Genomic DNA, 46,354 nt, shown 5'->3' with positions numbered 1-46,354 from the left:
CGCCCTGCGGATCGCCGAGCCAGCCCTGGCGCAGCGCCAGATTGGCCCCGAGCAGGCAGATCACCGCCCAGGTGCCGCGCAGGGCGAGGTTGGCATAGGGAATGCGCCGCGCCTTCAGGTCCATGCCGCGGCTGAGCCAGACCGGAATGAAGGCGGAGCCGAAATTGGCCCCCAGAACCAGCGACAGCCCGGCGGCAAAGGGAAGGGCGCCGATCTGCACCAGCGTCACGCACATCAGGATCGCCGCGACGGAGGAATGCATCACGAAGGCCAGCGCGCCGCCCGCCAGGAAGGCGGTGATATAGTCGCGCGCCAGATAGCCCGCGATGGCGGGCAGAAAGGCGCTGCCGCGGATCGGGTCCATCGCCTCGCGCAGAAACCTGAGCGAAATCAGGATGAAAGCCACCCCCATCAGGATCCGCCCCAGCTGCCGCGCCTTCTTGGCCTCGGTCTTGACGAACAGGTAGCCGCCCGCCGCCAAAAGCATGGGCACCAGCCAGTCGAGCTTGAACGACAGGATCTGGATGATCAGCGCCGAGCCGAGATCGCCGCCCAGCACGATCGCCAGCCCGGTGGGGAAGGCGAGATAGCCGCTGGCCGCGAACCCCGACGCAAGCAGCGCCACCGCCGCCGAGCTTTGCAGCACGATGGCGAGGGTCAGCCCCATCATTCCGGCCTGCAGATGGCTCTGCCGCCCGGTCAGCAGCCGCTGGAACGAGGCGCCATAGCTGCGCTCGATCCCGGTCCGCACCATCCGCACCGCGTAAAGCAGCAGCATCGTCGCGCCCGCGAGGCTGATCAGAAAGGTCAGGATCGCCATTACGCTCCCCTTTGACCTGCGCCAGCAGTGCGGGCGGCCTTTCCGGCGGCTCGCGGGCAGCGCTCAGTGTAGTGCGGGGACATCGGCATCGTATCTGGCGCCCTTCTTATGTTTTTCTGCCCGGTGAACCGCAGGGGGAGGGCTGGCCTGCCTGCGGCGGCAAGGGTACCGGAGGCGGTGCCTGCACCGGGATCATCCGCCGCCAGACCGCAGCAGCCCGGCGGGCGCTGCCCTTTCCTGCTTATCGGGCAGATTTCGCGAATATGTGGGTTTGGTCAACAGAAAAATTGGAAACTGACCGGATGCGCGCGGATGGTTCCGCTAACCCGCACATCCTCCGGTCGCAATCTCAGGCGTCCTGACCGCTTTGAATGCGCGGATTGCTGCGTGAAACGCACCTCTGAGGCCTCCGGGACAGCATCCCAGCCAAGGGCGCTACCCTGCCGCCAGATGCCGGGTCGCCATGGAAAACAGTTCAGCCTGCGAGGAGATCCCCAGCTTGGAGTAGGCGTGATGGCGATGCACCTTGACCGTGCCCTCGGCGATGCCCAGATAGGCCGCGGCCGACGGGGTCGAGTGCCCTTGCAGGATCAGCTGCACAACCTCCTGCTCGCGCGGGCTGAGCACGCCGGCGCCGAAGGTTTGCATCCGGTCTTCCCAGCCGTCCGGCTGCCCCCCCTGCACCGCGGCTTCCGCCTGCCCCCACTGCCGCCGGACCGCGGCAGAAATCACCTTGAACACCGCGTTCAGCCGGTCGGTGTCCGCGGCCTCGAACCGCTGCTGGCGGGCAAAGCGGGCCAGCGAGACGATGAACCAGCGCTCCGGCCCGTCCTGCACCAGAACGCCGATTTCGTCGCTGATATTTATCTTGCGGTAAAAGGCGCGGTAGTATTCCGAGCGGTAGAAGGCCTCGGGCGCCAGATCCATCAGCCGGTAGGCGCCCGGCGCGCAGCCGTTGCGGCAGGCCTGATACAGCGGGTCCAGCAGGTAGGGGCCGCTGGCGTAGAATTCCACCGTGATCGCCGCCTGCAGCTCATCCAGGTCCTGATACAGCGACACCGGCGGCAGCGCGCCGTCATACCGCGAGACGATCATCGATTCAAACCTGCAGCATTGGCCAAGGATCTGCCGCAGCGCGCCGGGAAAACGCTCGGTGCCGGCCGTCCCGGCCAGGGCGGCCATCGCGTCCGCCCATGCGGCGGGCAGCGGCGGGTATCGGGTTTCTATGCTCATCTATACCTATAGATATACATCCATTGCTGAGTTTACCGGCATAACCGCACATTGCAAACTGGGCTCACTCAGATTCTTCAATGTGACGGAGCCTTAGATGTCCAATACCTCCAGCGTGAACCCCGTGCAGGGCGACCTGGCCTTTACCCGCGACAGCGACCGCGGGGTGGTTGCCGAGGCCAGCTATGCCGGCGCGCTCAGCTTCATGCGCCGCCGCTATACCCGCGACCTCAGCGCTGCGGATGTGGCGGTGATGGGTGTGCCGTTCGACCTGTCGGTGTCCAGCCGCTCCGGCACCCGTCTGGGCCCGCGGGCGGTGCGCTCGGGGTCCAGCCATATCGCCTGGTCGGCGCCATGGCCGTGGGAGGCGGACCCGTTTGAGGCGCTGCGGGTGGTCGATTACGGCGACTGCGAGTTCGACTATGGCTATCCGCACAAGGTGCCCGGACAGATCGCCCAGGCGGCGCGGGATGTGCTGGCCACGGATACGGCGCTGTTGTCGATTGGCGGCGACCACTTCATCACCTATCCGCTGCTCAAGGCGCACGCGGAGAAGCACGGGCCGCTGAGCCTGCTCCAGTTCGACGCCCATTCCGACACCTGGGCGGATGAGGAGGGCCGCATCGACCACGGCACCATGCTGTGGCACGCCATCCGCGAGGGGCTGGTGGATCCGGCCCGGTCAGTTCAGGTCGGCATCCGCACCCACAACCCCGATCCGCTGGGGATGAACATCATCGACGCCATCGAGGTGCAGAAGACAGGGCCGGAAGCGGTGGCGGAGAAGATCCGCGGCATTGTTGGCGGTCACCAGACCTATGTCACCTTCGACATCGACGCGCTGGAACCGGCCTCTGCCCCTGGCACCGGCACGCCTGTTATCGGCGGCCTCAGCCCCTATCAGGCGCAGGAGATCATTCGCGGCCTTGCGGGCATTGATGTGGTGGGCATGGACGTGGTGGAGGTCGCCCCGGCCTATGACATCTCCGAAATCACCGCCATCGCGGCGGCCACCATCGCCAACGATCTGCTCTGCCTCTACGCTGCCGGACCTTCCGGCCAGCGCTGAGACTGCGCGCAACAGGGCGGAGATCGCCCGGGCGCTGGACGTGCTTGCCGCGGCGGCGCAGAACATCAGCTGTTTCAGCAACCAGAAGCCCGCCACCGATCTGCCGGCCGGCAACCCGCACCTGGACCAAGGTGAAATCCGGGATTGAACCAGATGAGGGCCGCCTGGCGGACCTCCCGGCCCGGGGGCCGGTGCAGCTTGCAGCGGGTCCTGCGCCGCGCTTACGGAACCACCGGCTCCTGCGCCAGCTCCAGATGCAGCTTGCGGCCGGTATAGGGGCTGGCGGCGATGGCTGCGTCGTCCAGCTCCACCCCCAGGCCCGGTTCGCGGGAGGGGATCACATAGCCGTCCTCCCAGGTGATCGCGGATTTGAGACAGGACATATAGGGGCCTTCGAAGGTGCCGATGCTTTCGAGGATCAGGAAATTCGGGCTGCAGGTTGCGATCTGGATGTTCGCCGCCGCCACCACCGGCCCGCAATAAAGATGCGGCGCGATCTGGGCCTGCCGCGTCTCGGCCATGGAGGCGATCTTCTTGGCCTCCAAGAGACCGCCGACCCGCCCCAGATCCATCTGCAGGATCGAGGCCGCCCCGGCCTCCAGCACGCGGGCGAATTCATGCTTGGTGCAAAGCCGCTCGCCGGTGGAGACCGGAATAGAGGTAAACCGCGCCACCTCCGCCATATCGGCAGGGTTCTCCGGCGGCACCGGTTCCTCGAACCACAACGGCTCATAGGGTTCCAGCCGGCGCGCCAGCCGCTTGGCGCCGGAGACGGTGAACTGCCCATGGGTGCCGAACAGCAGATCCGCGCGGGTGCCGACCGCCTCGCGGATGCGTCTGACGAACATCTCGCTGCGCTCCAGATCCTCCAGCAACGGCTGGTGGCCGTCATAGATGGTGTAGGGGCCTGCGGGGTCGAATTTCACCGCGGTGAAGCCCTGCTCCACCCGCTGCAACGCTACCTCCGCCGCCAGATCCGGGTCGTTGTAGACATTGGGCGTGTCCGGGTCCGGGTACACATCCCCTTCTGGCGGATAAAGGTAGGTATAACTGCGCAGCCGCTCATGCACCTGGCCGCCCATCAGCTCATAAACCGGCTTGCCCGCGGCCTTGCCGATGATGTCCCAGCAGGCCATTTCCAGCCCGCTCAGCACCCCCATCACCGTCACGTCCGGCCGCATGGTATAGCCCGCGCCATAGGATTTGCGCCACAGCTTCTCGATATGATGCGGATCGCAGCCCTCGAACTGGCGGGCAAACATCTCCTCGGCCATCGCGCAGCAAAGGTCCGGGCCGAAGGTCGCGTTATAGATCTCGCCCGCTCCGGTGATGCCGCAGGCGGTGGTCAGCCGCACAAAGATGAAGTACCGCCCGCCGTGGCGCGGCGGCGGGTTGCCGAACACAAAGGTTTCGATTTTGTCGAGCTTCATCTGAAAATCCCTGTCATTCAGCCGCCAAGGCCCTGTTTTCGTTGTCGTCCAGCACCATCTGCGCCCCGCGCGCAGCCAGCATCATCGCGGGCGCGTTGGTGTTGCCGGAGGTCACATTCGGAAAGGCCGAGGCGTCAATCACCCGCAGCCCCGCCATCCCATGCACGCGCAGCCGCGCATCCAGCACCGAGTCTGCCGCAGTATGCCCCATCCGGCAGGTGCAGGAGGCATGAAACACGCTGCCCGCGCGCGCGCGGAAGTTTTCCAGCAGCGCCGCGTCATCCATGTGCAGGATATCCGGATCGCGCCGCTCCCGCGTCACCCGTTTGATGGCAGGGGTGGCGGCCAGCGCCTGCAGCAGATGGCTGGCGCGCACCGCCGTAACCCTGTCCTCCTCCGCCGACAGCGAATTCGGTTCGATCAGCGGCGCCTGGCCCGGGTCGGCGGAGCGGATAGTGATCTGCCCGCGGCTGAGCGGGCGGCTGGGCTGCACGCACAGCAGGAAGCCGTTGTCCTTATCGATCTGAGGCTTGCCGTTTGCCTGCGTCGAATAGGACGCCGGGTTGCAGTAGACCTGCACATCCGGCAGCGCCGCGCCTTGCGTGCGGACAAAGCCGCTGCACTGATTGACCGGCACGCTCAGCGGCCCCTTGCGGGTCAGCACATAGTGCAGCCCGGCCTTCACCTGCCCGGCGAAACTGCCGAGCCTGCTGTTCAGCGTCGCGGTATTGGCCCAGAAGTAATGCGACACCGCCAGATGGTCCTGCAGCCCCTGCCCCACCTGCGGCAGATCATGCTTCACCGCGATCCCATGCCGCTGCAGCAGCGCCGCCGGTCCGATCCCCGACAGCTGCAGCAGCTGCGGAGAGTTCACCGCGCCCGCGCTCAGGATCACCTCCCGCGCTGCCGCGGCCAGCTGCGTCTTGCCCTTCACCCGGTAGGCCACGCCAGTGGCGCGCCCGCTCGCGGTCAGCACCTTCTCCACCAGCGCGCCGCTGACCACGGTCAGGTTGCCGCGCTTCATCGCGGGCCGCAGGAACGCATCGGCCGAGGACCAGCGCCGCCCGGCCTTCACCGTGCTGCGGACATAGCCCAGGCCTTCACCGGGCAGGGTATTGGCCCCGCCCCCCGCCGCGGCGTTCATGTCCTGCAAAACCGGCCAGCCCATGTCCTGCCCGGCAGCGAGGAAGTTGCGGGCAAAGGGATGCATCCGCTCGCTGAGGTCGGTGACCCGCACCGGCCCCCTCCCGCGCAGCCGGCGGCGGCCCTCGTGCCACTCGTCGTTGCTCTCCAGCGCGTCATAGCTGGCGCGCACAGCCTCCCAGCCCCAGCCGGCGGCGCCCGCAGCCTCCCAATCGTCGAAATCATGCGGCAGTCCGCGCACATAGGCCATCGCGTTGATGGAGCTGGAACCGCCCAGCACCTTGCCCCGCGGCCAATACGCCGCGCGCCCGTTCAGCCCTGGATCCGCCGCCGCCGAATAGCGCCAGTTCACCCTGGGATCCGAGAAGGTAAATCCGTACCCCAGCGGGATCCTGATCCAGACCCGCCGGTCGGTGCCGCCCGCCTCGATCAGCAGCACCTTGTGGCGGCCGCTGGCCGTCAGCCTGTCCGCCAGCACACAGCCTGCTGAGCCGGCCCCGACGATGATAAAGTCAAATGTTCGCGCCATGGCCAGCCCGCATTCTGTGTCGTGCAAAGACCTTGCACAGCGCCTCAGGCGCAAATCAAACAATGTGTTTTGCCCCTTAGGGGTAATTCTGCTTAATGGTCTGCATGACCACCCTGCCCCATGTCACCTGGCTCAAAGCCTTCGAGGCCGCCGCGCGGCTCAGCAGTTTTTCCGCTGCGGCGGCAGAGCTGGGGCTGACCCCCGCCGCCGTCAGCCAGCAGATCCGGCTCTTGGAACAGCACCTGAACACCCGGCTGTTCAAACGCCTGCCCCGCGGCGTCGCGCTGACCGACACCGGCCAGGCCTATGCCCAGCCGATCCGAAAATCCTTTGACGATATGCAGCGCGCCACCACCGGCCTGTTCAGCAGCAAGCGCAAACGCGTGGTGCGGCTGCGCGCAACGATCTCTTGCGCCGCCCTGGTGATCGCGCCGCAGCTGGCCCGGTTTCAGGCCGAACACCCGGACATCTTCGTGCAGCTTTCCACAACGGTCTGGGCCAGCCGGTTCGACGAGGAGGCGCTGGACATCGACATCCGCTACGGCTCCGGCGACTGGCAGGAGGCGCAGATCCTGCATCTGGGCCACGAAAACGCCATTCCGGTGTGCAGCCCGGCCTATGCCGCAGCCCTTGGCGGCGCGCCGTCGATCGAGGATCTGGCCCGCGCCGACGTGGTGCAGATCATCGGCTCCGAAACCGACTGGGGCCGCCTGGCGGATCTGCACGGGCTGACGCTGCAGGTCACCACTGACTGGCTCAAGGCCGATTCCTCGCTGCTGGCGCTGCAGACGGTGGCGGCAGGCCATGGGGTTACGATGGTGCTGGAAAGCTTTGCCAAGCAGTATCTGGATCAGGGGCTGGTCATCGCCCCCACCGCCTGCAAGCTGCCGAAACGCCGCTCGCACTACCTGGTGATCAACGACCGCGCGGGCCAGCGGGAGGAGGTGAAGGCGGTCACCAGCTGGCTCACGTCGCTTTATCAGGCGCTGACCTAAGACTGTTTTCCGCGCCTGTCCCCGCAGGGACAGCGGCGGGAAACCACTATGGCGGCCCTAGCCCTGAAGCGCGTCCAGCGAAGCCGCCATCGCGCTCCACAGCTCTTCCGCAGGTTCGGTGCCGACGGAAATCCGCACAAACCCCGGCGCCACGGCATCGCCCCAGCGGGCGCGGCGCTCCGCCGAGGTATGCACCCCGCCAAAGGAGGTCGCTGCCCGGATCAGCGGGCAATTGTTGATGAAGGCATCGGCCTGGTCCGCGCTGTCCAGCGTGACCGAGATCAGGAAGCCGAACCGCGCCATCTGCTGTTTCGCCAGCGCGTGCGAAGGATCGGATGTCAGCCCCGGAAAGCGGATCTTTTGCACCCGCGGATGCGTGGCCAGCCGTTCGGCCAGCAGCTCTGCGGTGCTGCACATCCGGTCGAACCGCACCTCCAGCGTTTCCAGCCCGCGGTGCGCCAGCCAGGCCTCCTGCGGGCCGGGGATGCCGCCGCCGAACAGCCGCCACTCCCGCGCCGCCTGCAGCACATCCTGGTTGCGCGTCGCCAGATGCCCCATCAGCACATCCGAATGGCCGCCCGGCGCCTTGGTGTCGGAGGCCACCACCACATCCGCGCCCAGTTCCAGCGGGCGCTGGCCCAGCGGGGTCATGGTGGTGTTGTCCACGATCAGCAGCCCGCCCGCCGCACGCACCGCCTCCGAAACCGCGCGCAGATCGCAGAGGTCCAGTCCGGGGTTGGACGGGGTTTCCGCAAAAACAACGTCAAAGCCCTCAAATCCGCCTTCGGCAAAGCTGGCCGTCGGGCGCTGCTCCACCGCAACCCCCAAAGGCTGCAGGAACCGTTCGCTGAGGCGCCGGGTCACGTAATAGCCGTCCGACGGGATCAGGATCCGGGAGCCTGCCTTGACCGTGGCAAACAGCGACGCCGAGATCGCCGCCATGCCCGAAGGGAAAGCCAGCGCCGGCGCATCCTCCAGATACCCCAGCACATGCTCCAGATGCTCCCAGGTGGCGTTGTCCGCGCGGCCATAGCTGGGGCCGCCGTTCCAGTCGCCCGGCAGATGGTACATCGAGCTTTGCGTCAGCGGCAGCGCCACCGGGTCGCCCTCGGACAGCGTGTTGCCGCGCAGGTGCAGCATGGCTCCGGGTTTGGGGGCGGTGGGTTTGTCCATGGTGCGGGCGCCTTTCCTGATAGCGGGTTTCAGGATTGATAACCGGCCAGCAGGGAAAAGCAAATCGGGCGCAGCGGAACGGGGAAGCGAAACCTGAAGCAGAGGGCAGCGTCCGTCCGCGGGCGGAAGCGAAGCGCCCGCCCATGGGGGCGGACGGGCGCTGCCCGGCGGTGCCGCCGGGCGGCAGGCAGGGTCTTGCAGAGGATCAGCCCATCCAGCGGCGCACCGGCGCGGCGGCCTCTTCCAGCGCCTGGCAGGCCACGTCGATCAGGGTTGGGCCGTCATGGGCAAAGGCCTCCTGCACGGCTTGCTCCAGATCCTCCGGCCTCTCCACCCGCCAGGCCTTGACCCCGAAGGCCTCGGCCACCGCTGCGTGGCTGGTGCGGTTGAAGTCCACATTATAGTAGCGCTTGCCGCAATCATCGCGCTGGCTGGCCTTGATCCAGCCGAAGCTGGCGTTGGAAAACACCACATACGTAATCGGCGCGTTGCAGCGCACCACGGTTTCCAGCTCGCCGCAGGTGAAGTTGAAGGACCCGTCGCCCATCAGCCCCACGACCTTGCTGTCAGGCCGCCCAAACCAGGCACCCAGCGACGCGGACAGGGCATACCCCAGCGCCCCATGGGCGCGGTTGGTGATGTACTGCCGGCCCGGGTGCTTCTGCTGCGAGTAGGCGTTGTAATAGGGGCAGCTGGTGCCGGGGTCCGAGACCACGATGGCATTATCGGGCAGGTTGCGGTTCAGCGCGCGGATGATCTGCTCCGGCAGGACCTGTTCGGTCTGGCTGGCCGCCAGCGCCTCGAACCTGGCGAACTTGCGCTGTTTGAGGTCTGCGATTTTCGCGGCGCCGCCAAAGGTTGGCAAATCGCCCGCGCGGCTGTCGAGATAGGCGTTCATTGCCGCCAGCGCCAGCCTCAGGTCCGCGACCACCCCGACTTCGGCGGGGTAGTTGGCACCGATCACCATCGGGTCGCTGTCGATATGCACAATGCGGCAGCCGGGCTTTGGCGCCTCCCAGCGCGATGTGGTGGTGGACCCGGCCCGGCAGCCCAGGAACACCACCAGATCGGCAGCCTCCATCATCTCCCAGGTTTCATCGGTGCCGCCGTTGGAGCCGACAACCCCCAGCGATTGCGGGTGGGTGTCGGCCAGCGACCCCTTGCCGGAAATCGAGGTGCCCACCGCGATGTCGAGACGGGAAGCGAGCCGGTCCAGCTCCGCCATCGCATCCGAAATCACCACGCCGCCGCCGCAGACGATCAGGGGCGATTTGGCGGAAAGGATGGCCTCGGCGGCGGCCTCTGCCGCGCCCGGTTCCGGCGCGGCGCGGTAGGCGGGGTAGCTTTGGTGCCTGGGATCGCCCCAGATATCACCGGCCGGAACGTCGTCGTGCTGAATGTCATACGGCAGCCCCAGATGCGCGGCGCCGGAGCGGCCGGTGGTCATCGCCCGGAACGCCTGGCGCACCATGCGCGGGATGTGGTCGGCGCGCTTGATCACCGTGTTGAACTTGGTCAGCGGCGCCATTAAAGCCTCCTGGTTCACCTCGGTCAGCGGGTATTTCCCGTAGGAGCCGACGGAAATGTCCGTGGTGATCGCCAGCACCGCATAGGAGCTTTCATTGGCCTCGATCAGCCCCGGCAGGATATAGGTGGCGCCGCCGCCGGACGGACCCTCGCAAACGCCGGCCCGCCCGGTCACGCGGGAAAACCCGTCGGCCATATAGGCCGCGCTGCGCTCGTCGCGGGTCAGAACGTGGGTGATGCCATGCTCCAGCCGGTTCATCGCATCGTAGAATGGCAGCGTGGTGTCGCCGCACAGGCCAAAGATATGGGTGACGCCATGCGCCTCAAGCGAGCGCACCATCGCCTCGGCGCCAGTCATAGTGGTTGTCATGGGGGGGCCTCCCAAAGCCTGCATAGAACCTGCCCCGGGCCGCAGCCCAGGATTCGCACTCATAACTGTATACAATTCTGTAGATAGAAGTGAAGGCTAAACTTCTGCAGGAAATTCAGCTTCTAAGATCAATGTGCTAAGCGCCCGCAGGCATGACGCGTGCGGTCAGGACGGGGGGCCGAATTCTCCTAAGCGTCCGCCTACCTTGCGGAGGCCGCCAGGATTTCCGTCACATATTCGCGCCAGGCCGAGGCAAAGCTGGCGGCGAGCTGCGACAGCGGCCGCTCGCTGGGGGTCAGGATCGAATAGCCAAAGGGGATCTTCGGCTCGAACGGCAGGAAGCGGATCCGCGCCTCGCCCGCGTGGCTGCGGCGGTAGCTTTCGGCGCTGAGCACATCGACCACGGCACAGGCCTGCCCGGCCGCGATGAAGTGGAACAGAGGCAGGAAATACTGCGCGTCATAGCGCAGGTTGAATTCGGCGCCCGCGGCCTGAAACGCCTGCGAGGTGGCCTGATAGGTGGTGTGGTCCGGCTGCAGCGCGCCCATAGGCTGGCCGCTGAGGTCCGGCGCGGTGATCACTTCCTGCTGCGCGAGCGGATGGCCGGCCGGTACTGCGCACAGGCAATTGCTGGGCAGTTCCTCCGCCGCATAGAGTTTGCGGTCGCCGCGGAACCGGGTCATGTCGCAGAACCCGATGTCAAAGCTGTTGGCGGCGACCAGGCTGCGCACCTGCGGCGAGGACCGGGTGGCCAGCGTCACCCGCACCTCGGGCTTTCCGGCCACGAACCGGCTGATGAATTCCGGCAGCAGATAGGTCGACGGCCCCGGCATCGCCACGATGCGGATAGACCCCTGCACCCGGTCGCGCATGTTGGCCAGGTTCTGCTGCGCGGTTTCCATCCGCGACAGGATCTCGGTCGCCTCCGCCATCAGATACTGCGCTTCGGGCACCGGCACCAGGCGGCGGCCTTCGCGCAGGAACAGGGGCAGCCCCAGCTCCTCCTCCAGCGTCTTGATGGCGGCGCTGATGGCGGGCTGGGTGCGGTGCAGGTTGCGCGCCGCCTGGCTGACCGAACCGGTCTTCATGACCTCATGAAAGACCGCAAGCTGATGAGAGTTCATGTTCCGGCCCCCTTAGCGCAAACCCATCATAAATCCGATCTATACATACAGTATAATTTTAAATTTGTACTTATGAGTTTCCTTACTCATGATGCAAAAATCGGAGGAGAGAGCTGCCGGGCAACGCGGCAGCCAAAAACAAGGGAAGAGACAATGGGATTTATCAAGACACTGACCGGGGCCGCGCTGGCCTGCACCATGCTGACCGGAACAGCGGTGGCGCAGGACATGACGTTTTTCCGCATCGGCACCGGCGGCGCGGGCGGCACTTATTTCCCGATCGGCGGCATCATCGCCAACGCGATTTCCAACCCGCCCGGCTCGCGCGCCTGTGACGAGGGCGGCAACTGCGGCGTGCCGGGCCTGGTGGCAATGGCGCAGTCGACCAACGCCTCTGCCCATAACGTGAACGCCATTCAGGCAGGCCAGATGGAGGCAGGATTGTCCGGCGCCGCGACCCTGCATTTCGCCTACCACGGCAAGGGCAAGTTCGAAGGCAACGCCAAGCCCGACCTGCGGGTGATCGCCAACCTGTTCCCGGAAGACCTGCACCTGGTGCTGCCCGAGGGCCACAAGCTGGAAAGCCTCGCGGATCTTAAGGGCAAGCGCGTGGGCATCGCGCAGGCCGGCTCCGGCACCCAGATCGCGGTGGAGCTGATCCTGAACGACCACGGCGTCAACCGCGATAACATCGACGAGGCCGAACTGAACAACGCCCAGTCCGCCGAACGCATCGCAGACGGCCAGCTGGACGCCTACTTCTATGCCGCGGGGACGCCGGTTGCGGCGATGATCCAGCTCGACAACACCAAGGGGATGGAACTGCACAACTGGTCCGAGGAAGAGGTCAAGATGGCCAATACCACGGTGCCCTACTACATCCCCTCGACCATTCCGGGGGGTACCTATCCGGGCGTGGATTACGACGTGAACACCGTCGCCGTCTCCGGGATGCTGGTCACCAATGCCAGCATGGATGAAGAGCTGATTTACCAGATCACCAAGGCGATGTGGTCCGACACCGCCCGCAAGCTCTTGGACAACGGCCACCCCAAGGGCAAGGCGATCACGCTGGAAACCGCGCTGGACGGCGTTGAGGGCATCGGCGTGCCGCTGCATCCGGGGGCTGAACGCTTCTATCGCGAAGCCGGAATGCTGAAGTAACGCTTTTCCACGGCATCTCAATACATAAAGAACCGCCCGGCGGCACCGCCGGGCAGCGCCCCACCCTCCCCGCGGGAGGGCGATTGACGCCCACCCAGGGTCGGGCGCTGCCCTCAGTGTCACAAAGCAACCTGGCCCTCTGTTTCAAAGAATTACCGGAAAGCTTAAGCACCTGTTGCAAGGAGATCCTCGCTGCTGCTTTACGTTTCCCGGCACCCTGCCGGTGAAGCCCGGAACTGGAGACCCCCGATGTCCCTGGACACCCATCTCGACACCAAGGCGCTTGAGGAGCTGGAGAAGCAGTACGACTCCGCTCTGAACACGCGCGACAACGGACCCAAGCTGACGGGGTTCATCTATTGGGCCAGCATCGCCTTTGCCCTGTATCACCTGTGGACGGCCGGGTTCGGCACGCCGGTGGACCATGTGCATATGGGCATTCACCTGGCGGGCCTGTTCCTGTTCATTTTCGTGGGCTTTCCCATTATCCGGACCGCGCGCAGCCTGGACTGGCGCGGACCCAATCCGCTGCGCCCCGGCAATGTGCCGCTCTATGACTGGGCGCTGACCGGCCTCAGCATTGCGGCGGCGCTGTTTCTCTGGGTCAGCTGGCGCGGCTTTGACATGTTCGGCTTCGACATTGCCGAACAGGCGCTGCGGCAGGGCAACCCGTCCAGCCTGGATGTGTTCTTCGGCTCGGTGCTGATCCTGACGGTGCTGGAGATCGCGCGCCGCACCATCGGCTTTGTGCTGCCGCTGATCATCCTCGTGTTCATGGTCTATGCACTGTTCGGCCCCTACATGCCCGCGCAGATCCTCAAGCACCCCGGCGTCAACTGGCAGCAGTTCGTCAACAACATGTATTTCCCGTCCGAAGGCATCTTTGGCGTGACGCTGTGGGTGGTTTCCACCGTGGTGTTCCACTTCGTGCTGTTCGGCGTGGTGGCGCAGCGGATGGGGCTGGGGCAGTTCTTTGTCGACAACGCCATGCTGCTCGCTGGCCGCTATACCGGCGGGCCGGCCAAGGTGTCGGTGGTGTCCTCGGCCTTCTTCGGCACCATCTCCGGCTCGTCCATTGCCAACACGGTCTCCACCGGCTCCCTGACCATCCCCAACATGAAGAAAATGGGCTACCCCGGCCATTTCGCAGGCGGGGTTGAGGCCGCGGCCTCGGCAGGCGGGCAGATCACCCCGCCGATCATGGGCGCGGCTTCCTTCCTGATGGCTGAATATCTGGAAGTGCCCTACACCACCATCGTGATCGCGGCGATTGTGCCCGCGCTCATGCACTATATCGGGGTGATTTCGATCGTGCATTTCACCGCCAAGAAGCTGGGCCTCACGGCCTATCCCAAGGAACAGCTGCCCAAGTTCCTGCAGGTCTGGAAGGACGGCTGGTACACCATCATTCCGCTGATCGCGCTTCTGCTGGTGCTGTTCTCGGGCTATTCGCCCAACATGGCGGCTTTCATCGGCCTCAGCCTGTGCATCGTCGTCGGCTTCTGCGCCTTTGACAAACCGGCCACGCTGCTGGTGCCGCTGGCGCTGCTCGCCTTCATTTTCTGGAAGGCGTCGCCCTATTCCGGCGAGGGCTACACGCCCGTCATGGCCGGGATGCTGGCGGCGCTGACCGTCATCGGCTGCCTGCACCGCAACGAGCGGCAGAATTTCCGCGACCTGTTCGACAGCTTCCATGTCGGCGTGCAATACGCCCTGGCGGTGGGGGCGGCCTCTGCCGCGGTGGGCATCGTGGTCGGTGTGATCAACACCACCGGCGTCGGCTTCCGCCTCGGCTTCATGGTCACAGGCGGCGCGGCGGATATGGCAGCAGCGATTGCGCCCTTCCTGGACTGGACCTCGATCGAGGCGTTCAGCCAGCCGTCGATCCAGCAGTTCCTGTCGCTGGTGCTGATCGCCATGGCCTGTATCCTGATGGGGGCCGGACTGCCGACCACCGCGCTCTATATCATGCTGGTCGCGGTTGCGACGCCTGCCCTCAGCCAGCTCGGCGTGCCGCCGCTCGCCACCCATATGTTCGTGCTCTACTACGGTGTGATTTCCGAGATCACCCCGCCGGTCTGCGCCTCGGCCTATGCGGCGGCGGGGATTGCGGGCTCCAACCCGTTCCGCACCGGGCTCAACGCCTTTACCCTGGGGCTGGGCAAGCTGATGGTGCCGATGGTGTTTGTCTACGCGCCCACCATGCTGATCGTGCTGCCGGAGCATTTCACGCTGCTGAGCTTCACCCAGGTCACCCTGACCTGCGCGGCGGGCGTCTTTGCCATCGCCACCGCTGTTTCGGCCTACTTCCTGGCGCCGCTCGGCGGTATCTGGCGGCTGCTGATGGCGGTCGGGGGACTGCTGCTGGTGGCGCCCTCCGGCGGCTCCGACATCGCAGCGCTTGCGGTGATGGCGCCGGTGCTGCTGCAGCAGCTGGGCCAGCAGCGCAAGCTTCAAGCCGGGGCGGCGCAATGAGCGCCCCCGTCTCCCCCGATGTGACGGTTCTGGGCGCCGGGATCGTCGGCATCTGCTCGGCCTTGAGTCTGGCAGAAAGGGGCCTGCGGGTCCGGCTCATCGACCGGGACGCACCGGGCCAGGCGACGTCATACGGCAATGCCGGCATCATCTCGCCCTGGTCGGTGGTGCCGCAATCCATGCCGGGCCTGTGGAAGAAGGTGCCGGGCTGGCTGCTGGACCCGCTGGGGCCAGTGACGGTGAAACCTGCCTACCTGCCCAAGGTCGCACCCTGGGGCTTGCGGTTCCTGTCGGAAGGGCGCGAAGGGCGGATTCAGCAGATTTCCGGCGCGATGGACACGCTGAACCGCAACTGCGTCGATCTGTACCGCCAGCACCTCGCGGGGACCGGGCATGAGGATCTGGTGCAAGACAGCTATTACGTCCATGCCTTCCGCAATGCGGACGCGGCGGACCTGAATTCGGTGGATTACCGGATGCGCGGCGACCGCGGCGCGGAGATGGAACGGATCGGCGCGGCGGAGCTGCGCGATCTGGAACCGGCGCTGACGCCGGAGTTTCAGGCCGCCATCCTGATCAAGGGCCAGGCCCGGGCAACCTCTCCGGGCCGGATTGGCACCATTCTGGCGGAGAAGTTCCTAGCGATGGGCGGGGAAATCCTGCGGCAAACCGTGCGGGCGATCCAGCCGTCCGGGACCGGCGGCTGGACCTATACCACCGAGACGGGCCAGGAGTGGACGCCCAAGCTGGTGCTGGCGATGGGCGTCTGGTCCGGCGAGCTGCTGAAACCCTTGGGCATCAGGATCCCGATGGAGTCCGAGCGCGGCTACCACGTTTCATTCAAAAATCCGGGCGTCGCGCTCAACAATTCGATCATGGATATGGACATGAAATTCGTGGCCTCCTCGATGGAGGAAGGGCTGCGGGTGGCAGGCACCGCCGAATTTGCGGGCCTCGATCAGCCCCTGAACCGGAAACGGCTGGACGGGCTGGTGAGGCTGGCCCGCGCGCTGCTTCCGGACCTGCGGGCGGAGGATATGGACACCTGGTCCGGCCAGCGTCCCAGCCTGCCCGACAGCTTGCCCTGCATCGGCGAGGTCGAAGGCTTCCCCGATCTGATCGCCGCCTTCGGCCACAGCCATTACGGCCTGATGATGGCCCCGAAAACCGGGCGGCTGGTGGCGGATATCGTCAGCGGCACGCCGGTGAACGAAGACCTCTCGCCGTTCCGCGCGCGGCGCTATGAAAGGATCAAGTCATGACCATCCACCCCGGCGGGCAGAACATCTGCGGCGTCTCCATCGGTGTTCTGGCGCTGGAGAGCTACTTTCCCAAGCCCCCCGGCCATATCAAGAACCCCTCCAGCCTGCCCTTCACCACGCTTTACGAGATGCTGGACGGGATTACCGTGCCGAAACTGCTGGCCAACCCCACGGGCGAGATGAGGGACCGGCTGATCGCTGCCGCCAAGCGGCTGGAGGCCAAGGGCGTGCGGGCGATCACCGGCTCCTGCGGGTTCCTGGCGATTTTCCAGAAGGAGATCGCCGCAGCGGTGAATGTGCCGGTGTTTGTCTCCTCGCTGATCCAGGTGCCGCTGGCGCATCAGATGACCGGGCGCACGGTGGGGGTGATCACCGCCTCTGCCGGCAGCCTGACGGAGGCGCACTTGCACGGTGTCGGCGCTGAAAATACGCCCATCGTGGTGCAGGGGCTGGACGACGCGGAGGAGTTCTCCACCGTGATCCTGCGCAACGAGCGCACCGCGATGGATCTGGCCAAGGTGGAGGCAGAGCTGCTGGCCGCCGCCAAGGGCCTGATCGCCCGCAATCCTGAGATCGGCCCGATCGTGCTGGAATGCACCGATCTGCCGCCCTATGCCCATGCGCTGCAAGCGGCGCTGAACCGGCCGGTGTTCGACATCATTACGCTCTCGGAAATGGTTCACCGGGCCGCCCTGCGCGTGCCGTTTTCGGGGTTTATCACCTGACCCAGTGAAGGCAGTGCCCGCCCGTTTTGCCGGAGGCAAACCTTTGGTTTGACGGGGCGGACAGCCGCTGCCCGGCGTTCCGCCGGGCGGTTCCTTACAAACGTTTCCGCCCTTAGCCCCGGATTTTTTGGATGCCCCCGCCCGGCAACCGCCCTACTGTGCCGGCAAATCAAACGCTTTTCTGTTGGACTTGCCATGCCCCAGATCACTGACGCCCTCCTTGACCAGATCCGCGCCCGTTTCGCCCAGGTGGACGAATGCCCCCAGCAGGGGCCGCGGGTGTTCTTTGAAAACGCCGGCGGCGCGCTGACGCTGAACGCGGTGGTGGAAACCTCCGCCCGCTATGCCGCGATCCCCGACAACCAGGGCCGCGACAATCCCGGCAGCCACGAGCTGGTGCGGGTGATCGCCAAGGCCAAGGACGACATGCGCGTGATGATGAACGCACCGGGCGGCCAGTTCTTCGCGGGCGAAAGCGGCACAGAGCTGTTGTTCCGCCTGATTATGAACGCCTGCCTCGGCACCGCGGAGGGCGGCACCGTGCTGGGCTCGACGCTGGAGCATCCAGCCACCCGCTCCGCCTGCGCCCGCTGGGCCGGGGTGGCGCGGCAGACGCATGTGCTGATCCCGCATGACGGCGCCACCGGCACTATCACGGCGGATGCTTATGCCCGTGCGGTCACGCCGGATACCGTGGTGGCGACCATCGTCCATACTTCGCCGGTCACTGGTATGGGCGTCGATCTGGCCGCCTGCGCCGCCGCCATCCGCGAAGTTGCGCCGGAGTGCCTGATCATCGTCGACGGCATCCAGCACGCCGCCCACGGGCGGATCGACCTGGCGGCCTACGGCGTGGATGGCTATGTGATCTCGCCTTACAAGATGTTCTCGCGCCACGGCTATGGCCTCGCCTGGATTTCCGACCGGCTGACCGCCCTGCCGCATAATGCGCTGATCGGCGGGCCGGAGGACAACTGGGAAATGGGCACCCGCGACACCGGCAGCTATGCGACGCTGTCGGATGTGGCGAATTATCTGGAGTGGCTCGGCGGCGAGGTCAGCGGTGCCACGGACCGGCGCGCAAAATTCGTGGCCGCGGGCGAGGCGATCCATGCCCACGAGAAAACCCTGACCGACGCCATGATCTTTGGCACCGGCAACCTGCCGGGCCTGGCGGAGATGGCGGGCGTCACCATCCTCGGCGGTGCGGACAACCCGGCGCGCGAAGGGCTGGTGTCGCTGACCGTCGCAGGCGTGCCCTCGGCGGATGTGGTCAAACGCCTGAACGATCAGGGCATCCGCACCCATCTGCGCAAGGCGGACCATTACTCCGGCAACATCCTGACGCCGCTTGGCATGGACAGCTGCGTGCGCGTGTCCATGTGCCACTACAACAGCGTGGGCGAAGTGGCGAAATTCCTGGGCGTGATGAAAGAGATCACCGGGTGAAAAACAGAGCTGAGGGCGGCGCCTGACCTTGGGTGGGCGCGAAAGCGCCTTCCCGTTTTGCCGGAGGCAAACCTTCGGTTTGACGGGAAGGTCAGGCGCTGCCCGGCCTCTCGGCCGGGCGGTCCGTATCTGAAGGGATCGCTCCAATGACCCAACAAATCCGGGGCCATTGGGTCTGAATTCTTCACGGGTCATCCCCTGCCACGGCGGCTAGGGTCGCCCGGAAGGATTTAAGCGGCCCGCCCCAGCCTGCAGGGCGCGCCGATTCAGGCACGCAGGCAAGGGAACAAGAACGCATGAAAACCCATGCACAGGCAGTTGTCATCGGCGGCGGGCTGGTCGGCTGCTCGATCCTCTACCACCTGGCGAAACTCGGCTGGAAAGACGTGGTGCTGCTGGAACGCGATGAGCTGACCGCAGGCTCCACCTGGCACGCGGCGGCCAACATCCACGGGCTGCACGACAACAACAACGTGACCCGCATCCAGCACTACACGATGAACCTGTATAAAGAGCTGGAGAAGGAAACCGGCCAGGGCTGCGGCGTGTTCCAGCCCGGCTCCCTGTACCTTGCCAAGACCGAAGAGCGCGAGCACCAGCTGCGCCTGCAAGAGGCCAAGGCGAAATACTATGGCCTGAACTTCCATGAGGTCAGCCGCGAGCAGGCCAAGGAACTTCACCCGCTGGCGCAGTTTGATGACATCCGTTGCATCATGTTTGAACCCGACGGCGGCAATGTGGACCCCTCGGGCGTGACCATGGCCTATGCCGCTGGTGCCCGCGCCATGGGCGCGCAGGTCGAACGCTTCTGCCCGGTGACCGGCACCGAACAGCAGCCCGATGGCAGCTGGATCGTGAAAACCGAAAAGGGCGACATTCACACTCAGTGGGTGGTCAACGCAGGCGGCCTCTGGGGCCGCGAGGTCGCGGCGATGGCGGGCCTCACCCTGCCCTTGCAGCCGACCGAGCACCAGTATTTCGTGACGGTGTCCATCGACGCGGTCGCCAATCTGGGCCGCCGCCTGCCCTCGATCGCCGACCGCGACGGCGAGTATTATTTCCGGCAGGAGGGCAACGGCTTCCTGATCGGCGCCTATGAGAAGGACATGCGCTTCTGGGCTGAAGACGGCACCCCGCTGGACTTTGCGCATGAACTGTTCCCCGACGATCTGGACCGGATCATGGAAAACGTGATCCGCGCAACAGAACGCGTGCCCTGTGCCGAAACCGCAGGCGTCAAGCGCGTCATCAACGGCCCGATGATCTGGTCGCCGGATTCCAACGCCCTCTGGGGTCCGGTGCCGGAGCTGAAAAACTACTTCTGCTGCACCGGCATCATCCCCGGCTTTTCCCAGTCCGGCGGCCTGGGCCTCTTGGCGGCGCAATGGATGATCGAGGGCGAGCCGCAGTACGACATGTTCGCCTGGGATCTGGCGCGGTTTGGCGACTGGGCCGACAAGAAATTCACCAAGGCCCGGGTTGAGGACCAGTACGCCCACCGCTTTGCCATCCATTTCCCGAACGAGGAACGCAGCGCCGGCCGCCCGGCCCGTGTGCGCCCGGCTTATGAGATGCAAAAGGAAATGGGCTGCGTCTTTGGCCTCAACTGCGGCTGGGAGCATCCGCTGTGGTTTGCGGACGCGCCCGGCGTCAAGGAAACCAGCAGCTTCACCCGCCAGAACTGGTGGGAGCCGGTGGGCCGCGAGGTGAACATGCTGCGGGAAAACGTTGGCGTGATCGACATCTCGAACTTCGCCAACTACGTGATCAAGGGTCCGGGCGCCCATGCATGGCTGGACAAGCTGGTCGCCAACAAAGTGCCCGCTGAGGTGGGCCGCTCCTGCCTGACCCCGCTGATTTCCGTGCGCGGCGGCGTGGCCGGTGATTTCACCATCACCAAGGTGGCCGATGACGAATACATGATGGTCGGCTCTGGCATGGCGGAACGCTATCACCAGCGGTTCTTCAACATGGTGGAACTGCCGGAAGGCACCACCTTCGAGGTCGCCACCAACCGCATTGCCGGTTTCAATGTGGCCGGTCCGAAATCCCGCGACATGCTGCAGCGGCTGACCAATGCGGATCTGTCGAACGAAGGCTTCCGCTTCATGCGCTCGCGCACCATCGACGTTGCCGGGGTGGAGTGCCTGGCGATCCGTGTCTCCTTCACCGGCGATCTGGGCTGGGAGCTGCACTGTGCCGAAGAGGACCAGGTCAAGCTGTATTCCGCCCTGCTGGCCGCCGCCGCGGAGTTCGATGGCGGTCCGGTCGGCGGCCGGGCGCTGGGAAGCTTGCGGATCGAGAAGGGCTATGGCTCCTGGGGCCGCGAATACAGCCAGGAATACTGGCCGCAGGAGGTTGGCCTCGCCGGTCTCATCAAGCTGGACAAGGATTTCCTTAACAAGGACGCCTATCTGAAGATCAAGGACAACGCCCCGCGTGAAGTGCTCTCGGCCTTTGAAATCGACGCTGTGAACGACGCCGATGCCTCCGGCGGTGAACCCATCTTCACGCCCGAAGGCAAACCGGCCGGGCGGGTGACCTCCGGTGCCTACGGCTACTCCGCGGGCAAGTCGCTGGCGCTGGGGTATGCCAACCCGGCGGTTGCGGGGCCGGGGGATGCGGTCGAGGTGTTCATCCTCGGCAAGCCGCACAAGGCGCGCATTCTGGAAGCGGCAGCCTTTGATCCTTCGGGTTCACGGCTGCGGGCCTGAGGCACTGCGACAAGAAAACGGGCCGCTTGAGGTGGCGGCCCGAATACATACGCAAAGGACAGCGCCCGGCCGCGGGCGGAAGCGAAGCGCCCGCCCATGGGGGCGGTCGGGCGCTGCCCGGCCTTCAGCCGGGCGGGTCAAAACTGTTGGCAAAAACTATACAGGCACCATCCCTGCCGTCAGCCACTCCGCAAATGCGGCCTCGTCCACATCCCCCGTGGCAAGGTCCTCCATCATCCGCACGCCCACCACCGGGTCAGGGCGGAACTGGTAGCCATTGAGGCGCAGAAAGGTGATAGCGGTCACAAACGCCGTGCGCTTGTTGCCATCAACAAATGCGTGCGCCTTGGCGATCCCGAACGCATAGGCCGCGGCAACCTCCGCCACGCCTGCATCCGAATAGGCCGCAAGGTTCATCGCCCGCGCGCAGCCCATCTCCAGCAGCGCCCTGTCACGCATCCCCGCTGCACCGCCGTGGCGGGAAATCTGCCGGTCGTGAATGACAGTAACGGCTGCCAGCGGCACCCATTTATAAGTGCTCACGCAAGCGCCTGAAGCAGGTCGCGGTTCTCATCCATCACGATCTCAGCCGCCGCCAGCGCCTCCGCCACGGAGGGGTCATGCGCCATCACCTTGAGGCTGCCATCATCGCCGCGCACCACAAACAGCGTGTCGCCTTCCTTGGCGTCCAGCATCGTCAGCATCTCCGTCGTCAGGGTGATGACAGCGGAGTTTCCGACTTTTCTGATCTTGGTCTCAATCATTGGCAGGCCCTTTGTATATATACCCGTATATACGGCAAGCGCCGCCGGAATTCAATGTCCTCGGCACCCGGCAGTCAGGCGCTACAGCTCCATCTCCGCCGCAGCCTGCAGCAGCCAGGTCTTGAAATGCTTGACAGAGGGCGTTGCCGCCTTGTCCTTGAAGGTGGCGAAATAGGTCCAGGGGCAGTCAAGGTCAAACGTGAACGGCTCCACCAGACGCCCGCTGGCCACCTGCTGGCGCACCAGCGACTTCGGCAGCACCGCGCACCCCAGCGCATTGGCCGCAAACTCCAGCCCCATGTTGGAGGAATTGGTCTGCAAACCGCCCTTCTGCTCGATCCCGGTCAGGCCGAAATGCCCGGCGATCCTCTCCCAATAGACCGGGCGGCCGAGGATGTGGATCAGCTTGGCCTGCGCCAGCTGTTCGGGCCGGGTCAGCGCCTCGCCGCCCACCCGGTAATCCGGCGCGCAGACCAGCGCCAGCTTCTCGTCCCACAGCTTAACCGCCGGTCCCGTCACATCATCCACGTGGTTGATGGTGATCGAGATGTCCGAAACGTTGGTCTCCACGTCCACCCAGATGGTGCTGTGAATGGTCAGGTCGATGCCGGGATGCGCCGCGGAAAACCCCTCGATCACCTTCAACAGCCAGCGTTCCGCCAGGCTGACCGGACAGGAGATCACCACCTCCCGCTTGTGGCTTTGCGAAATGAGGAGTTGCGTGGCTGAATCAATCTCCTGCAGCGCATGGCGGACCGAGGGCAGATAGGCCTCCCCCACGTCGGTCAGCGACAGGGACCGCGGATGGCGCACGAACAGCGGCCGGCCGATGAACTCCTCCAGGCTGCGCACATGGTTGGAGACAGCGGACTGGGTGCAGTTCAGCTCATCCGCCGCCGAGGTGAAGCTGAGGTAGCGCGCGGCGGCCTCGAACGAGCGCAGGAATGTCAGATGGGGGAGATTCTTCATCAGGCGGTCCGCTGGCGGTTTCGGGGCCATGTTCACATGCTTTGGAATGCGCCGCAATTCCCAAGGGTTAGCGGCCCGGAACAGCCCGGAAACGAGGTCTTGCGCGCTTTTCACGAAATATAGCAGGCCTATGACCCCGGTTTATTTGCGGGTCACCGGCCCCTGGCCCCCCTAGCCTGACGCGGGAAACGCCCTGCGAGAGAACCGCCATGACCGCCACCTTCGACCGCGCCGCCGATTTCACCTTTGGCCTCACCCCCGCTGACCTGCCGGAAACCACCCGGCAGGCGGCGGCGCTGATGTTCCTCGACACCCTGGGCATCACCATCGCCGCCACCCCGATGGAGGCCGGCCGCATCGCCCGCGGCACCGCCGTGGCGCTTTACGGCTGCGGCGAGGAGGGGCTGGGCGCCCGCCTTATGTTCGACGGCCGCCGGGTCAGCATCGCAGGCGCCGCCTATGCCGCCGCCACCGCCACCGACAATCTGGACGGCCATGACGGCTATGCTCCGACCAAGGGCCACATCGGCGTGGTGGTGATCCCGGCCATCGCCGCGCTGGCGGAAACCGTGCCGGACTTCTCCGGTCCTGAGGCACTGGCAATCACCACTGTGGGCTATGAATTGGCAGGCCGCGCCGCGCTGTCGCTGCATGCCACCGTCAGCGATTACCACACTTCCGGCGCCTGGAACGCGCTGGGGGTGGCGGCGGTGGCGGCCCGGATGCGCGGGCTGTCCCGCGCCCAGCTGCGCGAGGCGCTGGGAATTGCCGAATTCCACGGCCCCCGCAGCCAGATGATGCGCGAGATCGCCAGCCCCACGATGCTGCACGACGGCTCCGGCTGGGGCGCGATGGCCGGGATGTCGGCGGCGGTTCTGGCCGAGAAAGGCTTTACCGGCGCGCCCGCGATCACCATCGAGGAAGACCGGGTGGCGGAACACTGGCAGGACCTCGGCAGCTTCTGGCAGATGGAGCATCAGTATGTGAAGCCCTACCCGGTCTGCCGCTGGGCCCATGCCCCGATCGACGCGCTGCGGCAGGTGATGCTGGAGCACGGCCTGACCCATGAGCAGATAGAGAGAATCCGCATCAACACCTTCCACGAAAGCGCCTGCCTCTACCCCGGCATCCCCGTCACCACCAGCCAGGCGCAGTACTCGCTGGGCTTTGCCGTGGCGGTGCAGGCGGCGTATGGCCGGATCGGGGTCGAGCATATCTCCGGCGCGGGCCTTTCCGACCCGCTGGTTGCCTCGATCCACGAGCGGATTTCGGTCGCGGAGGCCGCGCGCCATTCGGTCCGTTTCCCGGCCTGCCGGGTCGCCGATGTGGCGGTGACGCTGACCAGCGGGCAGGTGATCGAGTCCGGCGATGTCCACGCCCGCGGCGGCCCCGAAGCACCGTTTTCCCGACAGGACGTTGAGCGCAAGTTCATGGAATTCGCCGCCCCTGTGCTGGGCGCAGCCCGCGCCAGCGCGATCCGCGATGCGGTTCTGGGATTCACCCGAAGCGGCAGCATGTTCTCGGATCTGAGCCGTCTGATCTACGGCGCGCCCGCCCCCTGAGAAGAACGATGAACGGCATGGCAGCCGCGGGCGTGCCGTGACAGAGAGGGTGCGAGGGGCCGGCCCCTCGCGCTCCCCGGAGTATTTCGGGAAAGATGAAAGCCCTAGGCGGCGGTCTCATCCGAAATGCAGGGTTTTCACCTCCTGATAATCCTCCAGCCCCATCATCCCGCCTTCGCGGCCATTGCCGGACTGCTTGTAGCCGCCGAAGGGCGAGCCGTAATTGAAGCCGCCGCCGTTGATATGCACAGCGCCCGCGCGCAGCCGGGCGGCCACCCGCTCGGCGCGGTCAGGATCGCCGGTCTGCAGATAGGCCGCCAGCCCGTAAGGGGTATCATTGGCGATGCGGATCGCGTCCTCCTCGTCCTCGAACGGGATGATCACCAGCACCGGGCCGAAGATCTCCTGCCGGGCGATGGCCATGTCATTGGTCACATCGGCAAAGACGGTGGGGCGCACATACCAGCCCGCGTCCAGCCCGTCCGGCCGGCCCAGCCCGCCGGCCAGCACGGTGGCGCCCTCGTCGATGCCGGTCTGGATCATGCTTTGCACCCGGTCGAACTGGATCTGGTCGAACATCGGGCCGATGTGATCGCCCTCCTCTTCCGGGTCGCCGACGGCCTGGCCCTGCGCCGCCGCCGTGGCGATTTCCAGCACCTGATCGTAGCAGCTTTGCTCCACCAGCATCCGGGTCGGCGCATCGCAGCTTTGCCCGGTGTTGTAAAAGCATTCCAGAACCGAGGCGGTGACCCTCTCCTCCAGGTCGGCATCGGCAAACACCAGGTTCGGGGATTTGCCGCCCAGTTCCAGCGTCACCCGCTTGACGGTATCGGCTGCGTCCTTGGACACCGCGATGCCCGCCCGGGTCGAACCGGTGAAGGACATCATGTCGATACCGGGATGCCGCGACAGGCCTGCGCCAACGGTCGGGCCGTCGCCGTGGATCAGATTGAACACCCCCGCCGGAAAGCCCGCGTCATGGATCATCTGGGCATACACCTCGGCCGAGACCGGCGTATGCTCCGACGGTTTCAGCACGCAGGTGCAGCCCGTGGCCAGCGCCGGCAGCACCTTGAGCGCGATCTGGTTCACCGGCCAGTTCCAGGGCGTGATCAGGCCGCAGACCCCGATCGGCTCGCGCACCAGGATGTCGCCGTTGGGCAGCGTCTCGCGCAGGTCCTGTGCTTTCAGCGCCTCCAGGATGGCTTCCAGATGCCCGATCCCCGAATCGGCCTGGGCCTCGCGCGCCATCGTGATCGGCGCGCCCATTTCGGCCCGCATCGCCTGCGCCAGCACTTCGCGCCGCTCCATGCTGATTTCCAGCAGCTTCTCCAGCAGCGCGATCCGCTCCTCCCGCGAGGTCCGCGAGTAGCTGCCGAAAGCCTCCCTGGCGGCCGCGACGGCCGCATCCACATCCATTTCGTCGCCAAGGATGATCGTGCCGATCCGCTCCTCCGTTGCCGGGTTCATCACCGGGAATTCCCGGGTCGAATGCGGCGTCACCCAGGCGCCGCCGATATAGAATTTTTGCAGGTCCATCAGGTTGTTCTCACTTTCACGTCGCAATTGCGGTTCAGCTGTCCCAAAGGGCTGCCGTCGGCGGCGCCGCGGCTGGGGTTCAGCCTGCGCACCGGCAAACAGTGGACCTGCCCCTTGCATGCGTCAAGCGCAGGCGCGGGCGGGCGGGCCGTCTCCTGTCTGGCGCGGCGCGCTGCTGACTGGGCTGGCAGGATGACCCGCCTTGGCCGGGCCGGAGGGGGCAAAAACGGCAGGCCCGCCCGGATTTCCGCAGCCTCCGGCCTGTGGGCCGCGCGCATCAGTGCCGGACAAAGCCGCGGCCGGCGGCAGGAAGGTCTTCGCGGCGCCGCCCGGTGCTGCCTATGATTCCGGGAACGCCCGCATCAGACTGGGCGCCCAGAGGCAAGCCATGAGCAGATCCAATTGGACAGCCCGTTCCGTGCTGCTGGCCGGAACTCTCCTGTGCGGCTGCACCGTCGCGGGCCGGGATTACCAGCGTCCCGCCTTCGCCGTGCCGGCCAGCTATTACCAGACCCGCTCCTTTGCCACCGCGCAGGGCGCGGCAGAGACCTGGTGGCAGGGGCTGAACGATGCCGCCCTGGACCGGCTGGTGGCGGCCGGGCTGGCGCAGAACCTGGATATCAAATCCGCCCGCCAGCGCCTCAAGGCGGCTGAGGCGGTGCGCCGCGCCAGCGGCCGCCCGGAGCAGGTGCGCGGCGATCTGGAGGGCAGTTCGGTCTTTTCGCGCCGGGAATCGCAGGACGGTTCAACCAGTCTCGATTCCGCCGAAATCGGCGCCACCTATGTGTTCGACCTGTTCGGCGGCTTCCAGCGACGCTCCGAACGGGCGGTCGCAGACCGCGACGCGCAGTTCTACCAGATGGCCACCACCCGGCTGGCGATCATCGACGCGATCACCCGCACCTATATCGAGGCGCGGTTTTTCCAGCGCGGCGCCGCCGTCACCCGCAAGACGATCGAGCTGCGCCAGCAGATCCTGGCCACGGTGGAGGAGCTGAAGGCCGCCCGCGCCGTCCTTGCCCTGGATCTGGAGCGCACCAAGCTGCAGGTCGCCAGCGCCAAGGCGGATCTTCCCGGCTTCATCTCCGGCTATGAGGCTGCCGTGTTTGCCCTGGCCACGCTGCTGGACCGCGACGCCTCCGAGGTGTTTGCGATGATGCAGAACAGTTCCGGCCAGCCCCATCCCTCAACCCAGCCCGAGCTTGGGGTGCCTGCCAGCCTGTTGCGCAACCGCCCCGATGTGCTGCTGGCCGAAGCCCAGCTGCGCAGCGCCACCGCCAGTATCGGTGTCACCGAGGCGGAGCTTTACCCGTCGCTCGAAGTCACCGGCTCCATCGAGGCATTCCGCGGCCTGCCCGATCTCTACCAGATCGGCCCGTCGCTGCGGCTGCCGCTGTTCAACCGCCCGGTTCTGCGCGCGTTCCACGAGCGCGCCATCGCCGAGGCCAAGGCCACGGAATACGATTACCGCGCAGCGGTGCGCGGCGCGGTGGAGGAGGTGCAGGCGCAGCAAAGCGCGCTGAGGGCCGCCCGCGAGCGCACCGCAGCGCAGGCGCAGGCGGTCGGACTGGGCGGCAAGGTTGCCGATCTTGCGCGCGAAACCTTCCGGGCCAATGAAATCACCCTGTTCGACCTTCTGAACACCGAGGAAGCCTTGCGCGACAACGAGCTGGGCCTGATCGCCGCCCGCCGCGACCTGGCGCTGGCCTGGTCCCGGCTGCAGATCGCCTTGGGCAAGGGCTGGGCGCCCGATCAGCCCCCGGCCAGCGCGGCCGCGGCCTTGGAGGCGGCAGAGTCAGACCCTGAGAGTGAGTAAGGTGAAACCGTGTTCCGCACGCCGCGGACCGGCCCGCCCCTTGGCGGCGCGGACGCTGCCCGCGCCGTGCCGCAGCCCTGACCGCAGCCTTGGCCTCATGCCTGTTCTTCCTGCATCTGCTCCACCATCCGGCGGGCGCGCTTGCACTGCAGCTTGTCGCGCAGCGGGCTGTCCGGGTCGATGTCCTTGGAACAGACCACGCATTTGTCGGCACCGGAAATCGCATTCAGGCCGCCGCAGCTGCCCTTGATCTTCTTGCCCATCAGCATCACCCCCAGCGACATGCCCAGGGTCACGATCAGCAGCAGGATAAAGGCCAATAGAAAGGTGCTCATTGGGGTCCCTCGCGATGTCGCTCAGTACGCGGCTCAGTTTCCGGTCAGCGCCTCGAAAGCGCTGCTTGCAGAGGTAATATAGGCATCTTCGCCGGCTTGCACGTCCCGATCGATGAAAAACACGGCAAGTTTATGCTGCTCCGCCAGCTTCAGCCCGTCCGCGCTGCCCAGAACCAGCATCGCGGTCGCCCAGGCATCCGCCAGCATCGCGTTTTCCGCGATCACCGTGACCGAGGCGGTGCGGTGCGTCACCGGCCGCCCGGCAACCGGGTCAAGGATGTGGGAATAGCGCTGGCCCTCATGCTCGAAATAATTGCGGTAATCGCCGGAGGTCGCCAGGCCCAGGTTGCTGACCGGCACGATCAGCTGCACCGTCTGCGCCGCCGCATCCGGTTTCTCGATGCCGATGCGCCAGGCCTCGCCCTTGGCGTTTTGCCCCTTGGTCACCAGATCGCCGCCGATTTCCACCATGTAGTTCTCAACGCCAAAGCCCTGCAGCGTCTGCGCCACCGCATCGACACCGTATCCCTTGGCAATGGCCGACAGGTTGATCCCGGTCTCCGGCGCGGATTTCTTCAGGGTGCCGGCCCCTGCATCCAGCGTCAGCAGCCGCGCCTGCCCGACGCCCTCCAGCGCTTTGGCGATGGCCGCATCCGACGGCACCGGATCCTCCGGCTTGCGCGGGCCGAAGCCCCACAGCTCGATCAGCGGGCCAAGCGTCACGTCGAACTTGCCGCCGGTCTTTTCATGCACGTCGTTGGCCGCCGCCAGCACATGGGCAAACTCCGGCGACACCCGCACCGGCGCGGTGCTGCGCGCGGCGGAAAAGGTGGACACTTCCGACGCCGGATCCCAGTTCGACATCTTGGCGTTCACCGCCGCCAAGGTGGCCTCCACCTCCGCCGCCAGCGCCTCCTGGTCCAGATGCTCGCCAATCGCGATCACGCTGTAGGTGGTGCCCATGGTCTGGCCCGACAGGCGCACCTCCTCCGGTTCGCTGCCGAACCAGCAGCCGGACACCAGCAGCACCGCGGGCAGGATCAGGGCAAGCAGGAACCGTCTGGGCATTGGTCAACCTCCGGGGATAAATCTGGCGCTGCTATGCCCCTGCCCCGCGCCAGAGTCAAACGCAGCCTCAGAACTTCAGCGGCAGAAAGGCCAGCGCCAGAAGGCCAAGCGCCGCGGGCACCCCGAACAGCCAGGCCCTCAGCCGCGCATCGGGCGGCTGGGTCTTCCAGTTCTGCCGGTACAGATGGCCGCAGACCACCACCACGAACACGGTCAGCACGCCGGTGACGGGGGTCAGGTAGAGGGATTCGAACATGTTGTTTTCCGGCCTTTGTTAGCGCTCGCGTCATTTCGCCCCTTCCCGGATGGCAATCCGCCGTTAAGATGGGGGCATGACCTGATGCAGGATAGGAGGAGACCCGCGCATGGCACCGTTCTCATACCAGCCTCCGACCCGGGGCGACAAGGCCGGGCAGCAAAGCCACAGCCAGTCGGCCGAGTCGAACTTGTCGCACGGCCAGTCGACCGTTGCGAAGCTACTGGAGGCCAAGGGCGACGCGATTTATGCGATCCGTCCGAACGACACCGTCGGCCATGCGGTGGAGGCGCTGCGCGACAAGCGCATCGGCGCGCTGGTGGTGACCGACCAGAACGGCGCGCTGCAGGGCATCCTGTCGGAGCGCGACATCGTGCGGCGGCTGGCGGAAACGCCGGGCCACACCCTGCCGCAGCTGGTCGAGGACATCATGACCCGCGAGGTCAAGACCTGCAAACCGGACGACCTGCTGATCGACGTCGCCAAGGTGATGAACGAGGGCCGCTTCCGCCACCTGCCGGTGGTGAAGGACGACCGCCTGTGCGGGATGATCACGGTGGGCGACGTTGTGAACTTCCGCCTGCAGGAGCTGGAGTATGAGGCCCTGCGCATGAAACAGATGATCGTCGGCTAGGGCGCACTGCCCAACCGGCACCCGGCCGCCCCGCGCCCTGCCGGACACGGGGCGCAGGCGGTCAGGTCAAGGAGCTTGCCCGCCCGGCGGCGGACGCCGCCCTGGCAAGGCACTGCCGCGCGTCCGTCATGAGGCTCGCCAGAATATCCCCCGCAGGCGGCGCCGAGCGGATCATGCCGATGCCTTCGCCCGTAATGGCGGTTGCGATGTCCGGATCCCCCGCCTCCTGAGCCGCCGCCCATTTGGCCGCTTCAGCGCCCGCTTCCAGCTGCAAGGCGTCCTCTGCCCCGTGCCACTTCTGGATAAAGGGATTGCGCAGAACGCGGACGTTGTAACGGCCGGGCCAGTCCAGGCCGCGAACCACGTCCACCACCCGGGTGCGGATGGTGTCATCCCCCGTTGCCGCCAGCGCGCGGTCCAGAATGCGCGGATGCACCAGCGCCTCGCGCGAGGCCCAGAACCGGGTGCCGATCACCGCCCCGTCCGCGCCAAGCATCAGGGCCGCGGCAAGGCCGCGCCCGTCCGTGATGCCGCCTGCGGCGCACAGCAGCGCCTGGCTGTTCTGGCGCGCGATCTCGTCCGCGATCTCGGGCACCAGGGCAAAGGTGCCGCGGGCCTCGCCATGGCCGCCGGCATCCGCCCCTTGGGCGACGATGATGTCGGCACCGCACTCCAGCGCCTGCTGCGCATCGCGCAGGGTCTGGACCTGGCAGATCAGCGGCACGCCGGCCTGCCGAATCGCGGGCGCAAACGGCGCCGGGTCGCCGAAGGACAGGAAAACCGCCGCCGGGTCCTGCGCCAGCACCCGCTCCAGCAGGTGCGGCTGTTCCGCCAGCTTCCAGGTGATCAGCCCGCAGCCGGCGCGGGCGCCCGCGGCGATGGCGAACTGCTGTTCGATCCACCCGGCATCTCCGTAACCGCCCCCGATCATGCCCAGCCCGCCGGCAGTGCTGACAGCGCTGGCCAGCGCGCCGCCCGCCGCAAAGGCCATCGGCGCCTGGATCACCGGACAGGTGATCCCCAGCGCCTCTGTCAGCCGCGTCTTCATTGCGCCTGCTTCCGGTACTCCTGCACCGGCAGGCCGCCGACGCCCCAGTCCTCCAGCGCGACCTCGTCGATCACCACAAATGTGGTCGCCGGGGTCTTGCCCAGAACGTCCTGCAGCAGGCCCGTGACCCGGGAAATCAGCTGCGCCTTCTGGTCTGCGCTGGGGCCGGTGCCTTCGGGGCCGCCCTCGCGGGTCACTTTGATATTCACATAAGGCATCGTTCAGTCCTTTCGCGGAACATAGGAAAACACTTTGGCCACGATACGCCATTCGGCACCGTAGCGGACAAGGGTCAGCAGGTCGTGGAAATCCCGCCCCATCATGGTCATCCGGGCGCTGACACGGGCCAGCCGGCCGCTGGCAAAGGCAATCTCCAGAATCTCCTCCTCGCGCGGGTCGCCGCGTTTGGCCGGCGGCACACGCCCGTCGACGCGGGCCATGTAAGTCTCAAGATCCAGATACAGCTCGTCGCCTTCGGTGGCGCAGATGTAGGCCAGCTGCGGGTGGAAGACCTTGCGCAGCAGGGCGCTGTCGGCTTGATGGAGGCCCTCGAAATAGGCCTCCATCAGTGCGCCGACCTGTTTGTGGCCGGCGGGCGTCACTGGATCAGCCCCTCTGCGCGCATTGCAGCCTGGGCCGACGGGCGGGCAGCACTGCGGCCGACAAAGGCGGCCAGATTGGGCCAGCGGGCCAGGTCGATGCCGGTGAAGTTCGCCCAGTTCGAGACCACGAACAGATAGGCATCCGCCACCGAAAACCGGCCCTCGACCAGCCACTCGCGGCCATCCGCCAGCTGGGCCTCGATAAAATCGAACTTGCCCGCAACAGCGCTGCGCGCGTCGTCTTTGCCGGCTTCGGACGTGTCCTCGCGGAACAGCGGGCTAAAGGCCTTGTGCAGCTCGCTCCCGATCCAGTTGAGCTGTTCTTGCATCCGGGCCCGGGCCAAGGTGCCCGCCGCCGGCGCCAGACCTGCCTCCGGGTGGCTGTCCGCGATATACTGCAAAACCGCCGCCCCTTCGGTCAGGATGCTGCCATCGTCCAGGCCCAGGGCCGGAACATAGCCTTTGGGGTTGATCGCACGGTAATCCGCACCGCTTTCGGTCCGTCCCGCCGCGGTATCGACCGCTTCGATGTCAAACGGGCGGCCGGTTTCATACAGGGCGATATGGCTGGCCAGCGGGCAGGCACCGGGTTTGTAGTAGAGTTTCATGACAGTCTCCTGTTGCAGTGATGCCCCCTGACTACCTCCCGATATGATTGATTGATAATATCGAGTTTTCAAGATAACGATTGCAAAAACATATCATGTTGACACCTGATGAAACACGGCCAGCTCCTTGCCCTTGAGGCGATCGTCTCGACCGGCACCTTCCGCGGAGCCGCGGAGCGCCTGAACAAGTCGCAGTCCGCCATCAGCCACACCATCCGGCAGCTGGAGGAGGAACTGGAGCTGGAGCTGTTCAGCCGCGAAGCCTACCGCCCCGCGCTCACCCCGGCGGGCGAAATCTTCTACCGCGAGGCATCGCGGGTTCTGCGGCAGATGCAGGGGCTGCGGACGACCGCCGCCCGGCTGCGCGCCCGCGAAGAACCGGAACTGACACTTGCCGTCAGTGCCACCATGGATCTGGACCCTTTGCTGCCGGCGCTTGCCGAGACCGGGCGGCGCCACCCGGCGACCCACCTCCGGCTGCGCATGGAAATGATGGGCGGCCCGATTGCCCGGCTGATGGAGGGCAAGGCGGATATCGCGCTTGCCTCCCTTGACGGGGTGCCGCTGGACGACGTGGAGGCAGAGCCGGTTGCGGAGGTCACGATCCGGCCGGTGGCCAGCCCCGCCTTGAACCTGCCCGCCGGGTCCCGCGCCTTGTCGGCATCCGAAATGCAAAGCCATGTGCAGGTGGTCGCCGCCGGCACCGGCGGCGCTGCGCATGAACAGAGCCGCGATCTGTTGCCCGGGGGCTTGAAATGGACAGTTTCCGATCTCGCGGCCAAGAAAAAGGTGATCCTCGCCGGTCTCGGCTGGGGCGGCCTGCCGGATCACATGACGGAGGACGAACGGCGGTCCGGGGCCTTGCTTCCCCTGAACCTGGAAGGGTTTCCTTTACGCCGGACGATGATTTTCAAGATGCGGCGCAGGGACCAGGCAATAGGTGTGGTTGCCGATGAGCTTTGGAACAAGATCGGGACTGCCGTGCCGGCCTAGAGCAGGATCTGCCCCACGGCGGCCGATCCGCTCCAAACGGCGAAGCCCCGGATGTCTCCATCCGGGGCTTTTGATTTTCCGCTTCGGGGTCCGGCTCAGCCGCCGAAATCGTCGAGCATGATGTCCTCGCGGTCCACGCCCAGGTCCAGCAGCATGTTGATCACCGACTGGTTCATGATCGGCGGACCGCACATGTAGAATTCGCAGTCTTCCGGCGCCGGATGGTTCTTGAGGTATTCCTCATACAGAACGTTGTGGATGAAGCCGGTGTAGCCGTCCCAGTCATCGCCCGGCTGCGGGTCCGACAGGGCCACGTGCCATTCGAAGTTCGGGTTTTCCGCTGCGAGCTGGTCGAAGTCCTCGACAAAGAACATCTCTTTCTTCGACCGCGCGCCGTACCAGAAGCTGATCTTGCGGTTGGTCTTCAGGCGCTTCAGCTGGTCGAAGATGTGGCTGCGCATCGGCGCCATGCCGGCGCCGCCGCCGATGAACACCATCTCCTTTTCGGTGTCGCGGGCGAAGAATTCGCCGAACGGCCCGGAAATGGTGACCTCATCCCCCGGTTTCAGGTTGAAGATGTAGGACGACATCTTGCCCGCCGGAATGTCGCTGCTGCCCGGCGGCGGCGAGGCGACGCGGACGTTCAGCATGATGATGCCCTTCTCGTCCGGGTAGTTCGCCATCGAATAGGCGCGCTCGACCGGCTCATCCACCACGGATTTGTACTGCCACAGATTGAAGCGGTCCCAATCCTCGCGATACTCCTCCTGGATGTCGAAATCGGTATAGGCCAGCTGATGCTCCGGCGCTTCGATCTGGATGTAGCCGCCGGCGCGGAAATTCACGTCCTCGCCTTCGGGCAGCTCCAGCACCAGCGCCTTGATAAAGGTCGCCACGTTTTCGTTGGAGCGCACCTTGCATCGCCATTTCTTGACGCCGAAGACCTCTTCGGGGACTTCGATATCCATGTCCTGCTTGACCGCAACCTGGCAGGACAGCCGGTCGCCGCAGGCGGCTTCGCGCTTGGTGATGTGGCTTTCCTCGGTCGGCAGGATCGAGCCGCCGCCGGAATGCACCCGCACCCGGCACTGCGCGCAGGTGCCGCCGCCGCCGCAGGCGGAGGGGACGAACAGTTTCTCTGCCGCCAGCGTCTGCAAGAGCTTGCCGCCCGCGGGCACCGAGATGGTTTTTTCACCGTTGATGGTGATGTTGACGTTGCCGGTGGAGACCAGGCGGGAGCGGGCGGCCAGAATGACGGCCACCAGCGCCAGCACGATCACCGTGAACAGGACAACGCCGAGCGTGAAAGTTTCCATGTTTCCGCGCTCTCCTTACAGTTTGACGCCGCTGAAGGACATGAAGGCCATCGCCATCAGACCTGCGGTGATAAAGGTGATGCCCAGGCCCTGCAGGCCGTCCGGCACGTCGGAATACTTCAGCTTCTCGCGCACGCCCGCCATCGCGGTGATCGCCAGCGCCCAGCCGAAGCCGGAGGAGAGGCCGTAAGTGGCTGCCTCAGCAAAGTTGTAATCGCGCTCCACCATGAACAGCGAGCCGCCCAGGATCGCGCAGTTCACCGTGATCAGCGGCAGGAAGATCCCCAGCGCGTTGTAGAGCGGCGGGAAATACTTATCGAGGATCATCTCCAGGATCTGCACCATCGCCGCGATCACCCCGATATAGGAGATCAGGCCGAGGAAGGTCAGGTCCACGTCCGGAAAGCCCGCCCAGGCCAGCGCGCCCGGTTTCAGGAGGTAGGTCAGCAGCAGGTTGTTGGCAGGCACGGTGATGGCCTGCACCACCATCACCGAAATCCCCAGACCCAGCGCGGTGGAAATCTTCTTGGACACCGCGATGAAGGTGCACATGCCCAGGAAGAAGGACAGCGCGAGGTTTTCGACAAAGATGGCCTTGACGGCGAGTGAAATCAGCCCTTCCATCAGTGCGCCTCCACGGTTTGGATTTTGTATTCACGCTCTTCCACCTGGTTCGGCTTCCAGGTGCGGAAGGCCCAGATCAGGAGGCCGATCACGAAGAAGGCCGAGGGCGGCAGCAGCAGCAGACCGTTCGGGACATACCAGCCGCCGTTGTTCACGGTTTCCAGCAGGGTGATGCCGAACAGCGAGCCGGAGCCGAACAGCTCACGGATGAAACCGACCAGCATCAGGATCAGGCCGTAGCCCAGGCCGTTGCCCACGCCGTCGATGAAGGACGCGACCGGCGGGTTCTTCATCGCAAACGCCTCGGCGCGGCCCATCACGATGCAGTTGGTGATGATCAGGCCGACGAAGACCGACAGGGTTTTCGAAATCTCAAAGGCATAGGCCTTCAGCACCTGGTCCACCAGGATCACCAGCGAGGCGATGATCACCATCTGCACGATGATCCGGATCGAGCCCGGGATCTGGTTCCTGAGGATCGAGATGAACATCGACGAGAACGCGGTCACGAAGGTCACCGCCAGCGTCATCACAAAGGCCACCTGCAGCGACGAGGTCACCGCCAGCGCCGAGCAGATGCCCAGCACCTGCAGGGTGATCGGGTTGTTGTCGACCAGCGGGTCGATCAGCATGTCTTTCTTGCTCTGGGACATCAGAACTCTCCCGCTTGCAGTGACTTGAGGAACGGCCCGTAGCCTTCTTCGCCCATCCAGAACCGCACCAGGTTGTCGACCCCGGCAGAGGTCAGCGTGGCACCGGCAAGGGCGTCGATATAATGCTCGCGGCCGGCGGCCGGCACGGTCTTGGACACGGTGATCTCCAGATCGCCGTCTTCATCGAACAGCTTCTTGCCCTGCCACAGCGCTTTCCAGCGCGGGTTGTCCACCTCGGCGCCCAGGCCCGGGGTTTCGCCGTGCTGGTAAAACTGCAGGCCATAGATGTCGTTGCCGTTCTCCTCCACCGCGATGAAGCCATAGAGGGTGGACCACAGGCCATAGCCGTGGATCGGCAGGATCACCTTGTCCAGATCGCCGTTTTCCTCGCGCAGCAGATACACGGTCTTGTAGCGCGACTGGCGGCCGATGCCGGCCGGGTCGTTCTCCAGCTCGCGGCTCAGCTCCGGGTCCTGCGCAGCAGCCAGCCCGTCAAAGGTGGCCGCGTCGAACTGGTCGGTGAAGGTGCTGGTTTCCAGATCCAGCACCTGCGGCTCGAACGCGGCAAAGGCTTCGGCCACATTCTGGCCCGGCTCATAGAGACCAGCCACCTGCAGAACGTTCAGCTGCTTGTCGCGCTTCTTGTTGGTTTCCTGCACCGGGCGCAGGGACACGGCGGCGGTGGACACGATCATCGAGGCCACCAGGCAGACGGCAACAGCGATGAACACGGTCTTGCCAACCGAATCCGGCGATGCGGCGAGGAAGCGGCCAATCAGGCCCTTGCTTTGGGTATCAGCCATGGCGGCGCGCCCTCCGTTTGATGTTTGCTTGCACGACGAAGTAGTCGATCAGCGGCGCAAAGACGTTGCCGAACAGGATCGCCAGCATCATGCCTTCCGGGAAGGCCGGGTTCAGCACCCGGATCAGCACCACCATCACGCCGATAAGCGCACCGTAGATGTAGCGGCCCGCGTTGGTGTGGCTGGCCGAAACGGGTTCGGTCACCATGAACACCAGGCCAAAGGCATAGCCGCCCAGCACCAGGTGCCAGTACCACGGCATCGCAAACATCGGGTTGGTGTCGGACCCGATCAGGTTCAGCAGCGCCGAGAAGCCGATCATGCCGCCCAGGCAGCCCGCGATCAGGCGCCAGTTGGCGATCTTGGTCGCCAGCAGGAAGGCCAGGCCGATGGCGCAGGCCAGCGTCGACGTCTCGCCAAAGCTGCCCTGAATGGTGCCGATGAAGGCGTCCGACCATTCGATGCCCTTGGCGGCCAGCGCCTGCACGCCGTCAGCGGCCGTGACACCCAGCGCGGTCGCGCCGGAGAAGCCGTCAACCGGGGTCCAGACACTGTCGCCCGACATATTGGCCGGATAGGCGAAATACAGGAACGCACGGCCCGTCAGCGCCGGGTTGAGGAAGTTCTTGCCGGTGCCGCCGAACACTTCCTTGCCGATCACCACGCCGAAGATGATGCCAAGCGCCACCTGCCACAGCGGCGTCGAGGCCGGCAGGATCAGCGTGTACAGCATCGAGGTCACCAGGAAGCCCTCGTTCACCTCATGCCCGCGCACGGTGGCAAAGATCACCTCGAAGATGCCGCCCGCAACCAGCGTCACGATATAAAGCGGCAGGAAATACAGGAACCCGTGCGCGATATTGGCCAGCGGGTTCGACGCATCCAGCGAAATCCCCAGCGCCTGCAGCACCGCAACGCGCCAGCCGGTGGCCGCATCCGCCCCCAGCATCGCAATCGCGGAGTTGGTCTGGAAGCCGGTGTTGTACATGCCCCACAGGATGCAGGGGATGGTGGCGATCACCACATAGGTCATGATCCGCTTCATATCGATGTAGGAGCGGGCATGCGGCGCCACGGTGGTGACGGTTTTCGGGGTGTAAAGGAAGGACTCCACCATCTCGTAGACGGGGAAGAGCTTTTCGTATTTGCCCCCCTTCTCGAAATGCGGTTCGATCCTGTCAAAGAAGCTGCGCAATCCCATCCGGCTCAGCCCTCCTTTTCAATCTTGGTCAGGCAGTCGCGCAGCGCCAGCCCGTATTCGTACTTGGCCGGGCAGGCAAAGCCGACGAGTCCCAGGTCCTCTTCGTCGAGCTCCAGCGCGCCCAGCTCCTGAGCGGAGTCGGTGTCCATCACCAGCAGCGCGCGCAGCAGCTGCGTCGGAAGGTAGTCCTGCGGCATCAGCCGCTCGAAGGTGCCGGTGGGCACCATCGCCCGGCGGCCGCCATTCAGGTTGCTGGTCAGGTTGAACAGCTTGCGGCTGAGGGCAGAGCCCAGCACCGGCTGTACGGCGTATTTGCCGGGCATCGGGCGGATCCAGCCCATCGGGATCTGCTCGCGGTCTTCCTCGATGATGGCGACCTGGCGGGCAAAGCGGCCCAGATAGGCCAGCGGGCCCGCCGCATGGCGGCCCGACAGGATCGAACCGGAAATCACCCGCACCGGGCCGTCCACGGCGATCTCGCCGCGGGTCAGCTCCTCGGTGGAGGCGCCCGCCACGGTGCGGACCAGACGCGGCGCGCGCGCAGCGGGACCGGCCAGCGCAACCACGACGGAGGGGTCCAGATGACCGGTCATCAGCAGGCGGCCGATGGCGATCACGTCCTGATAGGACACGGTCCAGACCTGATCGTCCGCGCGCACCGGATGCAGGAAGTGGATGTGGGTGCCGGCCAGGCCGCTGGGGTGCGGCCCGTCAAAGGCGGCCGCTTCCACACCGGCGAGACCGGCGCCGGGAATGCTGTCGCCTGCCTTCTGGCACAGGAAGGTGGTGCCGCTGGTCAGCAGGGTCACGGCCTTCAGGCCCACCTCGAACGCCTCGGCAGCGTCATTGATGATCACTGCGGCATCTGCGGCCAGCGGCTCGCTGTCCATCGCGGTCACGAAAATCGCCTCGGGCTTGGACCCCGGCACCGGCATCTTGGAGTAGGGACGGGTGCGGAACGCGGACCACAGGCCGGCCGCGCACAGCTTGGCGGTCAGGCCCTCGGCGGTGTCTGCATCGCCAACGGCGGAGAAATCGACGCCCTTGTCCGCGGCATCGGAAACCTCGATCACCACGCTTTGCAGCACCCGCCGCGCACCGCGGTTGACCGCAACGACCTTGCCGGACATCGGCGCCACCATCACGGCTTCCTCCGCGTCCTTGTGGCAGAACAGCGGCGTGCCGCGCTGGACGGCATCGCCTTCCTGCACCAGCATACGGGGTTTCAGACCCAGATAGTCGGGGCCCAGCACGGCCACCGAGGTGATGGCGGGGCCTTGATGGATTGTCTGTTCCGGCGCGCCTGTCACCGGCAGATCCAGCCCCTTTCTCAAGTTAAATGTCTTCATATTTGCGCTACGTCCCTCCAAGGCCGAATCCCGAGGCGGTTCTTACCCCGTTCCGGCAGCGGCGGCAAAGAAAAGGCACAAAATGCCGTTTTCCGCACACCTGCACAGCCTGTCCTGATTTCCGCGCACTCGAATCAAATTCGGCACCGAATGGCAAGTCTGTCCCCCGGCCTGTTCCCCAATTTCCTGTGCATACCGCGCTTTTATCAGCCTGTTGGCGCTCACGGGCTTCGGGAAACCGTCAAAGCGGACAGGCGGAAACGGCAACACTGTTGCCGCAGGCGCCGTCCGGGCGGTCCTGCGTGCCTGCCAGTCTCAACAGGCCGTAGAAACTGATTCTACCAAATACTGCGTATTCAGCCGCCCCGGCCCGCCCCTCAGGCTGCCCTCGGCGGTGGTGCTGCGGATCACGCCCTGACCTGCCGCGGCGCGAGTTGTTTTGGCCGGCCCTCCCCTGCCGGCCAAACAGACCGGTGCCTGTGCAGGCACAGCGGTCTGAAACCCGTCTCACAGCTCCAGCGGATGCGCCCGGTCCCGCGCCGCCAGGCGGCGGTTCAGCGCCTTCGCCTCCGGCATCCCGGCCTCCAGCGCAAAGACAAAGGCGTGCGTCAGGTAAAAGCAGGCGGCGTCGATATTGCCCGCGTCCTCCGCCTGATCGCCGGCCAGCGTATAGAGCCGGACCAGCGCGGCGCTTTCCTTGTCCTCATGCGCCTGCAGAAGCGCCCGGTCGAGGTCTGCGCGCTCCACCGCTCAGCCCTTCAGCGAAATCGCGATGTTCTTGGTGCGCACGTAGTTATACAGCGCCTCCAAGCCCTTCTCGCGCCCGAAGCCCGATTTGCCGACCCCTCCGAACGGGGTGGAGATGCCGCCCGCGAACCATTCGTTCACGAACACCTGTCCGGCCCGCAGACGGTTCGCCACCCGGTGCGCCCGCGCCAGATCGCGGGTGAAGACGCCGGCCACCAGCCCGAACTCGGTGCCGTTGGCCATGGCAATCGCCTCGGCCTCCGTATCGAAGGGCGTGAAGCAGGTGACGGGGCCGAAAATCTCCTCCTGCGCCACCCGGGCTGCCGGGTCCACATCCGCCAGGATGGTCGGCGCCATGAAATACCCCTCACGCTCCAGCCGGGCACCGCCCGAGGCGGCGCGCGCGCCGCTTTGGCGGGCGGTGGCGGTCAGGGTCTCGATGCCGTCCAGCTGCCGGGCCGAGATCACCGGGGTCAGGCCCGGGTTTTCCAAGCCATGCCCGACGCTGAGGCCGTTTGCCAGCGCGGCGGCACGCTCCACCGCCTCGCCATAGATCGACCGGTGCACCAGCACCCGCGACATGGCAGAGCAGACCTGACCCGCGTTGTAGAAGATACCGCTTTGCAAGCTGGACATCAGCGTGTCCAGATTGGCGTCCTCAAAGGCCACCGCAGCGGATTTGCCGCCCAGCTCCATCAGCGCGGGCGTCACCGGATTTGCAGCGGCACGCAGGATCGCCTGGCCGGTCGGGACCGAACCGGTGAAGACGATCTGATCCACCGCCGGGCTTTCCACCAGCCGCGCGCCCAGGTCCGCGCCGATACCGTTCAGGATCGACACCGTGCCTGCGGGAACTTCGGCACGTTCCAGCGCCACGCCCAGCATCGCCAACGCCATCGGGTCCAGTTCCGGCGACTTGATGATCACCGAATTGCCCGCCGCCATCGCAGGCGCCAGCGACCGCGCCGCAATCGACACCGGGAAGTTCCACGGCACGATCTGGGCAGAAACGCCGTAAGGCTCACAAACCGTGTAGTCGGCGTAATCGGGGCCGAGCGGGATCGACTTGCCCTCGATCTTGTCGGCCATGCCGCCGTAGTATTCGAAATACTGCGCGGCCTCTTCAAACTCGTCATGCGCCGCGCTCAGGCTCTTGCCGCTTTCCCGGCACAACAGCTCTGCGCCCTCATCCGCAATGCCCCGGATCTCCGCCGCGATGCGTTGCATCAGCTGGCCGCGCCTGGCGGGTTTCATGGCGCTCAGGTCGCCGCGCTCGAAACTTGTCCGCGCCGCCTCCAGCGCCTTTGCCAGGGTTTCCTCGCCCGCCAGCGCGCAGTCGCCCACGTGCTGGCCGTTGCCCGGGTCCTCAACGGTGATGCGCGCACCGCCGTCGCCCTCGACCCAGGCACCGGCCAGGAAATTCCTGGCCAGCCCGTCTTTCAGAAAGGCACTCATGCCTCGCGGCCTTTGGTCACCTGATCGGCCACCCAGGCGTGGAAATTATGGGTCGGACCGTCCATCGCGGGAGAGAACCGGCCGCCGTCGAACAGCTCGCCGTGGCGGCCCTTCTGCATGCCCTCGACGACAAAGACGTCTTCCTCGAACACGGTCTTCCACAGCTTCGCATTCTCGGTGCGCAGGTTGTCCAGCTCCGGGGTCTCTTCCGGGGTTTTGGCGTAGTAAAGTTCGATGTGCTCGACAGTGTTCTCGGTGTCGACCGGCTCCAGAATGATCGCGAATGCATGGTCGCGCTGCACTCCCAACAGCACATTCGGATAAACCGCGGTATACTCGCCGCCCTCGTCCCATTTGCTGCTGAGACCCTCGAAATCGGGGAACACCTCGCCGTTTTCGCCCTTCAGCTGGCGGTAGACCAGGGTGCCCTGGCCGGAATACTTGCCCGGCACCTCGATGTTGTAATGGTCCTCCAGCCGGGAATAGCTGTTGAGGCCCGGATGCACCCAGGGCAGGTGATAGCTCTCGCAGTAGTTCTCGACCGCCAGTTTCCAGTTGGTCTTCACCTCCAGCTTGAAGCCGGAATCCGCGCCGCCGTGATGCACCGGGGTTTCAAACTCCTTCCAGCGCTCCAGCAGGTCGGCATGGGCCTCCTCGAACTCCGGCGCGGTGCCGTCGACGTTCACAAACACCACGTCGCGCCAGACATACGAGCGGATGCGCACCAGGCCCAGCTCGTCCAGCTTGATATCTTCATGCTTGTTGTTCCCGGGGCCGCCAACGTGGGGGGTGGAGACCAGGCGGCCATCAAGGCCATAACACCAGCTGTGATAAGCGCAGCGGATGGCGCCGCGGATCTTGCCGGGCTTCTCGACCAGGATCATGCCCCGGTGGCGGCAGGTGTTCTGAAACACGCCGACCTCGCCGTCCTTGTCGCGCACGATCAAGAGCGGCATACCAAGGAAATCCACCGGCTTGGCATAGCCCGGCTCCGGCACGTCCTTGCCAAAGCCGATGCCCGACCAGTTCTTGAACAGCACCGAGCGCTTCTCTTCGGCAAAGACGGCGGGGTCGATGTAATGGGCGTTCGGCAGGCCGTTTGCGACGTTGACCGGAGCCATCACCGCGGCAAGCGGGTCATGCTTGTTCATCTGGGTCTCTCCAAGGCATGAAAAAGATGTGCGCGTTTTGCGCCATTGAAGGGAGAGAGCGGATTCACTCAATAGCAGGAATTTTCGCGCTGGGATTAGATCAGCTCACCTGATCCCTGATGGATCTCGTCAATGACCCAATTGCGCAGCAAACGGGCGGATTCCGACAGTTCCGCGTCCGGCCGGCCCACCAGATGGAACCCGTGCGGCGCCGCCAGCACATGCGGCCCGATCGGCACCAGCTGGCCGCCCGCCAGCAAGGGATTGAGCAGCCGCTGCCAGCCCAGCACCAGCCCCACCCCGTCCTGCGCCGCCTGCAGCGCCACCGCGTAATTGTTCACCCGCACGCCCGGCGCGATGGGGCCGCTATAGCCCAGCTGCTGGAACCAGTCGGCCCAGGTGGTCCAGCTCTTGTCATCGGACTCCAGATGCAACAGCCGCTGCTGCGCCAGCTCCTCCAGCGGGCAGCCGGTGAGCTTCCCCGCCAGCTCCGCATTGCCGACCGGCACCAGATGGTCGCGGTAGAGTTCGGTCTGCTCTACGCGGCTGTCCCGCTCGCGCCCGTAGCGGATATAGAAATCCACGTCCGGCATACTGCGCAGGGGCCGGTCGTTGACGATCTGGTTGACGTTCACATCCGGATGCTTGCGCCAGAACCGCACCACCGAGGGCGACAGCCACAGCGACGCCACAGCCGAGGTCGAGCCGATGGTCACGGTATCCCCGGTCTGCCGGTCGCGGATGGTCTTGAGGCTCAGCGAGATCTTGGAAAAGGACGACGCCAGGGTTTCAAACAGCGCCTCCCCCTCCTCCGTCAGCTCCACGCCCCGGTGCTTGCGCTGGAACAGCGGCGCCTGCAGCTCCGCCTCCAGCGCCTTCACCTGATGGCTGACCGCGCCGGGGGTGACGGACAGTTCCTGCGCCGCGTTCTTGAAGCTCAGATGCCGGGCGGCCGCCTCGAACGCGGCCAGCGTGGTGAGCGGCGGCAGGTTGTAATGGCGGCGCGACATCTGCAGCTCCTGGCAAGTGGTTCGGATGAGCGGTCCTCATTTCAATATGAGCAAAACACCTTTGAACGCCAGACCGGATATCACAGGCGCGGGGATGCAGCTTGCGGCCAGACACGCCACCCCGCCCTTGAGGCCAGCGCAATGCGCCTGCACAACGCGGGACGGGTGCATCACCGCAAGTTCAGGGTGTCTTTCGCCTCGCCGGGCGCCAATACCTGTCTGATGTGGCGGGACTGGCAGCCGGGCAAGGAACAGCCGGCGGCGCGCCTGTGGCGCGCCGCCGCGCGGTCAGCTCGCCAGCACGTTCCGGAACAGCCAGGGATCGCTTTCGTCGATATCTTCCGGGAACTGCGCCCAGCGGTCCTGCAGCGGTGTCCAGCTGGTGTAATGCGCCTCCACCGGGCCCAGATACGGGCGCTGCACCTCAAGACAGCGGGCGTGGTCCATCTCGTCCGTCTCGACGATCCCCGCTTCGGGGTTTTCCAGGGCCCAGACCATGCCTGCCAGCACCGCCGAGGTGACCTGCAGCCCGGTCGCGTTCTGATAGGGCGCCAGGTCGCGGGCCTCCTCGTTCGACAGCCGGGAGCCGAACCAGAGCGCGTTCTTTTCATGGCCGTAAAGCAGCACGCCCAGCTCGTCGATGCCCTCGATGATCTCATCCTCCGTCAGGATGTGGTGCCGCTCCTGCTGCTGGCCGGAGCCGAACAGCTCATGCAGGCTCAGCACCGCGTCGTCGCAGGGGTGATAGGCATAGTGGCAGGTCGGGCGGTACTCCGGATCAGCCCCCGCTCCGACGGTGTAATAGTCCGAGATCGAGATCGCCTCGTTATGGGTGACCAGAAAGCCGAACTGCGGCCCCGGCGTCGGGCACCAGGTATGCACCCGGGTGATCGCGCCCGGACGTTCCAGCCAGATGGCGGCCTGGCAGCCGCTGTCCTGGCGGTGGCCGTTCTCCGGGAACCAGGTTTCATGGGTGCCCCACCCCAGCTCGGCAGGCTGGAAGCCCTCTGCGATGAAGCCCTCGACCGACCAGGTATTAACGAAGGTGCCGCGGGCGCGCGGCACCCGGCGGGCCTGGGTATCCCGTTCGGCGATGTGAACGCCCTTGACGCCCAGCGACTGCATCAGCCGCGCCCAGCCCTCGCGGCTGGCGGGGGTCTCAACCTCGCGGCCGGTGTCGCGGGCCAGCGTCAGCAGCGCCTCCTTGACGAACCAGCTGACCATGCCGGGATTGGCGCCGCAGCAGCTGACAGCGGTGGTGCCGCCGGGGTTGCGCGCCTTTTCATCCCTGACCGCCTGGCGCAGCGCGTAATTGGTGCGGGCCGCATTGTCGGAGGTGCCGAAATAATAGCCCGCCCAGGGCTCCACCACCGTGTCGATATACAGCACGCCCAGCTCCCGCATGAAGGTCATGAGCTCAAGCGACGAGGTGTCCACCGACAGGTTTACGCAAAACCCCTTGCCCTCGGCAAACAGGCCGCCCAGCACCTCCCTGTAGTTGTCCGGCGTCAGCGCGACCTGCAGGTGGTTGATGCTGTGCTGGCGCAGGAAATTCGCCTTGGCGGCGTCGGGTTCGATCACCGTCAGCTTGGCGGCATCGAATTCGAAATGGCGTTCGATCAGGGGCAGCGTGCCTTTGCCGATCGAACCGAAGCCGATGATCACGATGGGGCCGTCGATCCGGCCGTAAATGGGATGCTCCTGAGCCATAGGCTTCTCCATGCAGATTCGTTCGCCCCGGCCAGTATGAGCCAGCGAAAGAACTTTGGTGCCCAAATATCGAGCCCGGTCAAGGGGTATGGCGGGAAACGGCCGGCTCTTTGCGCAGCGCAGCCCCTGCGGGGCTGGCCTGCGCGGCCTAGTTCAGCCGCCCCTTGCGCAGGTCGATAAGCCCGCGCAGCGCCCGCAGAAACACCCCGCGGTCGCGGTGGCCGACCTGCGACAGCATGGCAAGCACCTCGCGCTGGTCCTGCGCCAGCGTATCGGGCGCGGCAGAGCCGTCCGGCGAAACCATATGAGCCCGCGACACCAGCAGGGCGATCGCCCTCTGGTCCAGCCCTTCGGTCAAATCGGACCAGAAGCCCAGGCTCCTCCCCGACGCTTCGCTTGCCTTCCTCAGCAGTTCAAGCTCGCGCCGGGACACGTCCCGTCCGCGTCCCCCGGCCTGATGCGCTTTTTCGTTCGTCCATTCCACAGGTAACTCGCCCGCTGATAACTACGATACACGCATTGATTGTTGATGCTTTGGCTGATAGGTGTCAACTACTGGTTTAATAATTCACATATGTAAACTTTTGAGGTGCATATGATTGCCGACCGCATTGATGCCGCCTGCAAGATCGCAGGTGTCAGACTGAAGACAGCCTGCACAATCTCCGGGATCAACTACGGCACTCTGCGAAGCCAGATGCGGAACAACCGCGAAATTCCGGCATCCTCGCTGGCGCTGCTGTCGGCCGGCCTGTGCATTCCCATTCAGTTCTTTTTCGAGCTGCCCGGCGGCAGCCAGGCCTCCGCAGCCCGGCTCAACCGCTGGCGCGCGGCCGAGGCCGCCAATACGGAACTTGCCGCCTGCTCCAGGGCGGGGTTCAACGTGACCACGGACCACATTCTGGACTGGTTCCACCAGGAGGCGGGGCTGTTGCGGAA

The 46,354-nt window shown here is 65.6% G+C and carries 43 protein-coding genes (1 of these 43 cut by a window edge); 13 read left to right on the top strand and 30 right to left on the bottom strand.

The window, feature by feature from the left end; genetic code table 11:
• A partial coding sequence (locus DAEP_RS23110) for a Na/Pi cotransporter family protein (protein ID WP_036761522.1) occupies positions 1-820 on the bottom strand: 820 nt, incomplete at its 3' end.
• A gap of 435 nt (positions 821-1,255) precedes the next feature.
• Positions 1,256-2,053, bottom strand: a complete 798-nt coding sequence (locus tag DAEP_RS0120635; protein ID WP_027246029.1) for a helix-turn-helix transcriptional regulator — start codon at positions 2,051-2,053, stop codon at positions 1,256-1,258.
• Between the two features lie 97 nt (positions 2,054-2,150).
• On the opposite strand from DAEP_RS0120635, the gene speB reads away from it, so the two are divergent.
• Positions 2,151-3,122: an agmatinase gene (gene speB / locus DAEP_RS0120630; protein WP_027246028.1), complete on the top strand. Its 972-nt coding sequence runs from the start codon at positions 2,151-2,153 to the stop codon at positions 3,120-3,122.
• 221 nt (positions 3,123-3,343) lie between these two features.
• Here speB and DAEP_RS0120620 read toward each other — a convergent pair whose 3' ends face one another.
• Entirely contained in the window at positions 3,344-4,552 is a 1,209-nt protein-coding gene (locus tag DAEP_RS0120620) for a mandelate racemase/muconate lactonizing enzyme family protein (protein ID WP_027246027.1), read from the bottom strand.
• Positions 4,553-4,565: 13 nt separating this feature from the next.
• Positions 4,566-6,224, bottom strand: a complete 1,659-nt coding sequence (locus DAEP_RS0120615) for a GMC family oxidoreductase (RefSeq protein ID WP_027246026.1) — start codon at positions 6,222-6,224, stop codon at positions 4,566-4,568.
• A 104-nt stretch (positions 6,225-6,328) separates the two neighbouring features.
• Here DAEP_RS0120615 and DAEP_RS0120610 point away from each other — a divergent pair, with 104 nt between their 5' ends.
• Entirely contained in the window at positions 6,329-7,219 is an 891-nt protein-coding gene (locus DAEP_RS0120610; protein WP_036761551.1) for a LysR substrate-binding domain-containing protein, read from the top strand.
• Between the two features lie 57 nt (positions 7,220-7,276).
• Here DAEP_RS0120610 and DAEP_RS0120605 read toward each other — a convergent pair whose 3' ends face one another.
• From DAEP_RS0120605 to DAEP_RS0120595, 3 genes are all read right to left on the bottom strand, one after another.
• Positions 7,277-8,392, bottom strand: coding sequence for a cystathionine gamma-lyase (locus DAEP_RS0120605; RefSeq protein ID WP_027246025.1), 1,116 nt, complete (start codon positions 8,390-8,392; stop codon positions 7,277-7,279).
• Positions 8,393-8,597: 205 nt separating this feature from the next.
• Positions 8,598-10,289 (bottom strand): thiamine pyrophosphate-binding protein, encoded by a 1,692-nt coding sequence (locus DAEP_RS0120600; RefSeq protein WP_027246024.1) that lies wholly within the window; start codon positions 10,287-10,289, stop codon positions 8,598-8,600.
• Between the two features lie 200 nt (positions 10,290-10,489).
• Positions 10,490-11,413, bottom strand: a complete 924-nt coding sequence (locus tag DAEP_RS0120595; RefSeq protein WP_027246023.1) for a LysR family transcriptional regulator — start codon at positions 11,411-11,413, stop codon at positions 10,490-10,492.
• Between the two features lie 153 nt (positions 11,414-11,566).
• Here DAEP_RS0120595 and DAEP_RS0120590 point away from each other — a divergent pair, with 153 nt between their 5' ends.
• The 6 genes from DAEP_RS0120590 to DAEP_RS0120565 all read left to right on the top strand — a co-directional run bounded on the left by DAEP_RS0120590 (position 11,567) and on the right by DAEP_RS0120565 (position 21,202).
• Positions 11,567-12,577, top strand: a complete 1,011-nt coding sequence (locus DAEP_RS0120590; RefSeq protein WP_027246022.1) for a TAXI family TRAP transporter solute-binding subunit — start codon at positions 11,567-11,569, stop codon at positions 12,575-12,577.
• A 249-nt stretch (positions 12,578-12,826) separates the two neighbouring features.
• Positions 12,827-15,052 carry a TRAP transporter permease gene (locus DAEP_RS0120585; protein ID WP_027246021.1) on the top strand — a complete coding sequence of 742 codons (2,226 nt, stop codon included), beginning with the start codon at positions 12,827-12,829 and terminating at the stop codon, positions 15,050-15,052.
• Positions 15,049-16,314, top strand: coding sequence for an NAD(P)/FAD-dependent oxidoreductase (locus tag DAEP_RS0120580; protein WP_027246020.1), 1,266 nt, complete (start codon positions 15,049-15,051; stop codon positions 16,312-16,314). Before DAEP_RS0120585 ends, DAEP_RS0120580 begins: the two co-directional genes overlap by 4 nt.
• On the top strand, positions 16,311-17,039 hold the full coding sequence (locus DAEP_RS0120575; RefSeq protein ID WP_027246019.1) for an aspartate/glutamate racemase family protein: 729 nt from the start codon (positions 16,311-16,313) through the stop codon (positions 17,037-17,039). The genes DAEP_RS0120580 and DAEP_RS0120575 overlap by 4 nt, the downstream gene beginning before the upstream one ends.
• Before the next feature lie 195 nt (positions 17,040-17,234).
• Positions 17,235-18,488, top strand: coding sequence for an aminotransferase class V-fold PLP-dependent enzyme (locus DAEP_RS0120570; protein ID WP_027246018.1), 1,254 nt, complete (start codon positions 17,235-17,237; stop codon positions 18,486-18,488).
• A gap of 296 nt (positions 18,489-18,784) precedes the next feature.
• The gene (locus DAEP_RS0120565; protein WP_027246017.1) at positions 18,785-21,202 is read left to right on the top strand and encodes a GcvT family protein; all 2,418 of its coding nucleotides are present in this window, start codon (positions 18,785-18,787) and stop codon (positions 21,200-21,202) included.
• A gap of 156 nt (positions 21,203-21,358) precedes the next feature.
• On the opposite strand, the gene DAEP_RS0120560 is transcribed toward DAEP_RS0120565, so the two are convergent.
• From DAEP_RS0120560 to DAEP_RS23105, 3 genes are all read right to left on the bottom strand, one after another.
• A complete protein-coding gene (locus tag DAEP_RS0120560) occupies positions 21,359-21,745 on the bottom strand; it encodes a type II toxin-antitoxin system death-on-curing family toxin (RefSeq protein ID WP_027246016.1) in 387 nt (128 codons plus the stop codon).
• Positions 21,742-21,966, bottom strand: a complete 225-nt coding sequence (locus DAEP_RS0120555; RefSeq protein ID WP_008558191.1) for an AbrB/MazE/SpoVT family DNA-binding domain-containing protein — start codon at positions 21,964-21,966, stop codon at positions 21,742-21,744. The genes DAEP_RS0120560 and DAEP_RS0120555 overlap by 4 nt, the downstream gene beginning before the upstream one ends.
• 81 nt (positions 21,967-22,047) lie before the next feature.
• The gene (locus DAEP_RS23105; protein WP_036761549.1) at positions 22,048-22,935 is read right to left on the bottom strand and encodes a LysR substrate-binding domain-containing protein; all 888 of its coding nucleotides are present in this window, start codon (positions 22,933-22,935) and stop codon (positions 22,048-22,050) included.
• A 209-nt stretch (positions 22,936-23,144) separates the two neighbouring features.
• Between DAEP_RS23105 and DAEP_RS0120545 the strand changes: the two genes are divergently transcribed.
• Complete coding sequence (locus tag DAEP_RS0120545) at positions 23,145-24,497, top strand: MmgE/PrpD family protein (RefSeq protein WP_027246015.1); 1,353 nt, start codon at positions 23,145-23,147, stop codon at positions 24,495-24,497.
• Positions 24,498-24,614: 117 nt separating this feature from the next.
• Here DAEP_RS0120545 and DAEP_RS0120540 read toward each other — a convergent pair whose 3' ends face one another.
• Positions 24,615-26,036, bottom strand: a complete 1,422-nt coding sequence (locus tag DAEP_RS0120540; RefSeq protein WP_036761520.1) for an aldehyde dehydrogenase family protein — start codon at positions 26,034-26,036, stop codon at positions 24,615-24,617.
• A 388-nt stretch (positions 26,037-26,424) separates the two neighbouring features.
• Between DAEP_RS0120540 and DAEP_RS0120535 the strand changes: the two genes are divergently transcribed.
• Entirely contained in the window at positions 26,425-27,852 is a 1,428-nt protein-coding gene (locus DAEP_RS0120535) for an efflux transporter outer membrane subunit (protein WP_036761547.1), read from the top strand.
• Positions 27,853-27,947: 95 nt separating this feature from the next.
• Here DAEP_RS0120535 and nqrM read toward each other — a convergent pair whose 3' ends face one another.
• From nqrM to DAEP_RS0120520, 3 genes are all read right to left on the bottom strand, one after another.
• Positions 27,948-28,187 (bottom strand): (Na+)-NQR maturation NqrM, encoded by a 240-nt coding sequence (nqrM, locus tag DAEP_RS0120530; RefSeq protein ID WP_008558301.1) that lies wholly within the window; start codon positions 28,185-28,187, stop codon positions 27,948-27,950.
• A 33-nt stretch (positions 28,188-28,220) separates the two neighbouring features.
• On the bottom strand, positions 28,221-29,255 hold the full coding sequence (locus DAEP_RS0120525; protein WP_027246012.1) for an FAD:protein FMN transferase: 1,035 nt from the start codon (positions 29,253-29,255) through the stop codon (positions 28,221-28,223).
• A gap of 67 nt (positions 29,256-29,322) precedes the next feature.
• Positions 29,323-29,511, bottom strand: coding sequence for a hypothetical protein (locus DAEP_RS0120520; protein ID WP_008558377.1), 189 nt, complete (start codon positions 29,509-29,511; stop codon positions 29,323-29,325).
• Positions 29,512-29,620: 109 nt separating this feature from the next.
• Between DAEP_RS0120520 and DAEP_RS0120515 the strand changes: the two genes are divergently transcribed.
• Positions 29,621-30,145, top strand: a complete 525-nt coding sequence (locus tag DAEP_RS0120515; RefSeq protein WP_027246011.1) for a CBS domain-containing protein — start codon at positions 29,621-29,623, stop codon at positions 30,143-30,145.
• Positions 30,146-30,206: 61 nt separating this feature from the next.
• On the opposite strand, the gene DAEP_RS23100 is transcribed toward DAEP_RS0120515, so the two are convergent.
• The 4 genes from DAEP_RS23100 to gstA are packed head-to-tail and all read right to left on the bottom strand — an operon-like array spanning position 30,207 to position 32,403.
• The gene (locus DAEP_RS23100) at positions 30,207-31,193 is read right to left on the bottom strand and encodes an NAD(P)H-dependent flavin oxidoreductase (RefSeq protein ID WP_036761517.1); all 987 of its coding nucleotides are present in this window, start codon (positions 31,191-31,193) and stop codon (positions 30,207-30,209) included.
• Positions 31,190-31,411, bottom strand: coding sequence for a tautomerase family protein (locus tag DAEP_RS0120505; RefSeq protein WP_027246010.1), 222 nt, complete (start codon positions 31,409-31,411; stop codon positions 31,190-31,192). Before DAEP_RS0120505 ends, DAEP_RS23100 begins: the two co-directional genes overlap by 4 nt.
• A 3-nt stretch (positions 31,412-31,414) precedes the next feature.
• Positions 31,415-31,795 (bottom strand): nuclear transport factor 2 family protein, encoded by a 381-nt coding sequence (locus DAEP_RS0120500; protein WP_027246009.1) that lies wholly within the window; start codon positions 31,793-31,795, stop codon positions 31,415-31,417.
• Positions 31,792-32,403 carry a glutathione transferase GstA gene (gstA, locus tag DAEP_RS0120495; RefSeq protein WP_027246008.1) on the bottom strand — a complete coding sequence of 204 codons (612 nt, stop codon included), beginning with the start codon at positions 32,401-32,403 and terminating at the stop codon, positions 31,792-31,794. The genes DAEP_RS0120500 and gstA overlap by 4 nt, the downstream gene beginning before the upstream one ends.
• A 108-nt stretch (positions 32,404-32,511) precedes the next feature.
• Here gstA and DAEP_RS0120490 point away from each other — a divergent pair, with 108 nt between their 5' ends.
• A complete protein-coding gene (locus tag DAEP_RS0120490; RefSeq protein WP_027246007.1) occupies positions 32,512-33,396 on the top strand; it encodes a LysR family transcriptional regulator in 885 nt (294 codons plus the stop codon).
• Between the two features lie 95 nt (positions 33,397-33,491).
• Here the strand turns inward: DAEP_RS0120490 and nqrF are convergent, their stop codons facing one another.
• The 12 genes from nqrF to DAEP_RS24100 all read right to left on the bottom strand — a co-directional run bounded on the left by nqrF (position 33,492) and on the right by DAEP_RS24100 (position 45,899).
• Positions 33,492-34,712, bottom strand: a complete 1,221-nt coding sequence (nqrF, locus tag DAEP_RS0120485) for an NADH:ubiquinone reductase (Na(+)-transporting) subunit F (RefSeq protein ID WP_027246006.1) — start codon at positions 34,710-34,712, stop codon at positions 33,492-33,494.
• Between the two features lie 15 nt (positions 34,713-34,727).
• On the bottom strand, positions 34,728-35,336 hold the full coding sequence (nqrE, locus tag DAEP_RS0120480) for an NADH:ubiquinone reductase (Na(+)-transporting) subunit E (protein ID WP_008558356.1): 609 nt from the start codon (positions 35,334-35,336) through the stop codon (positions 34,728-34,730).
• Positions 35,336-35,989 carry an NADH:ubiquinone reductase (Na(+)-transporting) subunit D gene (locus DAEP_RS0120475; RefSeq protein ID WP_008558347.1) on the bottom strand — a complete coding sequence of 218 codons (654 nt, stop codon included), beginning with the start codon at positions 35,987-35,989 and terminating at the stop codon, positions 35,336-35,338. Before DAEP_RS0120475 ends, nqrE begins: the two co-directional genes overlap by 1 nt.
• A complete protein-coding gene (locus tag DAEP_RS0120470; RefSeq protein ID WP_008558367.1) occupies positions 35,989-36,792 on the bottom strand; it encodes a Na(+)-translocating NADH-quinone reductase subunit C in 804 nt (267 codons plus the stop codon). The genes DAEP_RS0120475 and DAEP_RS0120470 overlap by 1 nt, the downstream gene beginning before the upstream one ends.
• Positions 36,785-37,993, bottom strand: coding sequence for an NADH:ubiquinone reductase (Na(+)-transporting) subunit B (locus tag DAEP_RS0120465; protein ID WP_008558183.1), 1,209 nt, complete (start codon positions 37,991-37,993; stop codon positions 36,785-36,787). The genes DAEP_RS0120470 and DAEP_RS0120465 overlap by 8 nt, the downstream gene beginning before the upstream one ends.
• Positions 37,994-37,998: 5 nt before the next feature.
• Positions 37,999-39,342: a Na(+)-translocating NADH-quinone reductase subunit A gene (locus DAEP_RS0120460; RefSeq protein WP_027246005.1), complete on the bottom strand. Its 1,344-nt coding sequence runs from the start codon at positions 39,340-39,342 to the stop codon at positions 37,999-38,001.
• A gap of 507 nt (positions 39,343-39,849) precedes the next feature.
• Positions 39,850-40,089, bottom strand: a complete 240-nt coding sequence (locus DAEP_RS0120455; protein WP_027246004.1) for a hypothetical protein — start codon at positions 40,087-40,089, stop codon at positions 39,850-39,852.
• A 3-nt stretch (positions 40,090-40,092) separates the two neighbouring features.
• Entirely contained in the window at positions 40,093-41,544 is a 1,452-nt protein-coding gene (locus tag DAEP_RS0120450) for an aldehyde dehydrogenase family protein (RefSeq protein ID WP_027246003.1), read from the bottom strand.
• Positions 41,541-42,695, bottom strand: a complete 1,155-nt coding sequence (locus tag DAEP_RS0120445; RefSeq protein ID WP_008558317.1) for an aromatic ring-hydroxylating oxygenase subunit alpha — start codon at positions 42,693-42,695, stop codon at positions 41,541-41,543. The genes DAEP_RS0120450 and DAEP_RS0120445 overlap by 4 nt, the downstream gene beginning before the upstream one ends.
• Before the next feature lie 95 nt (positions 42,696-42,790).
• Positions 42,791-43,705 carry a LysR substrate-binding domain-containing protein gene (locus tag DAEP_RS0120440; protein ID WP_027246002.1) on the bottom strand — a complete coding sequence of 305 codons (915 nt, stop codon included), beginning with the start codon at positions 43,703-43,705 and terminating at the stop codon, positions 42,791-42,793.
• A gap of 288 nt (positions 43,706-43,993) precedes the next feature.
• Positions 43,994-45,415: a homospermidine synthase gene (locus DAEP_RS0120435; RefSeq protein WP_008558187.1), complete on the bottom strand. Its 1,422-nt coding sequence runs from the start codon at positions 45,413-45,415 to the stop codon at positions 43,994-43,996.
• A 148-nt stretch (positions 45,416-45,563) separates the two neighbouring features.
• Positions 45,564-45,899, bottom strand: a complete 336-nt coding sequence (locus DAEP_RS24100) for a hypothetical protein (protein ID WP_154665122.1) — start codon at positions 45,897-45,899, stop codon at positions 45,564-45,566.
• 111 nt (positions 45,900-46,010) lie between these two features.
• On the opposite strand from DAEP_RS24100, the gene DAEP_RS0120425 reads away from it, so the two are divergent.
• Positions 46,011-46,354, top strand: partial view of a hypothetical protein gene (locus DAEP_RS0120425; protein WP_027246000.1) — the 5' portion only. Its footprint extends 394 nt past the window's final position; 344 of the gene's 738 nt are visible here — the first part of the coding sequence; the start codon lies at positions 46,011-46,013; its stop codon lies beyond the right edge, outside the window.

Source organism: Leisingera daeponensis DSM 23529, assembly GCF_000473145.1.
Classification (GTDB): Bacteria; Pseudomonadota; Alphaproteobacteria; order Rhodobacterales; family Rhodobacteraceae; genus Leisingera; species Leisingera daeponensis.
This window is presented reverse-complemented; position numbering and strand designations above follow the sequence as displayed.

What these genes read in the sequence shown, in the direction of transcription:
- DAEP_RS0120545 (WP_027246015.1), top strand. Translation starts at nt 23,145, where the DNA reads ATGACCGCCACCTTCGACCGCGCCGCCGATTTCACCTTTGGCCTCACC.
- DAEP_RS0120515 (WP_027246011.1), top strand. Translation starts at nt 29,621, where the DNA reads ATGGCACCGTTCTCATACCAGCCTCCGACCCGGGGCGACAAGGCCGGG.
- DAEP_RS0120490 (WP_027246007.1), top strand. Translation starts at nt 32,512, where the DNA reads ATGAAACACGGCCAGCTCCTTGCCCTTGAGGCGATCGTCTCGACCGGC.
- nqrM (WP_008558301.1), bottom strand. Translation starts at nt 28,187, where the DNA reads ATGAGCACCTTTCTATTGGCCTTTATCCTGCTGCTGATCGTGACCCTG.
- DAEP_RS0120475 (WP_008558347.1), bottom strand. Translation starts at nt 35,989, where the DNA reads ATGTCCCAGAGCAAGAAAGACATGCTGATCGACCCGCTGGTCGACAAC.
- DAEP_RS0120470 (WP_008558367.1), bottom strand. Translation starts at nt 36,792, where the DNA reads ATGGCTGATACCCAAAGCAAGGGCCTGATTGGCCGCTTCCTCGCCGCA.
- DAEP_RS0120525 (WP_027246012.1), bottom strand. Translation starts at nt 29,255, where the DNA reads ATGCCCAGACGGTTCCTGCTTGCCCTGATCCTGCCCGCGGTGCTGCTG.
- DAEP_RS0120585 (WP_027246021.1), top strand. Translation starts at nt 12,827, where the DNA reads ATGTCCCTGGACACCCATCTCGACACCAAGGCGCTTGAGGAGCTGGAG.
- DAEP_RS0120595 (WP_027246023.1), bottom strand. Translation starts at nt 11,413, where the DNA reads ATGAACTCTCATCAGCTTGCGGTCTTTCATGAGGTCATGAAGACCGGT.
- DAEP_RS0120445 (WP_008558317.1), bottom strand. Translation starts at nt 42,695, where the DNA reads ATGAACAAGCATGACCCGCTTGCCGCGGTGATGGCTCCGGTCAACGTC.
- DAEP_RS0120535 (WP_036761547.1), top strand. Translation starts at nt 26,425, where the DNA reads ATGAGCAGATCCAATTGGACAGCCCGTTCCGTGCTGCTGGCCGGAACT.
- DAEP_RS0120610 (WP_036761551.1), top strand. Translation starts at nt 6,329, where the DNA reads ATGACCACCCTGCCCCATGTCACCTGGCTCAAAGCCTTCGAGGCCGCC.
- speB (WP_027246028.1), top strand. Translation starts at nt 2,151, where the DNA reads ATGTCCAATACCTCCAGCGTGAACCCCGTGCAGGGCGACCTGGCCTTT.
- DAEP_RS0120605 (WP_027246025.1), bottom strand. Translation starts at nt 8,392, where the DNA reads ATGGACAAACCCACCGCCCCCAAACCCGGAGCCATGCTGCACCTGCGC.
- DAEP_RS0120440 (WP_027246002.1), bottom strand. Translation starts at nt 43,705, where the DNA reads ATGTCGCGCCGCCATTACAACCTGCCGCCGCTCACCACGCTGGCCGCG.
- DAEP_RS0120505 (WP_027246010.1), bottom strand. Translation starts at nt 31,411, where the DNA reads ATGCCTTATGTGAATATCAAAGTGACCCGCGAGGGCGGCCCCGAAGGC.
- DAEP_RS23100 (WP_036761517.1), bottom strand. Translation starts at nt 31,193, where the DNA reads ATGAAGACGCGGCTGACAGAGGCGCTGGGGATCACCTGTCCGGTGATC.
- DAEP_RS0120435 (WP_008558187.1), bottom strand. Translation starts at nt 45,415, where the DNA reads ATGGCTCAGGAGCATCCCATTTACGGCCGGATCGACGGCCCCATCGTG.
- DAEP_RS0120590 (WP_027246022.1), top strand. Translation starts at nt 11,567, where the DNA reads ATGGGATTTATCAAGACACTGACCGGGGCCGCGCTGGCCTGCACCATG.
- DAEP_RS0120460 (WP_027246005.1), bottom strand. Translation starts at nt 39,342, where the DNA reads ATGAAGACATTTAACTTGAGAAAGGGGCTGGATCTGCCGGTGACAGGC.
- DAEP_RS0120555 (WP_008558191.1), bottom strand. Translation starts at nt 21,966, where the DNA reads ATGATTGAGACCAAGATCAGAAAAGTCGGAAACTCCGCTGTCATCACC.
- nqrF (WP_027246006.1), bottom strand. Translation starts at nt 34,712, where the DNA reads ATGGAAACTTTCACGCTCGGCGTTGTCCTGTTCACGGTGATCGTGCTG.
- DAEP_RS0120540 (WP_036761520.1), bottom strand. Translation starts at nt 26,036, where the DNA reads ATGGACCTGCAAAAATTCTATATCGGCGGCGCCTGGGTGACGCCGCAT.
- DAEP_RS0120620 (WP_027246027.1), bottom strand. Translation starts at nt 4,552, where the DNA reads ATGAAGCTCGACAAAATCGAAACCTTTGTGTTCGGCAACCCGCCGCCG.
- DAEP_RS0120580 (WP_027246020.1), top strand. Translation starts at nt 15,049, where the DNA reads ATGAGCGCCCCCGTCTCCCCCGATGTGACGGTTCTGGGCGCCGGGATC.
- DAEP_RS0120575 (WP_027246019.1), top strand. Translation starts at nt 16,311, where the DNA reads ATGACCATCCACCCCGGCGGGCAGAACATCTGCGGCGTCTCCATCGGT.
- DAEP_RS23105 (WP_036761549.1), bottom strand. Translation starts at nt 22,935, where the DNA reads ATGAAGAATCTCCCCCATCTGACATTCCTGCGCTCGTTCGAGGCCGCC.
- DAEP_RS0120565 (WP_027246017.1), top strand. Translation starts at nt 18,785, where the DNA reads ATGAAAACCCATGCACAGGCAGTTGTCATCGGCGGCGGGCTGGTCGGC.
- DAEP_RS0120600 (WP_027246024.1), bottom strand. Translation starts at nt 10,289, where the DNA reads ATGACAACCACTATGACTGGCGCCGAGGCGATGGTGCGCTCGCTTGAG.
- DAEP_RS0120570 (WP_027246018.1), top strand. Translation starts at nt 17,235, where the DNA reads ATGCCCCAGATCACTGACGCCCTCCTTGACCAGATCCGCGCCCGTTTC.
- gstA (WP_027246008.1), bottom strand. Translation starts at nt 32,403, where the DNA reads ATGAAACTCTACTACAAACCCGGTGCCTGCCCGCTGGCCAGCCATATC.
- DAEP_RS0120615 (WP_027246026.1), bottom strand. Translation starts at nt 6,224, where the DNA reads ATGGCGCGAACATTTGACTTTATCATCGTCGGGGCCGGCTCAGCAGGC.
- DAEP_RS0120635 (WP_027246029.1), bottom strand. Translation starts at nt 2,053, where the DNA reads ATGAGCATAGAAACCCGATACCCGCCGCTGCCCGCCGCATGGGCGGAC.
- nqrE (WP_008558356.1), bottom strand. Translation starts at nt 35,336, where the DNA reads ATGGAAGGGCTGATTTCACTCGCCGTCAAGGCCATCTTTGTCGAAAAC.
- DAEP_RS0120450 (WP_027246003.1), bottom strand. Translation starts at nt 41,544, where the DNA reads ATGAGTGCCTTTCTGAAAGACGGGCTGGCCAGGAATTTCCTGGCCGGT.
- DAEP_RS0120520 (WP_008558377.1), bottom strand. Translation starts at nt 29,511, where the DNA reads ATGTTCGAATCCCTCTACCTGACCCCCGTCACCGGCGTGCTGACCGTG.
- DAEP_RS0120465 (WP_008558183.1), bottom strand. Translation starts at nt 37,993, where the DNA reads ATGGGATTGCGCAGCTTCTTTGACAGGATCGAACCGCATTTCGAGAAG.